This is a genomic window from Aquimarina muelleri DSM 19832 (genome assembly GCF_000430665.1).
Taxonomy (GTDB): Bacteria; Bacteroidota; Bacteroidia; order Flavobacteriales; family Flavobacteriaceae; genus Aquimarina; species Aquimarina muelleri.
Genome location: NZ_AUML01000041.1, coordinates 1 through 42,057, shown reverse-complemented (window position 1 = coordinate 42,057; position 42,057 = coordinate 1). Strand labels below are relative to the sequence as shown.

The following is a 42,057-nucleotide window of genomic DNA, read 5'->3' as shown; positions in this document are numbered from 1 at the left end:
ACAGGATTCACTGGTGCAACAGGTAGAACCGGATTTACAGGACGTACAGGATTCACTGGCGCAACAGGTAGAACAGGATTCACAGGTCGTACAGGATTTACTGGTGCAACGGGTAGAAATGGATTTACAGGTCGTACAGGATTCACTGGCGCAACGGGTAGAACTGGATTCACAGGTCGTACAGGATTTACTGGCGCAACAGGTAGAACTGGATTTACTGGTGCAACAGGACCTAGCTATATCGAAAGCGTGACGAACACAATATCTGGAAATAGAATTGCAACAGTAAACTTTACTGGAGGAACCGTGGTTGATGTTAATGAAACTATAACCAATTTAAACCAAAACACAACAACTGGTGTTATAACTTATACTAATGAAAATACACCAGCTGATACACAAACAGCTAACGTAGTAAGTACTAATGCTAATAATCAAATTAGTGTGGGAACTGATGGAGGTGCATTCTTAAACATTCCTGTAGTATATGCTGCTGGAAAAGTCAATGCAAATGGAACAGTCAATACTGGAGCTATTTATAATGCAACAGTAACAAAAGTGACAACAAATAATGGTACTGGTGGAGGAACTGAAGGAGATTATCAAATAACATTTACCACCCCTTTACCTAATGCTAATTATGTAATACAATTAACTATCGCTGATTGTGGTGGTGATTGCCCTGGTAACTCAACAGCTAACTATGACGATCCTGGAATTACATATTATACGCAAACAACTGGTGGTTTCTTTGTAAATATTAAAGATAGTGACAATGGTACTAATCAAGGAGATGATATTGATCTTGACTTTATGTTTACAGTAATTAGATTGCCTAACTAATAATATATAATTATAAAAAACTATATTTATGAGTATCTAAAAAAAGAGATGGATAATTGTAATGGAATACAACTGAATAAATCTCTTTTAAAACTTTACCATGAAAAAGTTTATATTTCTTTTATTAATAAATATTATACACATATCATCCTATAGCCAGATTGATGCAGATTCTGTTATCGGATTGCCAACAGCTACAGATTTAACTCAAATAAATGCAATTGCAAGCCCACAAATTGGCTCTGTTGTTTTTAACTTAGGAGATCAAGAAATATATCGTTATACATCTACAGGATGGCAAAGAGCAACAGATGATCAAAATGCTTCTGAAGTAAATATCGTTACTCCTACAGATTTAGATGGAGATGCTATAAATGAAACAACTGTAGAAGGAATGATCCAATCTATTGCTCCGATCACCTCTAAAGCTGCTAGAATATTCTACCCGCCCTCTATTGCGATTGACGCATCTACTATAGGAACAGGAAGAACTGTTGATTTATATAACGAATACATAACACAATTTGGGACTCCTACCGCGGCAAGCACTGGGGCTCCTGCCGTTATACCAACATATACAAGAACAGAACTCTATTATTATGTTACTTTTGCAGACCCTACTGTATTCAACAATATTAGTATTGCTGCTAATGGAGTAATGACTTATGATATTATTGCAACTCCTGCAACTTACAATTCCTTAATTAATGTAGTTTTTGTTGTTCAATAATATGAAAATAAAAGATATTTATACCACTAATTTCTCTATACAAAAAATACTTTTTGTTATAGGGCTCTTATATTCTTCTATATATAATCTATCTGCACAATCTATAGTTTCGGTTGAAGTTGTATGGCCAAGTTATGCAGAAGAAAATCTAGTGCAAATAAGAGATGCTGCAAACACTACTATTTTTTACCAAGATTGTGTTCCTGGTAATTGTTTTGTTGATACAAGTGCAAATCTTGCGTATACCAATGCTGGTTCTGTAGCACTACCTGCCGGAAATTATCAATTACTCAAAGGAGATAGATTTCAAGATGGTTGGCAAGGAGCAGCAACAGTAAGAATATTTGTAGATGGCGTGCTACTATTTACAGATACTTTCCCTGCAGGGTATATTGAATATGTACCATTTACGGTTACAGATACAGGAGTGAATTTTAATCCTCCGCTTACTTTATATGATGAATTCGATGGTAATTTTGACTATGCAGTTACAGGTGCTTCTTTTAGAAATCAACCTGATGGAGTAAACCCTTGTTCTATAACCACAACCTCTACTGCTAATGGGTTAACTTCTCCTATCCCTCCTACTGCTACTATACAAAAAGCATATTTATTTTGGGCACAATCCAACTACCAAAGAGACGATCAAATTACGTTTGAAGGGCAATTGGTAACTCCTAATTTAATTAATTCTTATTTACTCGGAAATTCCAGCTATTTTGGAATGGTAAGTGATGTTACAACTTTAGTTTCTACAATCCCAAACCCATCCACCAATGTTTATGACTTTACTAACTTATCTATAAATAATACAGGTAGTTATTGTGCCGGAACTACAGTTATTGGCGCATGGAGTCTTATTATTTTTTATTCTGACCCCTCTCTTTCTGCTTCTACTATCAATATATATAATGGGTTTAATGGTCTTCAAGACCCTACTGGAACAGATCCTCCAAAAAGTTTTCTATTAGATAATTTTTTTGATAACGGTTCTTCTGGTGCTAAAACTACTATTCTATCTTGGGAAGGAGATATTCCTTTAGCTAATAATGAACAACTTACCGTAACCCCTACTTCTACTGGTATTCCTACAAAATTATCGGGAGATGGTGACAATAATGGAACTACTATTAACAACCCTTTTAACTCTACGGTATTTGATGGAACAACTGGAGTAAACAGAATCGAATATGGTTTAGACTTAGACACATATGACATTACAGCTATAATACCCATTGGTGAAACTTCTTTAACCACAAATGTGGACGTAGGACAAGATTTAGTGATTTTAAATTCTGTAGTTTTAAAAGTGCCTAGTAATTTAATAAAAGGTGTTGTTTTTGAAGATATTAATTACCCTGGAGGCTCTGGTCGGAATTTAAGTTTATCCTCAGGAACACCTTTAGAAAATGTAACCGTTGAATTATACAATAGCTCGAATATTCTAGAAAAAACTACTACTACAGATAGTAATGGAGAGTATTTATTTGGAGGAATGATTAATGGAACTTTTAGCATAAGAGTAGTTAACAATACTATAAGATCTACCAGAGGAGGTGGATCTACATGTACTACTTGTATTCCAATACAAACATTTAGAAAAAACTATTTAGGAGGCACACTTACTGAAGTTACTACTGAAGTAGGAGGAGCTAATCCTAATAGCCAAGATGTATCTTCTGGAACCCTTTCGGGGGCTCAAACAGTATCCTCGGTTAGTATATTGAATGAAGGACCAACACATATTGATTTCGGTTTTAATTTTAATACGATTGTCAATACAAATACAAATGGTCAAGGTTCTTTACAGCAATTTATCATTAATTCTAATAATTTAGATAACACTGGGCTGGATATTGAGCCACACCCCAATAATACTTCCTTAGATCCTGCTTCAGGAGAAGATGTTTCTATTTTTATGATTCCGTCTAATCCTGATCCCTTAGGCAGAACTGCAGATACTAATTTTGTTGGCGGCATATTTTCAATCACTCAAACCACACAATTATCTGCGATTACAGATACAGATACATTCATAGATGGCAGAACACAAACTGCATATTCTGGAAATACAAATACAGGTACAGTTGGCTCAGGAGGAACTAATGTAGGGGTTTCTGCTACAGTATTACCAAATTATAACCAGCCAGAAATTCAAATTAACGGTTCTACTTCTGGTGATTTATTTAGAATACAAGGCAATGGTGCAACAATAAGAAATATGGCTATTTATGCTAATGGTAATATAGGCATCCAAAACACCGCAGGTTCTATTGCTAAACCTACTGTTATTACTGAAAACTTAATTGGTGTTAATGCTAATGGAGTTCTAAGTACCAGACTTACCACCGGAGTGAGAGTTTCAGCAACTGCTGTTTCTGAAATCAAAAACAATTATATATCTCAAAATGGCGCTAATGGTATTTCGATAGAAGGAGGTACTTCAACAGTCATACAATACAATGATATAGAAAACAATGGAAATAACACTTGTGCTGATGGCATTGCTTTATCTAACGGCACAGGAATACAAATTCAACACAACCTAATTAACAATACTGCTGCAATTGGGATAGATGGATGGAATTATCCAGGAGGAGTTACTATAAACGAAAATACAATTACAAACTCTGGTCAAAATGGAGGAATCTGCTCTGGAGTTATCGAAAATAATGGAATACGACTGTTCGGAAGTAATTCTTCAATGATTTCAAATATTATAGCAAACAATGGAGGTGCAGGTCTTGTGTTAACAGGAGGTAATACTTCTGGGAATTTAATTTCTCAAAACTCGATATATAACAACGGTACCTCTTCCCCTGCTTTAGGTATAGATATTGATCAATCTACTACAGGAAACCCTGTAGGCGACGGTGTAACCATAAATGACAATAATGATATAGATAATGGACCAAATGGCAGCCTTAATTTTCCTGTTTTTGAATCTGCCGTTACTTCAGGCACAACTTTAAAGGTAGTTGGCTGGGTAAGACCTGGTGCTACCGTAGAGTTTTTTTTAACAGATACTAATCAAGGTACAGCCAACGTTGGAGATAATCAATTAGGACTAACCCAAGATTATGGCGAAGGTCAAATCTTTTTAGGCTCTGCCATAGAAGGAAGTGGTGCTGATGTAGATGCAACAACTTCATCATACATAGACGCTGATGGTAATACAGATACTACTAATAGATTTAATTTTACTATAAATTTAAGTTCTTCTATACCAACAGGGAGTATCATAACAGCTACAGCTACAGTTGTTAACTCAACATCTGAATTTGGAAATACTTTTCCTGTAGGTGCTGCAACTGTTATTACAAATAGAAAAATCACATATCGTGTAAATAGGTAACCTGAAGATGTAATATAAAACTTATGTAAAATGGCCACAATAATAATTTTTAAGAAAAAATTCACAAAAAACTATAATTTCTGTACCAGTTGTTAATACTAATTTAAAATTTGCAGACAATAATATATACTTAGTATATTTAGAGTTCCTAATACACATTTTTACTAGTATGTATGTTTTTTACAAAAAACACTTTATCTAAGTTAAGATGTATTTTATCGATATTTAAGTGCTTTTTAGCGTAAAAATATATTGACATATTATTAAAATCAATATATTTGCCGCAATATATATACTGTAAAACCGTAAAATAGTATTACCCCAATATACTTATGGATAGAATAATTTTTATATTTATATGTTTCCTCTCTCAAATTACAATAGCTCAACAGGCATTTCATAACTTTGGAGATATCCAAATCCACAACCAAGGTCAGATTGGTTTTCATACAGATCTAATAAACGATGGTACATTTGATCAAAATGTAGGATTAACAGGCTTTTACAATTCTATAGGCAATCTAACTGTATCAGGGAAAAATCGTCCTATATTTTATGATATGGAAATTGATGTAGCAGAAGATTTATTTCTTGAAATTGCTGTTGGAGTTACTAATTTTCAAGAATTTATTAATGGACGAGTGCAAACACCAAGAAACCGAAATAAAGTTTCTTTGGATTATATAAATGACTCCCCCTATTTAGGTGAAAATGATGATAGATATGTAGATGGTTATTCTTCTATTACTGGAGTGTTAGATTTCACATTTCCAATTGGGGATGATTTTAGATTACGACCAATGCGTATTGACACACAAGCAGCTACAAATACAGCTCGTGGTGCTTATTTTTTTGAAAACCCTAATTTCCCTAATTTTTTCTCTAGTAGTTTTGATACCACTAATTTTAGTAACGTATTATTCGGTGTAAGTTCTTTTGAATTTTGGGATTTAGACGGAGACACAGAAACTCGTGTCACACTAACATGGGATGACAATAGTAATATCCCTACACTTGTAGATGATTTAAAAAACCTTAGAGTTGTTGGCTGGGATAAAAGCTTAAAACAATGGGTTAGTTTAGGAAACTCTTCTACATCTGGAGATTTAAATAATGGTGAAATTACCTCAGAGTTAATGTTACCCGATAATTATACTGTTATTACGTTTGGAACTTCGGATATTTTATTAGACGGAGATCTTCAAATATTTACAGCTGTTTCTCCTAATGGAGATGGTAACAATGATACTTTTATTATTCAAGGTATTGCACAATACCCAAATAACGAACTATCCATTTTTAACAGATGGGGTGTCGAGGTATATAACAAAAAAGGATATGATAATTCTTGGGCAGGAGTATCGGAAGGAAGAGCAACTATTGCAAGAAATGAAACATTGCCTGTAGGAACTTATTATTATGTTTTAAAAATTGAAGGACAAAAAGATCGTGCTGGATATCTATATATTAATAAATAAAAATATTTTTTGAACTTTAATTGTATCAATAACACATCTAAATAACGTTAAGAACGAAAACATCTAAAAAAAAGGAAAACACCACACATAATTAAAACTAACACAAGTCAAAACTAAATAGTAACCCCATTTTATTGATTGATCCATTTTTACTGGAACTACAATAATTAAAGCTATTTTCAATGAAAAAAATATTACTTACATTGATAATCTTACCCCAGATTATCTTTTCGCAAATAGATGAGTATTCGGTAATGGGATTACCTACTGCAGTTACAAGTCTCGAAATGAACACAGTTACGACTGCTGCAACGGGCTCTATTCTCTATAACCTAGAAGAAAATAAAATTTTTGTTTTTGATGGCACAAATTGGGTTTCTACATCTAACGATAACTGGTTAGTAAATGGAAATACAGGATTACCTACTACCTCTTTTTTAGGTCATATTGATGATGTAAAAATGGAAATACGCTCTAATAATCTACCCTTATTACAATTCGGAAGAAGACAAACTCTAGGCTTAACACAAACATTTCCTGACTATACCAATAACGATCAACCACTCGTTTATATTAATGGTAATGGCAATACTGCTGCTTTACAATTTGCAGCCTCAGGAGCATCATTTTATAAGCCTATGTTTTTCACTACCGCAAACGGAAGTTTTAGATTAAAAGGAAGCACCGGAGGAACTGATTTATTTGAAATAGGTTCTGCAGGGCCAGCTAATGACGGAAGATTAGAATTTATTATTGGAGATGATGGTAATGAAAAAATTATATTTAAAAGGTATGATTATAGAAGAGGTCAATTTCATCGTGAATTTTTTAGAGTAGAGGGAAGTAACAGTACAGCAGATTCGAAGACTAGATTTGGAATAAATATCAACCCTCAAGAAGTTCCTATAGATAATAGCTATAATAATGCTTCTACTGGTTTTAATACAGCAAACTCAACCCTACAATTAGACGGATCTTTTTCAACATCTATAATTAACACTACTGGAAATTTAACCTTAACTGAGGATCATCATACTATACATATAACAGGGCCTCATAATATAACTCTACCAAATGCTAACACTTGTATAGGTAGAACATATATACTTAAAAACAGCACTAATACCAATAGAACAATTAGCACTTATATTGATCTAGCAAACACAAATCAACCTGTTATACAAAGACAGTCAGTTTTATGGATAAAAAGTGATGGCACAAATTGGATACAAATAAATAGCAGCGGAACAACAGGCAAAATTGTGAGTACAGATGCTAATAATGATATTATTACAGGCTCTGATGCTGCAGCTTTTTTTGAAAGCCCTATAAAAGCTATGGGTAAAGTTGCCACAAATGGAAACGCCATAAAAATACAAGGAGCATCTGTGGTAAGAAATTCTGTAGGAAACTATACTGTAACTCTAAATAATGCAAGAAGCACTGATGATTATATAATACAAGTTTCTATAATGGAAACTAACAATTACCAATCTTCTATCGAGGTGAAAAACCAAACCAATAATCAATTTACTGTTCAGGTAAACACAAGAGTTAACGGGAGTACTACATTATTCATTAATGATGTAGTTTGGTATTTTACAATAACAGATTTTTAAATAATAGTTTTTAAAAATCTGTTATTATTAACCAATCATAAACCACAGTTAAATTTTATTATTTACACATGTTTACTAAACTTGTAATTTTGAGCAAACATTTCCTTCTAAAAAATTGATTAAAACAGAATCAGAAAACCGATTATTCATTCATTTTTATACTTAAAGCTTAGCCAGATAAAAATTCTGTTTTAAAATTTTATGAAATGCTAAATCCATATGATGTTTTTTTCCAAAAATAATTATACATTTATCTCAAAGATGTACAAGATTTTTAAAAAAGCAATAATATCATTAGTATTACATTTAAAAAGGACATAAAGAATTTTTAAATACTTATAAAAAATCAAAAAAGAATTAAAACTATAAAAATGAAAGAGAAATCAGGAAAAACACAAGATCTAATTGATAAAAAATTTCTAGAGGAGCGAAGTGTGTTTCTTTGGGGGCAAGTAGATGATAAATCTGCAAAATATGTAATCGATAGGCTTATGTATTTAGATATGGTTAATCATAAAGAAATAAAATTATATATTAATAGTCCAGGTGGATATGTTACTTCAGGATTTGCTATGTATGACACTATAAAAAGTTTGAAAAGTCCCGTATCTACTATTTGTACAGGACTTGCAGCATCCATGGGATCTATTCTTTTAAGCGTAGGTAAAAAAGGTAGAAGATTTATTCAACCTCATGCTAAAGTAATGATTCATCAACCAAGTGGTGGAGCTAGAGGTCAGGCATCCAATATAGAGATTCAGGCCGCAGAGATCATTAAAACAAAGGAGTTAAGTGCTCAAATTCTAGCAGATAATTGTGGTCAAGATATTGAAAAAGTTTTAAAAGATTTTAACCGTGATTATTGGATGGATGCTCAAGAATCCTTAGAGTACGGTATAATTGATGGTATTATAGAATAACATCTCAAAACATTTTGGATTGTAATATAAAACTATGATAAGACGAAATTTTATAGAAATCAGCACTTTAGGTTTATTAGGGATTCTAACACCTTCATTTTCTATATTACAATCCAAATTTTCTAAAAATGATTTAATTGGAAAAAGCAACACTCCCCTTTTTGGAGACTCGTATAAACTTCGAAAAGAAGCTTATGAGGCTTTTCTAAAAATGAAAGTTGCAGCATCCAAAAGTGGATTTAAAATAAAAGTAGTTTCCAGCTATAGGAGTTATGCTCACCAAAATCGAATATGGGAGCGTAAGTATAAAAAATTCACTACAGAGGGGCTATCCCCTATAGAAGCTATAAACAAAATTATAGAATACTCAACAATCCCAGGCACGTCAAGACATCACTGGGGTACAGATTTAGACATCGTAGATGGCAATGCAGTGCAACCAAAAGGCCTACTTCTAGCTAAAAATTTTGAAGAAAATGGCCCTTTTTGTAAGTTCAAAGAATGGATGGATGCTAATGCAAATACTTTTGGCTTTTTTCTTGTGTACACAGACAAAGAAGACAGAAAAGGATTTAAATATGAACCATGGCACTATTCGTACGCTCCTCTTTCCATCCCTATGTTAAAAGAATATCGAAAAATAAATATCACTGAAGAATTAGATAAAGCAAAATTACTTGGTAATAATTATTTCACTGAAAAATTTATTGATCAATATATTAAAAATAACATATTAGATATTAATCCAGAATTATTTTAGAATTATATAATAAAAATGTACTATTTTAGTTATTCTGTAAAAAAAACCCCATTTTTATGAAAACTAATCTAGTAAAATATTTATTTGCATTCCTAATCTTATCTACTGTATTATCTTCCTGTTCTAATGATGACAATATTTCTAATGATGATAACAACTCTAATGAAATTTCTGTTGCTGACGAAATTCTAAAATTAGTAAATGAATATCGATCTGAAAAAGGTTTAAAACCTTTGATAAAAAACAACACAGCAGAAGAATTAGCTATCGATCATACCCGATATATGATATCCAAAGGGCGTATTAGTCATGATAATGGAGATCAAAAATTTAAAGCATTACAAGAAAAGGAAAATGCTACTGGAATGGCTGAAAATGTAGCTGCTGGACAAGAATCAGCTCAATCTGTCGTTACTAGTTGGCTCAATAGTAGTGCAGGTCATAGAGAAAACATTGAAGGAAATTACACACATATTGGTATTGCCGCAATAAAAGATGAAAATGGCAAATACTATTACACACAATTATTTTATCGCTAACTATTGTAAACTCAACTACGCTAGTTTGCACTAATCCCGTTTTAAAACTAAAAACGGCTACCCTTAGCAGTTGCTTATTAATAAAAACAATTATCTGTTTTTTTTAGTAAGCAACTTTTATTTTCAAAACAACTCTTATTTTAAAGAATTACATAATCTAATATTTTCTTTTAGAGTTCCTACCATTTATTTTTAACTTTAAAATCATTTCTGTAAATTACTAACTTAAATTATAATTTATAATGAGACGTAGCGGCTTAAAAATCAGAATACTTATAGGTGTAGCTATTGTGGCTTTTGCTTTTTTTAAAAAATGTAATAATAAAACTCACAATCCATATACCGATAGAGTACAGAATATTAATATGACAAGTGATCAAGAGATTGCTATTGGATTACAAAGCGCTCCCGAAATGACACAACAACATGGTGGTTTATATCCTGATCAAAAACTTCAAGATTATATAGATATGATAGGAAATAAACTGGTTAATTCTAGTATAGCTAAACAAACTCCATATAAATACGAGTTTCATTTATTAGCAGATCCAAATACTATTAATGCATTTGCTTTACCGGGAGGACAGGTATTTATAACCTATGCTTTACTATCGAAATTAGAAAATGAAGATCAGGTTGCAGGTGTATTAGGCCATGAAATTGGGCATGTATTAGGCAGACACTCCGCCGAAAGAATAGCAGAACATGAATTCTGGAAAACGATATCTACAGGAGCTTCCGTTGGAGCAGATGCAGGCAATATTGTAAATAGTATAGGATCTAATATATTATTAGGTAATGGTCGCGAGGATGAGCTAGAAAGCGATGATTTAGGGGTTTTATTTATGATCAATGCGGGATATAATCCAGAAGAAATGATCGGAGTTATGAAAATCTTAAAAAAAGCAGGTGGATCTAACCGTACTCCAGAATTCCAAAGCACCCATCCTGATCCTGATAATCGTATAGAAAAAATTAAAGAAGCTATACGAGAACACAGTAAATAAGAAAAGCCGTTGGTCTATACAGACTAACGGCTTTTAAAAAATTTCGTTTGAAACAGTTAGGACAATTCTTCTAATAACACTACAGCTTCTTTTGCATTCGATTGCTTTGCAAATTTCATTGCTGTATACCCTTTACTATTTTTAGTTTTAATTTTTGCTCCTTTTTCTACAAGCATTTTAATAATATCTGTACGATTATATCGTGCCGCATACATGAGCGGAGTCATCCCATCAGATTTCTCATTAACATCACTTCCTAGTTCGATCAGTTTCTTTACAGTTTCCAGATCTCCTTTTACGATAGCCATACAAAACGGACTTGTTTTATAAGCTGTGATAGCATAATCATTAGCCTCTTTAAAACTTTTGTTCGACTCTTTAGCAAAACTTACAGAAGTAATACATACGACCATTACAATGGTAAAAATTGATTTTTTCATAATAGATTGATTTTATATTATTTGATTGACTTATATTTAATATGACTTCCTAGAACTATATTTTGTTACACCAGTTCTTAGACAATAACACAACTTTAACCTTTTAGCATTAAATATCTATTAAAACCTTAAAATTCAACTTCATAAAAAATTAACAACAGAAAAACCATCAAGTATATTTTCTTTAGAAATATATAGGATTAAAAAATCCGCTAAACAGGTATGATAATGTTTAGCGGATTTAAATTGTACAAAACAATTCTAAATACTATTTTTTCTTTAACTCTAATAATAAGGTTTGAGCATTATCAGCTCCTGATAATTTTGCATATTTTAGTGCAGTAAAACCTTTTTTATCTTTTACATTGATTTTCGCTCCATTAGCCACTAATAATTTGATTATTTCTACTCTATTATAACGAGCAGCATACATAAGTGGAGTCATCCCTTTTGAAGTCTTATTTACTTCAGTACCTAATTCAACCATTTTTTTTACCATTTCATAATCCCCTTTAGCTATAGAGATACAAAATGGAGACACATTTACAACTTCTGTTTTTTCAACTTTGTATGTTTCTAAATCTTTTACAGGATCTTTTGCTAAAACCAGACTCACTGCCATACAGGTAATTAAAATCAATAATTTTTTCATTTTTTGTGCTTTATCAGTTCAATATTAGATTTATGATTATCAAATTTTGACGGCGCAAATAAATTACATTATTCTTATAAAAAATGACATTGAATTAAGAATAACTCAGTTTTAACCTTAATCATACAAATTCGTTAATAATTTCATAAAAAAAACATCCCTCTTAACTCTACAAAAAAGTATAAATAACAAAGTAATAACCTATGTTTTTTGCCTGCTTATCTACGAAGTTGTAAATTTGATTCTTTTTCTAATTTTTGAAGATATAATCTTCAAAAAGCAACCAACCAAAAACCATAACTAAGAGTTTATTATGAATAAAAAAGTAATCCTAATGATTCTAGATGGATGGGGAACCTCTCCTGATCCTAAAGTATCTGCTATAGATCATGCAAACACTCCTTTTATAGATAGTTTATACAAAAACTACCCAAATGCCGCGCTACGTACCGATGGGCTTAATGTAGGTCTACCAGATGGACAAATGGGTAATAGTGAAGTTGGGCATATGAATCTTGGTGCAGGTAGAATTGTGTATCAGGATTTAGCCAAAATTAATATAGCTATAGAAAACAATACGCTTAAAAACGAATCTGTATTAATAGATGCTTTTAAATACGCTAAAGAAAAAAATAAAAAGGTACATCTTCTTGGTTTAGTAAGTGATGGCGGAGTACATTCTCATAGTAATCATATTAAAGGAATATTAGATGTCGCGAATACTTTTCAGTTAAAAAATGTTTTTTTACATGCATTTACTGACGGACGTGATGTAGATCCTAAATCTGGAAAAGGACATATTCAAGACATTCAAGATCACATGTCTAAAACTACTGGCAAGCTAGCTTCTATAATAGGCAGATATTATGCTATGGATAGGGATAAACGATGGGAGCGTGTTAAATTAGCGTATGATCTTATCGTAAATGGTATAGGCGAAAAAACCGAAGACCCTATCCAGAGTATACAAAACAGTTATGATGCTGGGGTTACCGATGAGTTTATCGAACCAATTTTAGTGCAAGAAAACGGAAATTCGGTAGCAACCATAAAAGAAGATGATGTTGTTCTGTTTTTTAATTTCAGAACCGATCGTGGTCGGGAATTAACCGAAATGCTTTCTCAAAAAGATATGCACGAATATAACACGCACAAACTCTCCTTGTATTATGTTACTATGACAAATTATGATGAAAGTTTTGAAAATATAAAGGTTATCTATAATAAAGATAATATTACAGAAACTCTGGGTGAAATAATTTCTAAGGCTGGTAAAAAACAAATCCGAATTGCAGAAACTGAAAAATACCCACATGTTACTTTTTTCTTTTCTGGTGGGCAAGAAGAACCTTTTAAAGGAGAAACCAGAATATTAAAAAACTCTCCAAAAGTTGCCACATACGACCTAAAGCCTGAAATGAGTGCGTATGAATTAAGAGATGCTCTAGTGTTTGAATTACAAAAAGGAGACGTAGACTTTGTATGTTTAAATTTTGCAAACGGAGATATGGTAGGACACACAGGAGTAATGGAAGCTGCTATTAAGGCTTGTGAAGTAGTAGATACCTGTGTGAAAGATGTAATAACAACTGGCTTAGGCAATAACTATTCTACCCTTTTGATTGCTGATCACGGTAATTGCGAAACTATGATTAATCCAGATGGAACTCCCAATACAGCACATACTACCAATCCAGTTCCTTTTATTTTGGTAGATACCGATCAAATTGAAATAAAAGATGGCGTTTTAGGAGATATTGCTCCTACTATTCTGGATCTTATGGGAATCCAAAAACCAGAAGCAATGACGCAACATTCTCTTTTAAAATAATACTATTTTAACTTTAAAAATAGCTTATCGATTTTGTTAAACAACCTCTAACATCAATTAGAGGTTGTTTACTTTATAGTATATTCGTATAGAAGTGATTCCAACTTTTTTGATTCTGTCGAAAAATAGTTGTTTTTTGATACGTTGAAAATGTTTTTTACGCTTCGCAAACATTATTTAAAATCAATAACCTTGGAGCAAGCTCACGAGGTATGCTTCCGAAAATATATTTTGTTTTTGAGGCTAGCCTAGAGAATTAAACTCCACAATGTGGATTAAAATGAAAAAGATTGTTATTATTGTTTTTTGCGCATTTTCCATTTCTTGTGCAAGTACTTTGGTTACCAAAACAGGTACCACAAAAAAAACAAACTCCCAATCACAAACCTCTGACACCGTGTCTCAAAAACCTAACCCTGAAATCTTAGTAGGGAAACAAGATCGAAAAGCTTTGCAGCAAGAACCTTTTGGCACTTGGTTTACTAAAAATTATAAGGAGTATACTATAGATGAAACTACCGTTAAAGAACTGGCTCCGTATGTAAAAGATATTTCTATTAAAGCTTTTATGGGCACTTGGTGTAGTGATAGCAAAAGAGAAACTCCTGCTTTTTATAAAATATTAGATAATGCCTGGTTTAATTATACCAACTTAGAACTAATAACCGTAACTCGCGAAAAAGATACTCCAGAGGGGTTTGAAAAAGGTTTACATATAGATAGAGTTCCTACTTTTATTTTTTACAAAAACGGAAAAGAATTAGGCCGTTATGTAGAGTTTGCAAAAGAAACTCTGGAAAAAGATATATTGGCAATCGTATCGGGCGCGCCTTACAAACATTCTTATGAAGATTAAATTATAAATGACACCACATCAAAAACTAAAAGAACTCAATATTGAATTACCCGAAGTTTCTACTCCAGGGGGATCTTATACTTCTGTAAATATTAGAAGCACTATAGCATATGTAGCTATTCAATTTCCTATAATAAATGGAGAATATTTATATCAAGGCAGATTAGGCGATTCTATTACTACAGAGGATGGTTATGAAGCTATGCGATTATGCGCTATAAATGTTCTTGCACAAATAGATAAAAAAATTGGTTTTGATACTATCATAGGGCTTAACCATATAGATGCATACTTTCAATCTGGTACTAGCTGGGATGATTCTCCTACTGTAGTAAATGGAGCTTCTGATTTATTTCTTGATATATTAGGTGAAAAAGGCACACACTCCAGAGCTATTTTTGGAGTGGATAAACTCCCAAGAAATTTTAGCGTTGGTCTAACCACTTCTTTTACTATAAAAACGATATAAAAAAGTAGTGCTATTTCTTAGACCTGCGATAAGTTTTCTTTTATGTTATTGTGAGTGTAAAGATTTGCGTGAGGGATTGGAGTGTAAATCCCACAGCCCGACAAAGGAGGAGCGAGGAATTGAAACAGAAAGCCCGACCCTTGTGGTCACGCCATATCTAAAAAAACAGAACTTGTTGTAGCTCCCTTATTTGCATCAAAACGCGAAATCTTAAAATAGATTCTATGCACCTGCATAACAAGCATTATTCTTTGTAAATTTGCCTTCTTTTATCAAAGTATTGTTTTTACGATTATGATTATTACCAAAACACGCGAAGAAATAGAATTAATGCGCGAAAGCGCTTTGGTTGTTTCTAAAACACTAGGGATGTTAGCTACCGAAGTTAAACCTGGTGTAACCACTTTACACTTAGATAAACTTGCCGAAGAATTTATTAGAGATCATGGCGCAATCCCTGGTTTTTTAGGTTTGTATGATTTTCCAAATACACTGTGCATGAGTCCGAATGCTCAAGTAGTTCATGGTATTCCTAATAATACTCCATTAGTAGAAGGAGATATTATATCTATTGACTGCGGTGCTATTAAAAATGATTTTTATGGAGATCATGCCTATACTTTTCCGGTAGGAGAAGTTTCTGAAGAAGTAAAACAATTACTTAAGGTAACCAAAGAATCCTTATACATTGGTATTGCTGAGTTTAAATTAGGAAACCGCGTTGGAGATGTTGGATATGCCATTCAACAATTTACAGAAGACGCAGGTTATGGGGTAGTTAGAGAATTAGTAGGTCACGGACTTGGCAGAAAAATGCATGAAGACCCTGAAATGCCAAATTATGGGCGTCGCGGAAAAGGAAAAAAATTTATAGAAGGAATGGTCGTTGCTATAGAACCAATGACCAATATGGGTACGCACCGTATTAAACAATTACGGGACGGCTGGACTATATTAACTAATGATGGTAAACCAAGTGCCCATTTTGAACATGATGTTGCAATCGTAGATGGCAAACCAGAAATCTTATCTACTTTTAAATATATATACAAAGCTTTGGGTATAGAGTCTGATGAAGAAGATGCTTTTAGACAAGAGCTGTTGACTGTTTAACTTTTTTATAAAAATTAAAAATCTGGTCTTCTTATTAATGTTCATCTAAGTTTACTTAAAAATGAAATGAAACATTTTTATTATGTAAATCTTTGTGAAGCTTTGAGACTTCTTTTGTGCCCTTAGTGTATCTTTATTATGAAAAAGCTCTTCAAACTTATATTAAATACCATACCCAGACCAGTTTTAATTCGGTTGAGTTACTTGGCGAAACCTGTTATATCTCTATTTTTAAAAGGAAATACATATACCGATCCTATTGATGGTAAAAGTTTTTCACGTTTTTTACCTTATGGATATGAAAACCAAAGAGATAATGTACTATCCCCTTCTACCCTATCTTTAGAACGACATAGATTACTTTGGTTATATCTTATTAATGAGACTGATTTTTTTACTGCACCGGCAAAAGTATTGCATTTTGCACCAGAGCAAGCATTTTATAAACGGTTTAGGGAACTAAAACATATAGAATACACTACTACAGACCTTAACTCTCCCTTAGCAGATGTAAAAGCAGATATTTGTAACCTGCCATTTACAGATAATGAATATGATATTATTTTTTGCAATCACGTTTTAGAACACATCCCTAACGACATTAAAGCTATGCAGGAGCTATATCGGGTTTTAAAACCTGGCGGAATGGCTATTTTACAAATACCTCAGGATTTGAATAGGGAAACCACTTTTGAAGATGATAGCATAACCGATCCACAGGAGCGGGCTCGTATATTTGGACAATACGATCATGTACGAATTTACGGAAGGGATTATTTTGAAAAACTGCGATCTATTGGTTTTAAAGTAGATGAAGTAGATTATACCTCTATCTTGTCTAAAGAAAAAGTTACTAAATACTGTCTTGCCCCAGGCGAAATACTTCCTGTTTGTTATAAGCATTAAGACTCTAGTTTATAATAGCGTTGCTAGTTGTAAAAATGCATAGTCAACTACCTCGGGGCAAGCCCACGAGGCATTCAGCGGAAACACGACCTTAACATTTCGAGGCAAGCCTCGGAGAATTAAACTCCACAATGTGGATTAAATTGATTTCAAGATTTTTATCCCATTCCTAAATCAAGTTTAGCGCAGGCTCTAAATCCTTCCCTAAAGGAAGGACTTTTGACCCCCTTCCTTATGGCAGCTGGGGATAATGTCATTAAGTTAAGAATTTAAAATTTGTTAATGGTGGATTCCATTCTTCAACGGAATGACAAAATAACCAAAATACAATGCTTTCTGATTGTCATTCCAGTGTAGACTGGAATCCATGATGGAAGTAAAGCAGTATCTTGCTTTTACAGATGTTTAATCCTCAAAAAGATACAACTTAACTTAATGACATTGGGGCTGGGGATGGGATATGTTGAGTTTCGACAAAATTATCAATGCTATTATATTAACTACATAGTATCATTCTTACGTATCCCACTAAGCTGTCACAGGGAACGTAGTCAAAGTGTTATCAAAATAAAGAACGGAATCTAATTTTATTTATTTCTTATTATCCCAGTGAAGGCTGGAATCCATTAGCAACAACACCAACACAAAATGGATCCCAGTCTACACTAGGATGACAACATCGTTAAAAGCTAAAAAATAAGCATAACAAATACATTTTATGGAACCCTACCTAGTAGAGAGCTGAGGCACTCGAAGCTCAACCCATATATCGCTCTCTTGCAAGGTGCAGGAGATCACTACAACTCTTACATTGATCTACTGCAAGGCGCAGGGGATAGCCACAACTCTTACATCGATCTGCTGCAAGGTGCAGGGGATCACTACAACTCTTACATCGATCTGCTGCAAGGTGTAGGAGATAGCTAAGGTGCTAAAAATCAGTGTTTTTTATGTATCCTGGTAATATTCAATAAACTATGTTATTTTTCTCACTCCTATACCCCCTAATAATAAACTTTAACCATATTTATTCGATTCTTTATACATACAAAGGCATCCTTTTTACGATCTTTGTTATTCATTACACAGAAGTATTTTATGAACCGCATTCCCTTTCTGTTTTCTATCCAAATGGTATGTTTTGTTATGTATCTGCTATCTGTTAATGCTGTAGTTGCGCAAGATATGAACATGGCTTCGCGATACTTCTCTAAAGCAGACAGTCTGTTAACGCATAGAAAACCAGATAACGCTCTCGAATATTTTAAGAAGGCACTTGTTATCTATACACAAACAAACACCAGGGAGCAAATTGCAAATTGCTATACCAAGCTTGCAGAAACTCATAATACCAATTACAATTTTGAGCAAGCTTTATTAAATGAAGAAAAAGCACTGGCAATACGATTAGATATTTTTGGAAATACTCACCCAGAGGTAGCGAACTCATACACCAGTATGGGACATATCTATAAAAATAAAGATCAGTTTGAAAAAGCGATGGAGTATTATCAAAAAGCTTTGGTAATACAACTGGATACTTTAAAAAAAGGAGATCCCCTAATAGGAGATTCTTATCATAATATTGGCACTATACACCACATCCTTGCAGAATACGACCAAGCGTTACAGCATTATAAAAAAGCCCTAACGATACGAACCCTTGCATTTGGTAAAAAACATCCAAAAATAGCAGATAGTTATATCGATATTGGCACTACCTATTACCACCTTGGTAAAGACAATATAGCTTTAGACTACTACTATAAAGCATTACAAATAAGAACTCCCATTTTTGGTAAAACCAGCCCAGAAGCAGCTTTTTGTTATCACCATATAGGAAATGTTCTTACTTATTTAGATAAATTCGATGAGGCTATGGCATATCAAAAAAAAGCAGTATCTATTATGATAGACACTTTTGGGGGAGATCACCCTAATACTGCTTTATGCTATAAAAGCATTGGTATTGTGTATAAATACAAAGGGAAATACGACATATCTTTATTAAACTTTAATAAATCCTTTGATATTACAATTCAGACATTCGGAAAAAACCATACTAGAATGACGGATATATATACAGAATTAAGTTTTATTTATTTCAAAAAAGGATTTTATAAACAATCTTTGTCCTGTTCTCAAAAAATATTACTAATTAACACTAAATTATTTAATAAGAAACACTCTTTTATTGGTCGAGATTATAATAATATAGGTGTTATCTATAAATATACCGGAGAGTATGACAAAGCTATTTCTTATTATAAAAAGGCGATAACAAATTTTGTACATTCTTTAGGAGAAAATCATGGTGCGGTAGCACGCACCTATAATAATATTGCTAATACCTATAAAGCAAAAGAAGAATATGATTTAGCTTTACCTTACTACCAAAAAGCTATACAAATACGGATTAATATTGTGGGAAAACATCATTCGGACACTTCGTATTCTTACCTAGATTTAGGGGATTTGTATGCTCAAAAAAAAGAGTACTCTACTGCTCTATTTTATTATCAAAAAGCTTTAAAAATACATCAGCATCTATACGGAGAAACGAACTATTATATTTGTGACACCTATGATGCCATAGCAGAGGTATATACTAAACAAAAAAAGTATGCTATCGCTCTGGAGCACCTACATAAAAGCATCAAAACCAGACTACAAACAGATGGTTCCCACCACCCCAGAACTGCAAAATCGTACAACCAGATTGCAGAGGTATATTACCAAATAAAAGAGTATAAAAAAGCAGCATTGTATTATGATAAAGCGATGGTTGCAAATACGTTGCCTGATAAAAATACAAACAACAAAAACAAAATAGACCCAACCGATTATCTGGATACCAATATTTTGCTCGTTAGCCTGCATGGCAAAGCTAAAATCTTACAAGAACACTACAAGCATACTAATGATCTAACAGAACTAACTGCAAGCATACACACCTACCAAAAAGCAGATATTTTGATTCATGATATTCGGCAAAAGCTACATACATACGGAGATAAGCTTACTTTTGCCAAACAAAGCAAAAAAGTATATGCAGATGCTATACAAGCACATATACTACAATACCAAGCCAATCCCCAGCAACAATCTCTGGAACAAGCTTTTTATTATACCGAAAAAAGCAAAGCGAACACCCTGCAAGGATTACTGGCAGAATCCAACGCTAAAAACTTTGCAGGACTACCAAAAACTATTCTGGATCTGGAAAAGAGCCTAAAAGCCGAACGTGCTTTTTACACCTCAGAGATTATAAACAAACGATCTGAGAAAAGCGTGGATACTACTATGATTAGTACGTATGAAAATCAGTTGTTTGATATTAGCAAAAAACAGGATTCCCTAACCCGAGTTATAGAAACAAGTTACCCTAAATACCACCAATTAAAGTATCAAAACAATGCGATTACGGTTAGTGATATTCAGAAAAATTTAAGTAACAACACTACATTGCTAGAGTTTTTCTGTACCGATAGTATTACGTATGCATTTACGATCTCTACACAAAAGATAGCAGTACAACCATTACAAACACCCAAATTGCTTTCTAACATCGAGAAACTTAGAGAAACAATTATCACACAAGAGACACCAAAATACAAAAATAGTAGCCATACCCTTTACAAACAACTTATTGCTCCTATTGCCGATAAACTTGTTGGAGGTGAAATTATTATTGTTCCCGATGGCCCACTTTGGCATTGCAATTTTGAACTACTACTTACCCAAAAAGATGCTTCTAATAATCCCGCAGCGTTATCTTATTTGCTTAAAGACTATGCAATTTCGTATGCTAATTCGGCAAATGTATTATTTGGGTTAGGTAAAACAAATTCTACTTTAAAAAAACAACAAGAGTGCCTTGCTTTTTCTTTTTCAGATACTTCTACAATAGACACCAAAACGATGAGTCTGGCAACTTTAAGAGATACAAAGATCGATTTACCTGGTACCCGTAGGGAGATTAAAGCAATTGCGGATATTATTAACGGGCAATATTATTTTGGATCTCAGGCTATAGAGGCTAATTTTAAAAAAAATGCAGGGAATTATACTATTTTACATCTCGCCTTACATGGCGAAGTCGACAATGAACAGCCCGAAAACTCCAAGCTTTTATTTACAAAAAGCAAAGATTCTGTAGAGGATGGTTATTTATATAGTCACGAATTGTTTGCTTTGGATATCCCCGCAGAGTTAACGGTACTTAGCGCCTGTAATACGGGATCTGGTAAAATTGCAAAAGGCGAAGGGATTATAAGTTTAGGCACTGCTTTTCAATACGCAGGAACCAAAAGTTTGGTGCTTAGTAGCTGGGAGATATCCGATAGTACCACTCCAGAGTTAATGAAAAACTTTTATACCAATCTTAAAGCTGGCATGAACAAAGCCAAGGCTTTACAACAAGCAAAATTACAATACCTTACTACTGCAAACATAAACCGAACGCAACCTTTTTATTGGGGCGGGTTTTATCTAGTAGGAGATACCACTCCTATATCTTTTGAAAACAATACAACCTGGTATTGGATTATAGGGATTACTATTTTAGGTATATTATTTTTTGTGGTGCGATGGCTTGTGAAGACCTTCAAGGTTTTCAAAACCTTGAAGGTCTGATCCCTTTCCGATATCTTCTCTTACTCATCTGTTGGAAACCCATTTATGGATAATGTTTTTAATTCCTTATTTGGGTCTTGATACATAAAATACACTTTTAGCGCTGGGTGTGATTTCAAAAATTCTTCAGAACGATCTAATCCCATAGTCATGAACGCGGTAGCATAGGCATCGGCTTCCATACAAGTATTGGCAATGACCGAAACTGCCAAAAGGTTAGATTTTAAAGGATAGCCAGTTTTAGGGTTTAAAATATGAATATACCGCTCTCCATTTTCATCGGTTTTATATTTTCTATATCCTCCAGAGGTTGCCATAGCTTCATTATGCAGCTCAACAATTTTACTATAGGATTGAGTTCCGTCAAAATTAGGATCTTCTACCCCTATTCTCCACGGTTTTTCTTTCACTACATTGCTTCCTTTTCCTACGATCTCTCCTCCTATTTCTACTAAATAATTTGCATATCCTTTTTGTTCTAAAAATCCTGCAAATACATCTACCGCATAGCCTTTTGCCAAAGCATTAAAATCTATAAATGTTTTGGGATTACTTTTTATAATGGAATTATCTTTTAACACTACTTTATCCAAACCTACCGATACTAACAGGCTATCGATTTTAAGGCTGTCTAACGAGATTATTTTTCCTTCTGGCCCAAAGTCCCATGCATTTACCAAAATGCCTACGGTTGGATCAAAAGCTCCCTTGGTTTCGTTATATATATGTTTGGAAGCGGTCATTACTTTTTTAAAATGATCGTCTACAGTTACCGTGGTATCCCCTGCATTAATTCTGGAAATATCAGAATCTGCAATGTACGTAGACATAGATTTATTGATAACAGTAATTATACTATCATACGATTTGGAGTAATCTACCTCTTTTATATCTATAAATTGAATAGAAAAGGTAGTACCAAAAGCTTTTCCATTAGCATAATTAAGATGTAAATGCGGTTCGTTTTTACAAGAAACTAATCCAATAAAAAGTATAAAAAGTATTTTTTTGATCTTATTCATTTTTAATTCAAATGGGTTTCTATCATTTGTAGACCTGCATATTCTAGCACATAATCTTCATTTAAAAAAACTGGTTTATTAGGATCCTCAGCATTTTGCAAACCAACTCCTGCATAAAACACTTTTGCATCCTGCTCTCTTGCATGTTTTTTAAATGCTTCCATCCAGATTACATCATAATTATGTGGATTATCCGGATGAGATACTGCTTTAACCAACACAAAATAACGTTGATTAGAGGGATCAACGCATACAAATTGTGGATGTTTTCCTAGCTTGCTATTGATCGCTATAAATTCGTATCCTCGTTTTTCTAATTCTTCACCAACGATATTCATCGCAAGGTTGTGTAGTTCTTGTTTGGTAAGTATTCTGGTCATAGCGGGGCAAAGATACTATTCTAACACTAAAATCAGAATGACAAATCACGAATTATTTAAACCGTATAAATCGTGCTTCGTCAAAATAATAGCTTGGGGTGTATACCGCTTCATTTTCATCGAATGTATACCAAGGAGAAAATTCGGTGTTCTCAAAATTTTTAAGCAAACAAACACTTTGCGCAGGGGTATTTCCTTGCGCCAAAAGATACATTCTATCTCCAGTTTCATTTATAATTTCATCGACTATAATTTCTATATGCCCCGGAGAACCAGGTTTAACGAGCATATCGCCAATTTGTATGTCTTTTACAGCTACTTTTTGTAATTCATTATACATAGATAATGTCCCTGCATAGGTATAAATAAGATTTAAATATTTATAAAAGTTTGCTTTGGAGTGATTAGGTGTGGCTATTTTATGGAATGTTACTTTGTTTCCTTTTATTTTGGGTCTGTACCCCTGTGCATACTTGTTCCATGAGCAGTAATGACCAGATGTAAAATTAAATCCTATTTTATCTTTTTTGTTTTGCTGCCATAAATATTCAGATCGAATTCTCATTAATGCATCTGCACATTGTTGTAACCCATTGGCTGGAACTGGGACTTCTAAAATTGCTTCATGCCAATTTTGTGCAAAATACTCACTATCATCATAATTAATAATCTTGGCTCCGTATGGTTTTAGGCTATAATGTCGTAAATATTGCTGAAAAGATCCTTTTTTATATACTACTCTTTTATATCCTTCTGGCACTATAACTCTAGTAGATATAGAATCTCCAGTAGTATTTATATAATTTGTTTTCTTAACAACACTAGCAACTACTCCTGTTACATGATTGGTAACCATTCTACCTTTAGCTGTGCTTCTTAATACTAAGAATATAATGATTGTAATACCTATGCCAAAAATTAACTTCTTCATGAGATCTAATTTAGGTATAAAATTAAAAAAACCGATATAATTGCTTATACCGGTTTATAGTGATTTATTAAATTTTAATTTTATCCTCCAAAGTCATCAAATCTAATGTGTTCATCTGGGATACCAAAATCTTCTCCCATTTTCTGAACAGCCTTATTCATTAATGGTGGTCCACAGAAGTATAACTCAATATCTTCTGGAGACTCATGATGATTTAAATAGTTATCTATTACACAATTGTGTATAAATCCTACGAATCCATCTCCTTCTCTATCGTGTATATCTTTTTTCACTTTCCAATTATCCTCTTCTAATGGTTCAGATAATGCTAGGTAAAAATTAAAGTTAGGGAAATTCTTTTCTAAGTCATAGAAATGATCTAAGTAGAACAATTCTCTCTTAGAACGCCCACCATACCAATACGTAACAGTTCTACCTGTTTCTAATGTTTTGAATAAATGATATAAATGAGAACGCATTGGTGCCATACCTGCACCACCACCAACATATAGCATTTCAGATTGAGAATCGTTTATAAAGAATTCTCCATAAGGCCCTGATATTACAACTTTATCTCCTGGTTTTTGTGCGAAAATATAAGAAGAAGCTACTCCTGGATTTACATCCATCCATCCATTTTTGGATCTATCCCATGGTGGCGTTGCAATACGTACATTAAGCATGATCTCTCTTCCTTCTGCTGGATAAGAAGCCATAGAATATGCACGCTCTATGGTTTCGTTATTTTTCATTACTAAAGGCCATAGACCAAATTTATCCCATTCTGCCTGAAACTTATCTGGAGTTTCATGCTCTTCTGGGTGTGCAGTTATATCTATATCCGAATATTTGATCTCACATTGTGGTATCTCGATTTGGATATATCCTCCTGCTTTATATCCCATATCTTCAGGAATACGAACTACAAATTCTTTAATAAAAGAAGCTACGTTATAGTTACGTACTACTTCTGCTTCCCACTTTTTAATTCCGAATACTTCTTCCGGAATTTCGATATTCATATCCTGTTTTACTTTGACCTGACATGCTAATCGAGCGCCATGTTGTAGTTCTTTACGAGAAAAATGTGGCGTTTCTGTAGGTAATGCTTCTCCTCCTCCTTCTAATACATGACATTCACATTGAATACATGTTCCACCACCACCACAAGCAGATGGTAAAAATATTTTTTGAGCTCCTAAAGTAGATAATAATGTACCTCCTGAGGCTACTTCTATTTCTTTTTCGCCATTAATGGTAATTTTTACTGGTCCAGAAGGTAATAACTTATCTTTTGCAAATAATAATATTCCTACTAAAACAAGAATCAGCACCAAAAACGAAATAATCGTTATCGCTATTGTCCCACTGGTAGATGCTAAAAATATCATATTATTTAAGTATTGTAACGTTAGTATTTTCGGCTACTTTTTTTGTAGTCTCTTCTTTTTCTACTTGTACTGTTTTAGTTTCCTTTTCTTCTTCATCACCTCCTGTTAACATTCCACCAAAACTCATAAAACCAATAGCCATTAGCCCTGTAAGGATAAAGGTTATCCCTAACCCTCTTAATGGAGCTGGTATATTAGAGTATCTGATTTTTTCGCGAATAGCTGCAATTGCAAGTATTGCTAAAAACCATCCTATACCTGATCCTATACCATATACAGCTGCATGAGATATTGTTGCAAACTCTTTTTGTTGCATAAACAATGATCCTCCTAAGATGGCACAGTTTACTGCTATTAATGGTAAAAATATACCTAAAGAGTTATACAAGGAAGGAGAGAATTTTTCTACAATTATCTCTACCAATTGTACCATTGTAGCAATGGTAGCAATAAATAAAATAAAAGTTAAGAAACTTAGGTCATAATCTGCATATTCTGGTCCTAACCATACTAAAGCACCTTCTCTAAGAATGTATTTATCTAATAAGAAGTTTAGTGGTACTGTGATTGCCAATACAAAAATCACTGCAGCTCCAAGACCTACAGCAGTAGAAACTTTTTTAGAAACAGCAAGGTAAGAACACATTCCTAAAAAGAATGCAAATACCATGTTATCTATAAAAATTGATTTTAAAAATAATTCTAAATATTCCATTTTTTATACATTTTTAGTTCTTCGTCAGTAGTTATTTGTTAAAATATAACTACTAATTTGTAACTGTGAACTCTTCTAATGATCTTCAATTAATGCTTTATTTCTACTTCTTTGTATCCAAATAAGAATTCCAACAGTAATTAATGCCATTGGCGCTAATACCATAAAACCATTATTTTCGTAACCAATTGCATACAGACCTGTTTTTTCTATCGGATCTCCCAAAACCTTAATTCCGAATAATGTTCCTGATCCTAATAACTCTCTAAAAAAAGCTACAATAACTAATAACAAACCATATCCTGCTGCATTTCCTACTCCATCTAAAAATGATTTCCATGGGCCATTAGCTAAAGCAAAAGCTTCAAAACGCCCCATAATGATACAGTTGGTTATAATAAGTCCTATAAATACAGAAAGTTCTTTACTTAAAGTATATGCAAATGCTTTAAGCACCTGATCTACTACAATTACTAATGCAGCTACTACTACAAGCTGTACTATAATTCTTATTTTAGAAGGTATAATATTTCTCATTAGAGAAATTACTACATTACCTATTCCTAATACAAAAATTACTGAAATCGCCATTACAATTGAAGGTTTCAATTGTGCTGTAATTGCTAAAGCAGAGCATATACCAAGTACTTGAATAGTAATAGGGTTATTATCTGCAAGTGGATCTATTAGTAATTTCTTATTTTTCTTCGAAAACAAAGGCTCTTTTGGCTCTGTTACTTTTACTTTTTCTTCTGTTACTTCAGCCATCTGTTATTTTTTTAAAGTTTCGAAATAAGGTTGATACATTTTTATTCCTTTCTTTACCATTGCAGTCACACCATCTCCTGTGATTGTTGCTCCAGCCATAGCATCTACTTCATTATCTTCTTTGTCTACATTTTTAGGATCTGCATTTCCCTTTTTTACTGTAATTCCTTTATAGTTTCCAGATGCATCTAATATACTTTCTCCTATAAAATCATCTCTAAAATAAGCTTCTTTAATATTTGCTCCTAATCCAGGTGTTTCTCCTTTATGATCAAAAAATGCTCCTTTTACAGTTTTAAATTCTTTATCTAAAGAAACATAACCCCATATAGCATCCCATAACCCATTACCTCGCATTGGTACTACATAAAATTCTTCGCCATCTTTTTTACCTATAAACAATGGCAATTTTCTGGTATAATTAGAGTCTTGCTTTATTTTATCATTTTCTTTTTTAACTTCGATATCAAAAGCATCTGTAGTTTTCTCTGCTGTAGCTCCTGTAATTATATATTGCTCGTCGCCTACATATTTATCAAACAATTCCTGAGCTTTTTCTGCAGGCACAAACTCATTAGGATCTTGTGCGTCACTAATTCCCATTGCGAACAAAATATTCTGCTGCTTTTCTGTACGCTTATTTGCCGAAATCCTCTCTTTTAAAGAAGATGCAGTAAATGCTAACAAAGTTCCTACTACTACTACCATTGCGATAGCAAATAGGATTGTGTATGAATTTTTATCAGTATTAATTGCCATGATCTATGCCGTTTTTAGTTTTAAACGTTTCATTCTTTTCTTAATATTTCCTTGAATTACATAATGATCAATAGTTGGAGCAAATACATTCATTAATAGAATAGCCAGCATTACTCCTTCTGGATATGCAGGGTTAAATACTCTAATCAATATAGATATAAATCCAATTAAAAACCCATAAATCCATTTTCCTTTATTGGTTTGTGATGCTGTAACTGGATCCGTTGCCATAAACACAACTCCAAAAGCAAAACCACCAATAATTAAATGATGCCAGAATTCTGTACTCATTAAACTATAAAATTTACTACCCTCATCAATCCAATTAGCACTTACCACTCCATTAAATATTAGACCCATGACTAAAGCTCCTATAACAGAACTTAACATTATTCTCCAGCTTCCTATCTTTGTAAAAATCAGAAATAAAGCTCCCAATAGTATCAGTATAGAAGAAGTCTCTCCTACAGACCCAGGGATAAATCCCAAAAACATATCCGAAACAGAATAGGTTAGCTCTTTACCTTGAGCCAAAGCTCCTAAAACTGTCTCTCCTGATATTGCATCGAGCTGTGCTCCCCCTGCTATTTCATTTGCTCTTTCTACAGCGCCATGAACCCATACTTTATCTCCCGACATCCAAGTTGGATACGCAAAGAATAAAAATGCTCTTATAGTTAGTGCTGGATTCAATATGTTCATACCTGTTCCTCCAAACACTTCTTTACCAATCACTACTCCAAAAATAACAGCTATTGCTAACATCCATAAAGGCGTATCAATTGGCACTATCAAAGGCACCAACATACCTGTTACCAGATATCCTTCTTCTACTTCATGTTTTTTAATTACCGCAAATAGAAATTCAACTCCCAGTCCAACCCCATAAGAAATAATTACTAATGGCAATACTTTCCAAAGCCCTACTATTAAATTATCTAAGGTCCAGAATTCTGAGCTAAAAAAACCATTGGTCACAGCTTCTATTTCTCCTGCTGCTAAGTGATGTTGGTATCCTGCATTAAACATCCCGAATACCAAACACGGCAATAAGGCCATGATTACTGTATTCATTGTACGTTTAAGATCATCTGCACCTCTAACATGAGATCCAGAATGTGTAGTTTCATTAGGTAAATATAAAAATGTATGGATTGCATTAAATGCAGGAGCCATTTTCTTATCCTTATATTTAAGTTTTAGTTTATGTAATTTATCTTTTAATCCCATGACACTATCCTATTTCTTTTAACATTAGGTCTAACCCTTCTCTTATAATCTCTTGATGCGGTTGCTTAGAAACACAAATAAACTCTGTAAGAGCAAAATCCTCAGGAGCTACTTCATACATACCTAATTGCTCCATCGCATCTAAATCATTTACCGCACATGCTTTAAGTAACTGCAAAGGGTAAATATCTAAAGGAAATACATTTTCATAACTTCCTGTAACCACAAAGGCTCTGTGCTCTCCATTTGTATTTGCAGTGAGCTCATATTTCTTATTAGGGAACAACCATGAAAAAGTTAACGCTCTAGATGGAGATATTTTATTAAATACTGGTTTATTCCATCCAAAAAACTCATAATCATCTCCTTCTGGAATAACTGTTATTGTATTATGATAATATCCTAGATAACCATCTGGTTTTACATTTTCCCCTGTAAGGACATCACCACTAATAACTCTTATATTACTCTCGTCATTTACTCCGGAGTCATATACTATAGAAGATACTTCTGATCCAATCTTAGTTTTAAAATATTTAGGTTTTTTAACAGAAGAGCCTCCTAACGCTACTATTCGTTCTGCATTAAACTTTCCTGTCAACAGTAACTCGCCTATAATGATAAGATCTTGTGGATTTACCACCCAAACCGTTTCTCCTTTATTAATAGGATCAATATTAGCTATTTGAACACTTACATTTCCTGCCGGATGAGGGCCAGAAACACTATGTTTAGTAACATTATTTAAAGCACCTAAAGGAGAATTTGCATTTTTACCTATAGAAACATGCACTTCGCCCTCTGTCAATTTACTTAAAGCAGTAACCGCAGTTTGAAGCTCTTTCTCTTTCCCTGCCAACACATAATCGCTATCTGCAGCAAGAGGTGCTGTGGTGTATCCCGAAATAAAAATAGCTTTAGGAGCTACATCAGGGTTAGCTATTACATCGTATGGACGTTGCTTAATAAAAGGCCAGCAACCTGATTCCAGGAGATGAGTCTTTACAGCATCTCCATTCATAGAGTTTACATCCTTTATTCCAAAGTCTGCATATTTTTGTTCTTTGTCTCCAAGAATTTTGAAAGCTAAAATTTTTCTTTTGGCACCACGAACAATTTCTACTATTTCTCCACTTACAGGAGAAGGAAAAAGCATTCTCTCGTTGGATTTTGAATAAAAAAGTGGTTCTCCGGCTTTCACTTCTGTACCTTGTTTAGCAACAACTTTTGGCACAATACCGTGAAAATCGCTAGGCTTAATTGCGTAAACATTACTTTTTGTGGCATCTACAGTTACTTTCTCTGCTTCGCCAACAAGCTTAATGTCCAAACCTTTTCTGATACGAATGTCTTTTGACATATTTGTAGTCTATGTTAATTAACTAAAAAAATCGTGCAAATTTACTAATTAAAACACGTAAGTAAAAGCAGGTTCTGCTATAAGATACTATTTATATTCTTTCTAAATAATATTTTAATCAAAAAAACTCCTGACTTTCTTTGGGCATACTTTTTGTTTATATTTACGATCACAAATCTCTTTATAATGCTACATAAACTTAAACAAAATTTCTTGTTTTTCATACTATTTTGTATTACTTACACTAGTTTTTTTGCTCAGAACGTCACAAACGATATTGTAACTGCCGATAACATAAGAACAGTCCAACTGTCTAACGGGTCAGATTTTTCAGGAATACCCATACTTAGACTAGGAGAATCATTTAAAATAACTTTTGATGACATCAATGGCGATGAATCTGATTATTACTATAGAATAAATCATTATAATTTTGACTGGACACCTTCGTCTCTTTACAAGAATGAATATTTAGACGGATTTGATGAAATTAGAATTGTAAATTATGAAAATTCTTTTAATACATTACAAATGTATAGCCACTACACGCTAAACATACCCAATGAAGACACTAGAGGGCTTAAAGTAAGTGGTAATTATCAAATAGAAATCTACAATGATGATGATGAAACTGTACTTGTAAGAAAACTAATCGTATACGAACCCTCGACTACTGTAAAGGTCTACACCAAAAGATCTAGAAATTTAAAATACATAGACTCTAAACAGTCCGTTCAATTTGAAATAAGCTCTCCAAATGAAATCTTAAGAAACCCCAATAAAACTGTAAAAACTTTGGTAATGCAAAATAATGATATTACAAATGCTATCACCAATTTGGTTCCTCAATTTACTCTTGCCAACGATCTAGTTTACAAATATGATCAAGAATCTAGCTTTTGGGGAGGGAATGAGTTTTTGTTTTTTGACAATAAAAACGTAAGAGCATCAAACGTAAGCATACGAAGTATTGAATTAAAAGACATTTACAACAACTACCTATACACAAATATAGTTAGGGCTAATCGTAAATACACATACAATCCTGATATCAATGGTGGTTTTGTTGTTAGAAACTTAGATGCAGAAAACAATAACACAGAAGCAGATTACGTATGGATGCATTTCTCTTTAGAGTGCTACAAACCAATTGATGGTGGTCAAATTCATCTTTATGGAAATTTCAACAACTACAAATTAGACAAATCCACTTTACTTGAATTCAACAAAGAACGAGGTATATATTATAACAAAAGATTGTTTAAACAAGGATTCTATAATTACAAATACGTTCTATTAAGACCAGATGGAACCATTGACCCAGGGTTTATTAGTGGTAATTTTGACGAAACTGAAAATGAATACACCGTAATACCTTATTATCGTGCTCCTGGAGCAAGATATGATAGAGCTATAGGAAAAGGTATAGGAAACTCCTCTTCCATTACAAATTAGAGAGTTTAAATTCATTTTTTAAATTGTAATATAATACCACTACTTTAGTCCCGCAAGGAATTGTTAACTAAAAAAATGAAAGAAACAGGAAGGTTCTTAAAAAAATACCGCGGTATAGAATGTCTTAACTGCGGAGTACCTTTAGACACCATAGATAGATATTGCCATCATTGTGGGCAAATTAACACTACAAAAAAGCTTTCTTTTAAAGACTTTTTTAATGAATTTTTTGCCAGTATATTTTCCTACGACTCCAGACTTAGACACACCATAATTGCCTTATTATTTAGACCTGTAAAATATCTAAAGATTATATAAAAGGAAGAAGAGTTAGATACGCTAATCCATTTCGATTTTACCTAAGTATCTCTGTTATATTTTTTATAATCAATGGTTTATTTATTGATTTTGACGGAATATCTGATGGATTGAAAAAAGAGGAAAAAGCCATTAATTTCAATACTCTTTCTGAAGGCAACTACACAGAAAAGGACACAATCACCCTCCCTACAAACACAACTAAATCAAAAAAGACTAAAAACAGAGTCCCCTACACAGAATCTCAATTAGATTCTATGAATTTATTCTCTGCTTTAGGACATAAACTTACCATATACAACACCCACTACATATCCACAAAACAAATCTCTCCTAATATAGCACTAGATAGCTTAAAACACAAAAAAACTTGGTACAACAAATATCTTTACAAACGAAGCATTAAAGCTAGTAATTTTGGCAGTAACCCCACAGAGCTTATTGAATTTATCTTCAGCAAATTACCCTTTATTATATTTTTCTTTCTCCCAATTTTCACACTATGCATGTGGGCACTATACTCAAGGCAATCTTTTAGCTATATGGAACATATGGTGTTCATCTTCCATATCCAAACTATTTTCTTTATCTTAATGGGTATTGCCATTTCAATTAAAGAAATTACAAAAAGTGAAATTATTAATGGTATTACAACACTATTTTTTTTATTTTATCTTTATAAAGCTATGCGTAAGTTTTATGAACAAAAAAGAGGAAAAACAATTGTTAAATTTGTGCTTGTAAATATATTATTTTTTATCTTAGCAGGAATTGGCTCTACATTAACTTTAATAGGATCAATGTTTATATTTTAGTATGGTTCAGCAAATCACCAGAGGCATAAAAATTTCGGTGGATACCACCTTTGAAGGTACTTTTTACAAGAACCATAAGATGTATTTTGCCTTTGGTTATCGAATAACAATTGAAAACCAAAGTAAAGATTCTGTACAATTAACCTCCCGTTTTTGGGAAATTAAAGACGCTTTAAACAACACTGAAATAGTAGAAGGTGAAGGTGTTATAGGAAAAAAACCAGTATTAAAACCTGGTGAATCTCACACTTACAACAGCGGTTGCTTACTCAACTCCCCATTTGGAGCAATGAAAGGTCATTACAATATGGTTAATTTTACATCTACCCGTAAATTTCAAGTAATGATTCCTGCTTTTAAACTAAGTACTCCTTTTGCCCTTAATTAATTTTATTTTCTCTAGCTTAATTTTACTCCCGTTTTGTTCTACATGACAATAAAAACAATTAGAGTCATATATAAAATTATATTCTTGCTTAGGATCAAATTCACTTTCCTTGGCCGCAAAAAGACCTTTAAAATCTTCTTCTCCATACTCTGTAAATCTTGTGATTTTAAATACATTCTTTTTTAAAGATTCCTCTAACTTAAAATAAGCACTACTACCCGTACCAGAAAGAAAGCTGGATTTCTCTATTTTTTTTTGTTGCTTTTTTATAATGTCTTTTTTGGTTTCAGGAATATTTTTATCAAAATAATTAGTGAGGTTCTCCATAAGTATAGACCCCGAATACACTTGTAAATTTCCATTTCTTACTTGATATATTGGATTGCCCAAAGCTCCCTTCTGCACATTACCTAAAGGACTTGGAGTAAACAACTTATTTCTTAATAATGGCTTTTTTATTTTTATGAGATCGGTACTTTTTAAAATAGTATCTGTTACGATTCGAGAACAATTACTTCCTATTTTACCAAAAGCTTTGTACGGAATACTCCCCATATCCTGAATAGACAAAATATATTTTTTTGCTTTTTCATAATCAATATAATCACAAACTGAAGCCACAAGCCTCCCTTCACCATGAGTTTTTTTAGGATTAGCCTCTAACCATAATAAAAAATCTTCTATATTACTTAATTTAGAATCTGAAGTTATTATGGCTTTAAAAGGAATTTCTAATTCAACATCAGTAACAGCACTTCTTACTCTACCACGCCCTTTTGGAGTTATATACCTTCCAAAATCATAATATTCAGCGTTACCTGTTTTATTCTCAATAAGAACAAAAGCTGCATGACCTGCTTTTATATAATTATCCTTACCCAGCCCTAATGCTAAAAGAAATTTCACTGAAGGCTCATCAGAATACTGCACGAAGGTATCAGGAAAAGCAAGTATGATTATTTTACCTGTATAATTCAATATTTTATAATTTAAACTCTTTTTTAAACCGTTACAGCTTCAAAAATAATTGTATTTATTTCTTTTTTTTGCAAATCTTCATATCGCATTGAGAGTTCCTCCTCATTTTTTAAAATTTGAGTAATACTTCTAGTTTTTAAAAATTCTCTATCTATTTGCAAGTCTTTATTCCTATCTCCTATTCCTGCATTTTTATGAAAATTTAAAAGCGTATCTGGAGTTATATTATTCTCTCTTTCAAAAACTGTAAACCATTTTTTTCGCAACTCTTTTACATCCTTATTATACAAAGTTGATGAAGACCATATATGAGTTTCTTTTCCTAATTTTCTAAAATATTTTTGCTTTCCATCCCAAACTAATTCGAAAAACAAAAGGTCAGACTTCCAATTTGCTGTAACTATTGTAAATGGCTCGATGCCTATATAGTTATAATCTAAAATAGTTTTTTCTAAATCATTAGCCCCTAACAAATCTTTAACTACAACACCTCTACTTTGCCGATAAGAACCCGATCTCTCATGAGCTTCAAATCCTCCATTGAGTAAACAAACCATGGTCTTTTTATCACTAACCCCTATCCATGTACCACCAGCAACTACATCTTTAGGAAACAACATTTTAGTTTTATTTACCTGATAAAACTCTGGGGATAATGTTTTTCTATCCAGTGCTTCATCCCGGTTAGAGGTCAGTATAAAATTATTTTCTTGAATTGGTATTAACGTAACTGTACACATAGGTTCTGGGTCGGATAAATTTCACACAACTTACAAAAAAAAATCACATAGCATATATAGCCTTGCTCCGTAAAGAGTCGTACACTTATTAAATCTCATTTTTTTATAAAAAACATAATAAAAATGACAGAATAATCAATAAAGAATATATCTCGAAAAAATTAAGTGTTTTTTTTATGGATAATGCTATAAAATAGCTTTTAGCCTATATAATTTTCTATCTTTGCTATCCTAAAGGTCTAATTCATTAGATAAATACATCTTACTAATTTAAATTAAAAAACAACATCATGGGAAAAGGTTTTTTTCAAGTTCCTACTGCAATAAATGAGCCTATAAAATCGTATGCTCCTGGAACACCTGAAAGAGAAGAAGTTCTAGCAACATACAAAACAATGTACAACACCTCTATAGATGTACCTTTGTATATTAATGGTGAAGAAATAAGAACAGGAGACACTGCTACTATGTCCCCTCCTCATGATCATCAGCACATTTTAGGCACTTATCATAAAGCAGAAAAACAACACATACAGAAGGCTATTGACACAGCCTTGGAGGCACGAAAAAAATGGGCTGATTTAGCTTGGGAACAACGTGCCGCTATATTTTTGAGAGCTGCAGAACTTATTGCTGGTCCATACCGAGCAAAAATTAATGCATCAACTATGCTTGCACAGTCTAAGAACATATTTCAAGCAGAAATTGATGCAGCATGTGAATTTATAGATTTCTTACGTTTTAACGTAGAATATATGACTCAGATTTATAATGATCAGCCAAACTCTACCTCTGGCGCATGGAATAGGTTAGAATACAGACCCTTAGAAGGGTTCATATATGCCATTACTCCTTTTAATTTTACAGCAATTGCAGGAAATCTACCTGCTAGTGCTGCATTAATGGGAAATACTGTGGTATGGAAACCAAGTGACAGTCAGATCTTTTCTGCAAAAATTATTGTAGACATTTTTAAAGAAGCAGGTGTACCTGATGGCGTAATTAATGTTGTATATGGAGATCCTGTTATGATTACAGATACCGTGTTAGCTAGTCCTGATTTTGCAGGAATCCATTTTACAGGGAGTACCCATGTCTTTAAGGACATTTGGGCAAAAATCGGTACTAATATACACAACTATAAAACCTACCCTAGAATTGTAGGTGAAACTGGCGGAAAAGATTTTATCCTAGCACATTCTAGTGCAGATGCAAAACAAGTTGCTACTGGTATTTCCCGTGGAGCATTTGAATTTCAAGGACAAAAGTGTAGTGCAGCATCCAGAGCTTATATACCAAAAAGTTTATGGGCAGATGTAGAAAAATATCTAAAAGAAGATGTCAAGTCTTTCAAAATGGGATCACCAGAAGACATGAGTAATTTTATTACTGCTGTAATACACGAAGGATCATTTGACAAACTTGCAAAATATATCGATCAGGTAAAAAATGATGCAGATGCAGAAATTATAGCTGGTGGTAATTATGACAAATCCAAAGGGTATTTCATAGAACCAACTGTAATCGTTGCAAAAGACCCAAAATACACTACAATGTGTACAGAATTATTTGGCCCTGTAGTTACTATCTACGTATATGATGACAACCAATGGAACGAGACATTAGAATTGGTGGATGGAACCAGTGAATATGCATTAACCGGAGCTATATTCTCTACAGATCGTTATGCTGCTGCAGAAGCAACTAAAGCATTAGAGAACTGCGCAGGTAACTTTTATATTAATGATAAATGTACTGGAGCCGTTGTAGGGCAACAACCTTTTGGAGGAGCCAGAGCATCTGGAACTAATGACAAAGCAGGATCATACCTTAATTTACTACGCTGGGTATCCCCTAGAATGATAAAAGAAACGTTTGTTTCTCCATCTAATTATAGATATCCATTTTTAGGAGAATAAAACAATTGACAAACAAACAAAAAAAGACTGTCTAATATTTAGACAGTCTTTTTTAATCAATAACATCGGAGCAAAATCACGAGTATGCTTCCGAAAATATATTTTGTTTTCCGAGGTAAGCCTCGGACAATTAAACTCCACAATATGGATTAAAAAAACCACACACTAATCCCACATGATTATAAGACCTGCTACAATCGAAGACCTACCTATTCTTCTTGATTTTGAACAAAAAATTATCGAGACAGAACGCCCAATGGATCCAACATTGATACAAGACAAAAAAATAAGTTATTATAATATAGAAGATTACATCCTTGCAGATCATACGGAGGTTTTAGTTGCAGAAATTGATGGTGAAATTGTAGGTAGTGGTTACGGACAAATAAGAAACCGAAAAAAATATTTTAAACAAAAACAACTTGGGTATATTGGTTTTATATATCTAAAAGAAGAATTTCGAGGGCAAGGTATTAGTCAAAAAATCATTCAAAACCTTTGCAACTGGTTTTCATCAAAAAAAATTGAAGAAATTCGACTTACCGTATATGACAAAAATCCGAAAGCAATTAAAGCTTATGAAAAAGTTGGATTCCAAAAACATATAGTAGAAATGCGTTTTAATCTAAAGAATATGAATTAAACCTTATACTTTACTGGCAAGTATACCACCTTTTTTGTTTCAAAAAAATCTTCTTCGAAATGAGCAGAAAGTTCATGTTCTACCGCTTTCGGAAACAATACCAACTCTTCCGTTAAATCCCCTCCTTTAAGGTATAAAATTCCATTTTGCAATTCATGACTACTTTTTTTAGCAACATTTTTTCTTACCCATTTAACAAAATCTGGCATATTAGTTACAGCCCGACTTACAATAAAATCAAAACGATCCTCAAATGTACCTGCTCTGCGTTGTTCTGCTTTTACATTTGTTAATCCCAAGGCAGTAGCTACTTCGTTTACCACTTTTATTTTTTTAGCAATAACATCTACTAAATAAAAATGAGTTTCAGGAAACAAAATTGCCAAAGGAATCCCAGGAAACCCTCCTCCTGTCCCTACATCTAATATCTTTGCCTTTGGTTTAAATCCTTGTATTTTAGCTATCCCAAGAGAATGCAAAATATGTCTTTCATACAAAGATTCTATATCTTTACGTGATATTACGTTTATTTTAGAATTCCACTCCGTATAAAGCTTTTCAAGTTCAGAAAACTGAATTTCCTGTTCTTCAGTTAGATCTGGAAAGTATTTTTTTAGAATATTCATTTAACAATATAAAATTAAAGCACAAAAATACATGTTAAAACCATATATTTTACTACTTTTTAAGAACTTAAAAAAAATTAAATACCTAACTTTACCCAATATTACTATGATAAATCTCGTTTTGTCATAAACCTCAATGACTATGATCACACCTAATATACGTTTTAGCAGAGCAGATTCTGCTAATTTTTTCAAAACATTAAACAAAAGAGTAAATCTCTATTTTAAAGAAAATAACATTAAGCGAACTGGAAACTGGAGATTACATCTCAAAACAATTGTTATGTTTTCTCTTTTCTTAACTCCTTATTTTCTGATTCTTACATTAGGTATTTCACAATGGTGGATGCTACTACTTACAATTGTAATGGGTGTAGGAATGGCTGGTGTAGGAATGAACGTAATGCATGATGGCAATCATGGATCCTATTCTTCAAAAAAATGGATAAATAATTTAATGGGGGGTAGTATTTATATTCTTGCTGGCAATGTTTATAACTGGCAAGTACAACACAATGTTTTACATCATACATATACAAATATCCATGGTCATGATGAAGATATGGATGCTGGTCGAGTAATCCGGTTTACAAAGCATGCAAAATGGATGCGTTTTCATAAATTTCAACATTATTATTCTATATTTCTTTACGGTTTGTTAACTTTTAATTGGGCACTAACCACAGATTTTAAACAGACAAAAAATTACCTTACCCGAAAACTTTCTTACGGGAAACTACCTAGTTCTTTAAAACAATGGAGTACAGTGGTGATAACTAAAATGATTTATGTTTTAATCTGGATTGTAATCCCAATGTTGATCATGTCTATTGCATGGTGGAAAATTTTGATAGGTTTTTTTATAATGCATTATGTTGCAGGTTTAATATTAAGTGTCGTTTTTCAGTTAGCTCATATGGTAGAAGAAGCACAAATGCCTATTCCTGACAAAACAGGAACTATGAAAAATACTTGGGCAGTACATCAATTATTTACTACGGTTAATTTTTCTACAAAAAACAAATTAGTCAACTGGTTTACTGGTGGCTTAAACCACCAAGTAGAACATCATATTTTTCCAAACATAAGTCATGTTCATTATACCAAGATTTCTAAGATTGTAAAGCAAACTGCCTTAGAGTTTAATCTACCTTATAACGAATATAAAACTACACGAAAAGCAATTATCGCCCACTTTAAACATCTTAAAGAAATGGGAATGAAGCCTGCTATACAATCTTAACCATTTTTATTTACAAGATTAAATGAGCACACAAGTATCAGGGATGAACATCCAATTATCAGACAAAATTAATGCACTTGAAGCATCAGCTACTTTAGCTATGGCTGCAAAAGCTCGCGAGCTTAAAGCTGAAGGAAAAGACATCATTAGCTTAAGCCTTGGAGAACCAGATTTTAATACTCCGGATTTCATCAAAGAAGCTGCAATACAAGCAATAAATGACAATTACAACTCCTACTCCCCTGTTGATGGATACGTAGAGTTAAAAGATGCTATTATCACTAAATTTAAAAGAGATAATGGCGTTACTTATGATCATTCGCAAATTGTTGTTTCTACAGGAGCTAAACAATCACTTTACAATGTAGCTCAAGTTTACATCAATCCAGGAGACGAAGTTATTTTACCTTGTCCATACTGGGTAAGCTATAGCGATATCATAAAACTTGCTGGTGGAGTTCCTGTAGAGGTAAAAACTTCTATAGAGACTGACTTTAAAATGACCGCTGAACAACTAGAAAAAGCTATTACACCAAAAACCAAAATGCTATGGTATAGCTCTCCTTGCAACCCCAGTGGATCTATTTATAACAAGAAAGAACTTAGAGCATTAGCCGATGTATTGCAAAAACACCCTGACATTATCGTTGTAAGCGATGAAATATATGAGCATATTAACTACATAGGAGGTCATGCCTCAATGGCTCAATTTGAAGACATGTACAACAGGACTGTTACTGTTAACGGTGTAGCAAAAGCTTTTGCTATGACCGGCTGGAGAATTGGGTATATAGGAGCACCTACTGAAATTGCTCGTGCTTGCAATAAAATGCAAGGACAGGTAACTAGTGGAGCAAATTGTATTGCTCAACGAGCTGTAATCACAGCTTTAGAAGCCCCGGTTAGCAAAATCCAATACATGATAGATGAATTTAAAGAAAGAAGAACGTTGATATTAGATTTATTATCTGACATCCCAGGCTTTGAATGTAATAAGCCAGAAGGTGCATTTTATATTTTTCCTGATATCTCATATTATTTCGGAAAAACATTACAAGGATCTCTTATTAAAAACGCAACAGATTTCTCTATGTTTTTATTAGAAAAAGCTAATATAGCAACAGTGACTGGTATTGCATTTGGCAACAATAATTGTATTAGAATTTCGTATGCCGCTAGTAAAGAAGATATTATAAAAGCTGCAAAAAGAATCAAAGAAGTTGTGAGTTAATTTATTTTAGTTACCTCAAACAAGAAACCCATTTATTTCTGGACAGAAATAAATGGGTTTCTTGTTTTTAATATTTATTAAGAAAATTTTAACTTTTTTTATTACTAGAAAAAGCTTCTATCAAATACTAAACAAACTAAATTGGAGTTATACTTTTCTATTACCAAAATACTAACCTTTACAAAAGGTTATATTTAAAAAAACCAACTTAAACACACAAATTATGGATACTCTAGAAAAAGAACGTATCGTTAAAAAAAATGTTTTAGAAATATTCAAAGAAAACTTTGATGTAGCTCAAACAGACGATGAAATCCTTGACATTAAACCAGAGAAGGAATTTAGCTCTAACTACATTGGTTATTATGAATCTATATTAGATATCTTTCTTATTGGAGACAATCATATTGATACTATTACAGGAACTGTAAAAGATACTATAAAAAAAGTGGTAGAATTATGGGCTATTATCCCTAATTCTTCTGCAACTTGGGAATGGCAAATGCAATAAATTACACTTAAATTACATATTAAATCCTGCTTTTTGAAGTAATTCTAAAATGGTAGCGATATATTCTTGATTTTTTTTACAACAAAAGTTTCTACAACTAAACAATGAAGATGTCTAAAAAACAACCATTAAACTTTTACAAATTTAGTTAGTTATTTAGTATGCATCCGTCTAAGTACATCTTGATTAGATTCTTTATAGGCTATATTTTTGTTTAAAAAAGATAGATGTCTAAATTATCGGAAGCCAAAAGAATGCGTAAGTTAGTATCAGAATATCACATTTCAGGTCAAAGCCAAAAAGCATTTGCTCAATCTCGGGGATTAACTAAAGATAAGCTACATTATTGGGTTAAGAAGTTATCAAAGGAGTCAAATAATCTCTCAGAGGCGTCCTGTTCTTTTATTCCAATAGAAGTGGGGGATTCTGAAGTTTCAACCTCACGTTTTATCTTGATTCATTTACCTAATGGATTAGAAAT

39 protein-coding genes and 1 pseudogene are annotated in these 42,057 nt (G+C 33.0%); 26 read left to right on the top strand and 14 right to left on the bottom strand.

The window, feature by feature from the left end:
- The 9 genes from H527_RS24715 to H527_RS0115720 form a co-directional block, all read left to right on the top strand.
- Positions 1-843, top strand: an 843-nt coding sequence (locus H527_RS24715) for a collagen-like protein (protein WP_051316817.1), incomplete at its 5' end; no start/stop codon positions are given.
- A gap of 100 nt (positions 844-943) precedes the next feature.
- A complete protein-coding gene (locus H527_RS0115755; protein ID WP_051316816.1) occupies positions 944-1,573 on the top strand; it encodes a hypothetical protein in 630 nt (209 codons plus the stop codon).
- A 1-nt stretch (position 1,574) separates the two neighbouring features.
- Positions 1,575-4,928: a beta strand repeat-containing protein gene (locus tag H527_RS0115750; protein WP_051316815.1), complete on the top strand. Its 3,354-nt coding sequence runs from the start codon at positions 1,575-1,577 to the stop codon at positions 4,926-4,928.
- A gap of 332 nt (positions 4,929-5,260) precedes the next feature.
- The gene (locus tag H527_RS0115745; RefSeq protein WP_027413586.1) at positions 5,261-6,406 is read left to right on the top strand and encodes a T9SS type B sorting domain-containing protein; all 1,146 of its coding nucleotides are present in this window, start codon (positions 5,261-5,263) and stop codon (positions 6,404-6,406) included.
- A 182-nt stretch (positions 6,407-6,588) separates the two neighbouring features.
- Positions 6,589-8,025 carry a hypothetical protein gene (locus H527_RS0115740; protein ID WP_027413585.1) on the top strand — a complete coding sequence of 479 codons (1,437 nt, stop codon included), beginning with the start codon at positions 6,589-6,591 and terminating at the stop codon, positions 8,023-8,025.
- A gap of 356 nt (positions 8,026-8,381) precedes the next feature.
- Positions 8,382-8,945, top strand: coding sequence for a ClpP family protease (locus H527_RS0115735; protein ID WP_262891748.1), 564 nt, complete (start codon positions 8,382-8,384; stop codon positions 8,943-8,945).
- A gap of 34 nt (positions 8,946-8,979) precedes the next feature.
- Positions 8,980-9,705: a M15 family metallopeptidase gene (locus H527_RS0115730; protein WP_027413583.1), complete on the top strand. Its 726-nt coding sequence runs from the start codon at positions 8,980-8,982 to the stop codon at positions 9,703-9,705.
- Between the two features lie 56 nt (positions 9,706-9,761).
- Complete coding sequence (locus H527_RS0115725) at positions 9,762-10,244, top strand: CAP domain-containing protein (RefSeq protein WP_051316814.1); 483 nt, start codon at positions 9,762-9,764, stop codon at positions 10,242-10,244.
- Between the two features lie 242 nt (positions 10,245-10,486).
- Positions 10,487-11,251 carry a M48 family metalloprotease gene (locus tag H527_RS0115720; RefSeq protein ID WP_027413581.1) on the top strand — a complete coding sequence of 255 codons (765 nt, stop codon included), beginning with the start codon at positions 10,487-10,489 and terminating at the stop codon, positions 11,249-11,251.
- A gap of 56 nt (positions 11,252-11,307) precedes the next feature.
- On the opposite strand, the gene H527_RS0115715 is transcribed toward H527_RS0115720, so the two are convergent.
- The gene (locus H527_RS0115715) at positions 11,308-11,691 is read right to left on the bottom strand and encodes an ankyrin repeat domain-containing protein (RefSeq protein ID WP_027413580.1); all 384 of its coding nucleotides are present in this window, start codon (positions 11,689-11,691) and stop codon (positions 11,308-11,310) included.
- Between the two features lie 268 nt (positions 11,692-11,959).
- Positions 11,960-12,343, bottom strand: a complete 384-nt coding sequence (locus tag H527_RS0115710; protein ID WP_027413579.1) for an ankyrin repeat domain-containing protein — start codon at positions 12,341-12,343, stop codon at positions 11,960-11,962.
- Between the two features lie 313 nt (positions 12,344-12,656).
- Here H527_RS0115710 and gpmI point away from each other — a divergent pair, with 313 nt between their 5' ends.
- The 6 genes from gpmI to H527_RS0115675 all read left to right on the top strand — a co-directional run bounded on the left by gpmI (position 12,657) and on the right by H527_RS0115675 (position 22,153).
- The gene (gene gpmI / locus H527_RS0115705; protein WP_027413578.1) at positions 12,657-14,174 is read left to right on the top strand and encodes a 2,3-bisphosphoglycerate-independent phosphoglycerate mutase; all 1,518 of its coding nucleotides are present in this window, start codon (positions 12,657-12,659) and stop codon (positions 14,172-14,174) included.
- Between the two features lie 280 nt (positions 14,175-14,454).
- Positions 14,455-15,030: a thioredoxin family protein gene (locus H527_RS0115700; protein ID WP_027413577.1), complete on the top strand. Its 576-nt coding sequence runs from the start codon at positions 14,455-14,457 to the stop codon at positions 15,028-15,030.
- 7 nt (positions 15,031-15,037) lie between these two features.
- On the top strand, positions 15,038-15,499 hold the full coding sequence (locus H527_RS0115695) for a RidA family protein (RefSeq protein ID WP_027413576.1): 462 nt from the start codon (positions 15,038-15,040) through the stop codon (positions 15,497-15,499).
- A gap of 294 nt (positions 15,500-15,793) precedes the next feature.
- Complete coding sequence (map, locus tag H527_RS0115685; RefSeq protein WP_027413575.1) at positions 15,794-16,612, top strand: type I methionyl aminopeptidase; 819 nt, start codon at positions 15,794-15,796, stop codon at positions 16,610-16,612.
- Positions 16,613-16,750: 138 nt separating this feature from the next.
- Positions 16,751-17,518, top strand: a complete 768-nt coding sequence (locus H527_RS0115680; protein WP_027413574.1) for a class I SAM-dependent methyltransferase — start codon at positions 16,751-16,753, stop codon at positions 17,516-17,518.
- Positions 17,519-18,616: 1,098 nt separating this feature from the next.
- Positions 18,617-22,153 carry a CHAT domain-containing protein gene (locus tag H527_RS0115675; RefSeq protein ID WP_027413573.1) on the top strand — a complete coding sequence of 1,179 codons (3,537 nt, stop codon included), beginning with the start codon at positions 18,617-18,619 and terminating at the stop codon, positions 22,151-22,153.
- A gap of 20 nt (positions 22,154-22,173) precedes the next feature.
- Here the strand turns inward: H527_RS0115675 and H527_RS0115670 are convergent, their stop codons facing one another.
- From H527_RS0115670 to H527_RS0115630, 9 genes are all read right to left on the bottom strand, one after another.
- A complete protein-coding gene (locus H527_RS0115670; RefSeq protein WP_035088399.1) occupies positions 22,174-23,175 on the bottom strand; it encodes an FAD:protein FMN transferase in 1,002 nt (333 codons plus the stop codon).
- Positions 23,176-23,177: 2 nt separating this feature from the next.
- Positions 23,178-23,555, bottom strand: a complete 378-nt coding sequence (locus H527_RS0115665; RefSeq protein WP_027413571.1) for a hypothetical protein — start codon at positions 23,553-23,555, stop codon at positions 23,178-23,180.
- Between the two features lie 52 nt (positions 23,556-23,607).
- The gene (locus H527_RS0115660) at positions 23,608-24,486 is read right to left on the bottom strand and encodes a DUF4846 domain-containing protein (protein ID WP_027413570.1); all 879 of its coding nucleotides are present in this window, start codon (positions 24,484-24,486) and stop codon (positions 23,608-23,610) included.
- Between the two features lie 80 nt (positions 24,487-24,566).
- Positions 24,567-25,877 carry an NADH:ubiquinone reductase (Na(+)-transporting) subunit F gene (nqrF, locus tag H527_RS0115655; RefSeq protein ID WP_027413569.1) on the bottom strand — a complete coding sequence of 437 codons (1,311 nt, stop codon included), beginning with the start codon at positions 25,875-25,877 and terminating at the stop codon, positions 24,567-24,569.
- A gap of 1 nt (position 25,878) precedes the next feature.
- Positions 25,879-26,592, bottom strand: a complete 714-nt coding sequence (nqrE, locus tag H527_RS0115650; protein ID WP_027413568.1) for an NADH:ubiquinone reductase (Na(+)-transporting) subunit E — start codon at positions 26,590-26,592, stop codon at positions 25,879-25,881.
- Between the two features lie 75 nt (positions 26,593-26,667).
- Positions 26,668-27,360, bottom strand: coding sequence for an NADH:ubiquinone reductase (Na(+)-transporting) subunit D (locus H527_RS0115645; protein WP_051316812.1), 693 nt, complete (start codon positions 27,358-27,360; stop codon positions 26,668-26,670).
- Positions 27,361-27,363: 3 nt separating this feature from the next.
- Complete coding sequence (locus tag H527_RS0115640) at positions 27,364-28,119, bottom strand: Na(+)-translocating NADH-quinone reductase subunit C (protein ID WP_027413566.1); 756 nt, start codon at positions 28,117-28,119, stop codon at positions 27,364-27,366.
- Positions 28,120-28,122: 3 nt separating this feature from the next.
- Entirely contained in the window at positions 28,123-29,349 is a 1,227-nt protein-coding gene (locus tag H527_RS0115635) for an NADH:ubiquinone reductase (Na(+)-transporting) subunit B (RefSeq protein WP_027413565.1), read from the bottom strand.
- Between the two features lie 4 nt (positions 29,350-29,353).
- Complete coding sequence (locus tag H527_RS0115630; protein WP_027413564.1) at positions 29,354-30,709, bottom strand: Na(+)-translocating NADH-quinone reductase subunit A; 1,356 nt, start codon at positions 30,707-30,709, stop codon at positions 29,354-29,356.
- A 186-nt stretch (positions 30,710-30,895) separates the two neighbouring features.
- Here H527_RS0115630 and H527_RS0115625 point away from each other — a divergent pair, with 186 nt between their 5' ends.
- The 5 genes and pseudogenes from H527_RS0115625 (at position 30,896) to apaG (ending at position 33,685) form a co-directional block, all read left to right on the top strand.
- Positions 30,896-32,164, top strand: a complete 1,269-nt coding sequence (locus H527_RS0115625) for a type IX secretion system plug protein (RefSeq protein WP_051316811.1) — start codon at positions 30,896-30,898, stop codon at positions 32,162-32,164.
- Positions 32,165-32,239: 75 nt separating this feature from the next.
- Complete coding sequence (locus H527_RS24040; RefSeq protein WP_155837919.1) at positions 32,240-32,482, top strand: hypothetical protein; 243 nt, start codon at positions 32,240-32,242, stop codon at positions 32,480-32,482.
- Positions 32,464-32,508, top strand: a pseudogene (locus H527_RS24825) (hypothetical protein); the annotation flags it as partial. The gene H527_RS24040 and the pseudogene H527_RS24825, both read left to right, overlap by 19 nt.
- A 231-nt stretch (positions 32,509-32,739) precedes the next feature.
- Positions 32,740-33,297: a hypothetical protein gene (locus H527_RS22360; RefSeq protein ID WP_248601259.1), complete on the top strand. Its 558-nt coding sequence runs from the start codon at positions 32,740-32,742 to the stop codon at positions 33,295-33,297.
- 1 nt (position 33,298) lies between these two features.
- Positions 33,299-33,685, top strand: a complete 387-nt coding sequence (apaG, locus tag H527_RS0115615) for a Co2+/Mg2+ efflux protein ApaG (protein ID WP_027413562.1) — start codon at positions 33,299-33,301, stop codon at positions 33,683-33,685.
- Here apaG and H527_RS0115610 read toward each other — a convergent pair.
- Together H527_RS0115610 and H527_RS0115605 are read right to left on the bottom strand one after the other, a co-directional pair.
- Positions 33,659-34,663, bottom strand: a complete 1,005-nt coding sequence (locus H527_RS0115610; protein ID WP_027413561.1) for a DUF6695 family protein — start codon at positions 34,661-34,663, stop codon at positions 33,659-33,661. The genes apaG and H527_RS0115610 overlap by 27 nt on opposite strands.
- 23 nt (positions 34,664-34,686) lie before the next feature.
- Positions 34,687-35,403 (bottom strand): NRDE family protein, encoded by a 717-nt coding sequence (locus tag H527_RS0115605; RefSeq protein ID WP_027413560.1) that lies wholly within the window; start codon positions 35,401-35,403, stop codon positions 34,687-34,689.
- A gap of 290 nt (positions 35,404-35,693) precedes the next feature.
- Here H527_RS0115605 and pruA point away from each other — a divergent pair, with 290 nt between their 5' ends.
- Positions 35,694-37,322 (top strand): L-glutamate gamma-semialdehyde dehydrogenase, encoded by a 1,629-nt coding sequence (pruA, locus tag H527_RS0115600; protein ID WP_027413559.1) that lies wholly within the window; start codon positions 35,694-35,696, stop codon positions 37,320-37,322.
- 175 nt (positions 37,323-37,497) lie between these two features.
- Positions 37,498-37,965 carry a GNAT family N-acetyltransferase gene (locus tag H527_RS0115595; protein ID WP_027413558.1) on the top strand — a complete coding sequence of 156 codons (468 nt, stop codon included), beginning with the start codon at positions 37,498-37,500 and terminating at the stop codon, positions 37,963-37,965.
- On the opposite strand, the gene rsmG is transcribed toward H527_RS0115595, so the two are convergent.
- The gene (gene rsmG, locus H527_RS0115590) at positions 37,962-38,591 is read right to left on the bottom strand and encodes a 16S rRNA (guanine(527)-N(7))-methyltransferase RsmG (protein ID WP_027413557.1); all 630 of its coding nucleotides are present in this window, start codon (positions 38,589-38,591) and stop codon (positions 37,962-37,964) included. The genes H527_RS0115595 and rsmG overlap by 4 nt on opposite strands.
- A gap of 142 nt (positions 38,592-38,733) precedes the next feature.
- On the opposite strand from rsmG, the gene H527_RS0115585 reads away from it, so the two are divergent.
- The 4 genes from H527_RS0115585 to tnpA form a co-directional block, all read left to right on the top strand.
- Entirely contained in the window at positions 38,734-39,834 is a 1,101-nt protein-coding gene (locus tag H527_RS0115585; RefSeq protein ID WP_027413556.1) for a fatty acid desaturase family protein, read from the top strand.
- 43 nt (positions 39,835-39,877) lie between these two features.
- Entirely contained in the window at positions 39,878-41,065 is a 1,188-nt protein-coding gene (locus H527_RS0115580) for a pyridoxal phosphate-dependent aminotransferase (protein ID WP_027413555.1), read from the top strand.
- A 223-nt stretch (positions 41,066-41,288) separates the two neighbouring features.
- A complete protein-coding gene (locus H527_RS0115575) occupies positions 41,289-41,576 on the top strand; it encodes a hypothetical protein (protein WP_027413554.1) in 288 nt (95 codons plus the stop codon).
- Between the two features lie 227 nt (positions 41,577-41,803).
- The coding region (gene tnpA, locus H527_RS24455; protein WP_027413553.1) for an IS66 family insertion sequence element accessory protein TnpA at positions 41,804-42,057 on the top strand (254 nt) is incomplete at its 3' end.

Coding starts and splice junctions, on each gene's coding strand:
- H527_RS0115740 (WP_027413585.1), top strand. CDS start 6,589: ATGAAAAAAATATTACTTACATTGATAATCTTACCCCAGATTATCTTT.
- H527_RS0115665 (WP_027413571.1), bottom strand. CDS start 23,555: ATGACCAGAATACTTACCAAACAAGAACTACACAACCTTGCGATGAAT.
- H527_RS0115645 (WP_051316812.1), bottom strand. CDS start 27,360: ATGGCTGAAGTAACAGAAGAAAAAGTAAAAGTAACAGAGCCAAAAGAG.
- nqrF (WP_027413569.1), bottom strand. CDS start 25,877: ATGATATTTTTAGCATCTACCAGTGGGACAATAGCGATAACGATTATT.
- H527_RS0115700 (WP_027413577.1), top strand. CDS start 14,455: ATGAAAAAGATTGTTATTATTGTTTTTTGCGCATTTTCCATTTCTTGT.
- H527_RS0115720 (WP_027413581.1), top strand. CDS start 10,487: ATGAGACGTAGCGGCTTAAAAATCAGAATACTTATAGGTGTAGCTATT.
- H527_RS0115695 (WP_027413576.1), top strand. CDS start 15,038: ATGACACCACATCAAAAACTAAAAGAACTCAATATTGAATTACCCGAA.
- H527_RS0115580 (WP_027413555.1), top strand. CDS start 39,878: ATGAACATCCAATTATCAGACAAAATTAATGCACTTGAAGCATCAGCT.
- rsmG (WP_027413557.1), bottom strand. CDS start 38,591: ATGAATATTCTAAAAAAATACTTTCCAGATCTAACTGAAGAACAGGAA.
- H527_RS0115725 (WP_051316814.1), top strand. CDS start 9,762: ATGAAAACTAATCTAGTAAAATATTTATTTGCATTCCTAATCTTATCT.
- H527_RS22360 (WP_248601259.1), top strand. CDS start 32,740: ATGAATTTATTCTCTGCTTTAGGACATAAACTTACCATATACAACACC.
- H527_RS0115625 (WP_051316811.1), top strand. CDS start 30,896: ATGCTACATAAACTTAAACAAAATTTCTTGTTTTTCATACTATTTTGT.
- H527_RS0115575 (WP_027413554.1), top strand. CDS start 41,289: ATGGATACTCTAGAAAAAGAACGTATCGTTAAAAAAAATGTTTTAGAA.
- H527_RS0115660 (WP_027413570.1), bottom strand. CDS start 24,486: ATGAAGAAGTTAATTTTTGGCATAGGTATTACAATCATTATATTCTTA.
- H527_RS0115585 (WP_027413556.1), top strand. CDS start 38,734: ATGATCACACCTAATATACGTTTTAGCAGAGCAGATTCTGCTAATTTT.
- H527_RS0115715 (WP_027413580.1), bottom strand. CDS start 11,691: ATGAAAAAATCAATTTTTACCATTGTAATGGTCGTATGTATTACTTCT.
- H527_RS0115640 (WP_027413566.1), bottom strand. CDS start 28,119: ATGGCAATTAATACTGATAAAAATTCATACACAATCCTATTTGCTATC.
- map (WP_027413575.1), top strand. CDS start 15,794: ATGATTATTACCAAAACACGCGAAGAAATAGAATTAATGCGCGAAAGC.
- H527_RS0115680 (WP_027413574.1), top strand. CDS start 16,751: ATGAAAAAGCTCTTCAAACTTATATTAAATACCATACCCAGACCAGTT.
- H527_RS24040 (WP_155837919.1), top strand. CDS start 32,240: ATGAAAGAAACAGGAAGGTTCTTAAAAAAATACCGCGGTATAGAATGT.
- pruA (WP_027413559.1), top strand. CDS start 35,694: ATGGGAAAAGGTTTTTTTCAAGTTCCTACTGCAATAAATGAGCCTATA.
- gpmI (WP_027413578.1), top strand. CDS start 12,657: ATGAATAAAAAAGTAATCCTAATGATTCTAGATGGATGGGGAACCTCT.
- H527_RS0115635 (WP_027413565.1), bottom strand. CDS start 29,349: ATGGGATTAAAAGATAAATTACATAAACTAAAACTTAAATATAAGGAT.
- H527_RS0115710 (WP_027413579.1), bottom strand. CDS start 12,343: ATGAAAAAATTATTGATTTTAATTACCTGTATGGCAGTGAGTCTGGTT.
- H527_RS0115755 (WP_051316816.1), top strand. CDS start 944: ATGAAAAAGTTTATATTTCTTTTATTAATAAATATTATACACATATCA.
- apaG (WP_027413562.1), top strand. CDS start 33,299: ATGGTTCAGCAAATCACCAGAGGCATAAAAATTTCGGTGGATACCACC.
- H527_RS0115630 (WP_027413564.1), bottom strand. CDS start 30,709: ATGTCAAAAGACATTCGTATCAGAAAAGGTTTGGACATTAAGCTTGTT.
- H527_RS0115675 (WP_027413573.1), top strand. CDS start 18,617: ATGAACCGCATTCCCTTTCTGTTTTCTATCCAAATGGTATGTTTTGTT.
- nqrE (WP_027413568.1), bottom strand. CDS start 26,592: ATGGAATATTTAGAATTATTTTTAAAATCAATTTTTATAGATAACATG.
- H527_RS0115595 (WP_027413558.1), top strand. CDS start 37,498: ATGATTATAAGACCTGCTACAATCGAAGACCTACCTATTCTTCTTGAT.
- H527_RS0115670 (WP_035088399.1), bottom strand. CDS start 23,175: ATGAATAAGATCAAAAAAATACTTTTTATACTTTTTATTGGATTAGTT.
- H527_RS0115605 (WP_027413560.1), bottom strand. CDS start 35,403: ATGTGTACAGTTACGTTAATACCAATTCAAGAAAATAATTTTATACTG.
- H527_RS0115750 (WP_051316815.1), top strand. CDS start 1,575: ATGAAAATAAAAGATATTTATACCACTAATTTCTCTATACAAAAAATA.
- H527_RS0115745 (WP_027413586.1), top strand. CDS start 5,261: ATGGATAGAATAATTTTTATATTTATATGTTTCCTCTCTCAAATTACA.
- H527_RS0115730 (WP_027413583.1), top strand. CDS start 8,980: ATGATAAGACGAAATTTTATAGAAATCAGCACTTTAGGTTTATTAGGG.